The 55,021-nt window shown below is 70.5% G+C and carries 54 protein-coding genes and 1 tRNA gene (1 of these 55 running past the window's edge); 21 read left to right on the forward strand and 34 right to left on the reverse strand.

Translation table 11 applies throughout. From position 1 onward, the window contains the following. The 3 genes in view from ACQEVI_RS05030 to ACQEVI_RS05040 are tightly spaced (at most 11 nt apart) and all read right to left on the reverse strand, a layout consistent with a single transcriptional unit that may run on beyond the window. A protein-coding gene (locus ACQEVI_RS05030) for a carbohydrate ABC transporter permease (RefSeq protein ID WP_432905795.1) crosses the window boundary here: on the reverse strand, window positions 1-561 show its 5' portion. The gene continues 360 nt to the left of window position 1, outside the view; only the first 561 of its 921 coding nucleotides appear in the window; it begins with the start codon at window positions 559-561; the stop codon falls past the left edge of the window. A gap of 11 nt (window positions 562-572) precedes the next feature. After that, window positions 573-1,556, reverse strand: a complete 984-nt coding sequence (locus tag ACQEVI_RS05035) for an ABC transporter permease (protein WP_432895330.1) — start codon at window positions 1,554-1,556, stop codon at window positions 573-575. Further along, a complete protein-coding gene (locus ACQEVI_RS05040; protein ID WP_432895332.1) occupies window positions 1,556-3,235 on the reverse strand; it encodes an ABC transporter substrate-binding protein in 1,680 nt (559 codons plus the stop codon). Before ACQEVI_RS05040 ends, ACQEVI_RS05035 begins: the two co-directional genes overlap by 1 nt. A gap of 162 nt (window positions 3,236-3,397) precedes the next feature. Here ACQEVI_RS05040 and ACQEVI_RS05045 point away from each other — a divergent pair, with 162 nt between their 5' ends. Continuing rightward, on the forward strand, window positions 3,398-4,396 hold the full coding sequence (locus ACQEVI_RS05045) for a LacI family DNA-binding transcriptional regulator (protein WP_432895334.1): 999 nt from the start codon (window positions 3,398-3,400) through the stop codon (window positions 4,394-4,396). On the opposite strand, the gene hutI is transcribed toward ACQEVI_RS05045, so the two are convergent. Genes hutI through hutH form a run of 5 tightly spaced genes read right to left on the reverse strand, consistent with a single transcriptional unit; the run spans window position 4,393 to window position 11,895 of the window. After that, complete coding sequence (hutI, locus tag ACQEVI_RS05050; RefSeq protein WP_432895336.1) at window positions 4,393-5,655, reverse strand: imidazolonepropionase; 1,263 nt, start codon at window positions 5,653-5,655, stop codon at window positions 4,393-4,395. The two genes, ACQEVI_RS05045 and hutI, sit on opposite strands and share 4 nt — an antisense overlap. Further along, window positions 5,652-7,064, reverse strand: coding sequence for a formimidoylglutamate deiminase (locus tag ACQEVI_RS05055; protein WP_432895338.1), 1,413 nt, complete (start codon window positions 7,062-7,064; stop codon window positions 5,652-5,654). Before ACQEVI_RS05055 ends, hutI begins: the two co-directional genes overlap by 4 nt. After that, entirely contained in the window at window positions 7,061-8,539 is a 1,479-nt protein-coding gene (locus ACQEVI_RS05060; RefSeq protein WP_432895340.1) for an allantoate amidohydrolase, read from the reverse strand. The genes ACQEVI_RS05055 and ACQEVI_RS05060 overlap by 4 nt, the downstream gene beginning before the upstream one ends. Beyond that, on the reverse strand, window positions 8,536-10,212 hold the full coding sequence (hutU, locus tag ACQEVI_RS05065; protein ID WP_432895342.1) for a urocanate hydratase: 1,677 nt from the start codon (window positions 10,210-10,212) through the stop codon (window positions 8,536-8,538). Before hutU ends, ACQEVI_RS05060 begins: the two co-directional genes overlap by 4 nt. 54 nt (window positions 10,213-10,266) lie before the next feature. Beyond that, window positions 10,267-11,895, reverse strand: coding sequence for a histidine ammonia-lyase (gene hutH, locus ACQEVI_RS05070; protein ID WP_432895344.1), 1,629 nt, complete (start codon window positions 11,893-11,895; stop codon window positions 10,267-10,269). Window positions 11,896-11,984: 89 nt separating this feature from the next. Here hutH and ACQEVI_RS05075 point away from each other — a divergent pair, with 89 nt between their 5' ends. Further along, complete coding sequence (locus ACQEVI_RS05075) at window positions 11,985-12,752, forward strand: IclR family transcriptional regulator (RefSeq protein ID WP_432895346.1); 768 nt, start codon at window positions 11,985-11,987, stop codon at window positions 12,750-12,752. A gap of 3 nt (window positions 12,753-12,755) precedes the next feature. Here the strand turns inward: ACQEVI_RS05075 and ACQEVI_RS05080 are convergent, their stop codons facing one another. Next, window positions 12,756-14,435 carry a glycosyl hydrolase family 28-related protein gene (locus ACQEVI_RS05080; RefSeq protein WP_432895348.1) on the reverse strand — a complete coding sequence of 560 codons (1,680 nt, stop codon included), beginning with the start codon at window positions 14,433-14,435 and terminating at the stop codon, window positions 12,756-12,758. A 132-nt stretch (window positions 14,436-14,567) separates the two neighbouring features. Further along, entirely contained in the window at window positions 14,568-15,119 is a 552-nt protein-coding gene (locus ACQEVI_RS05085) for a small multidrug efflux protein (protein ID WP_432895350.1), read from the reverse strand. A gap of 155 nt (window positions 15,120-15,274) precedes the next feature. Here ACQEVI_RS05085 and ACQEVI_RS05090 point away from each other — a divergent pair, with 155 nt between their 5' ends. The 4 genes from ACQEVI_RS05090 (at window position 15,275) to ACQEVI_RS05105 (ending at window position 18,483) form a co-directional block, all read left to right on the forward strand. After that, on the forward strand, window positions 15,275-16,555 hold the full coding sequence (locus ACQEVI_RS05090; protein WP_432895352.1) for a sensor histidine kinase: 1,281 nt from the start codon (window positions 15,275-15,277) through the stop codon (window positions 16,553-16,555). Next, on the forward strand, window positions 16,552-17,154 hold the full coding sequence (locus tag ACQEVI_RS05095; RefSeq protein WP_432895354.1) for a response regulator: 603 nt from the start codon (window positions 16,552-16,554) through the stop codon (window positions 17,152-17,154). The genes ACQEVI_RS05090 and ACQEVI_RS05095 overlap by 4 nt, the downstream gene beginning before the upstream one ends. A gap of 115 nt (window positions 17,155-17,269) precedes the next feature. Next, the gene (locus tag ACQEVI_RS05100) at window positions 17,270-17,899 is read left to right on the forward strand and encodes a ClpP family protease (protein ID WP_432895356.1); all 630 of its coding nucleotides are present in this window, start codon (window positions 17,270-17,272) and stop codon (window positions 17,897-17,899) included. Further along, window positions 17,896-18,483 (forward strand): ClpP family protease, encoded by a 588-nt coding sequence (locus ACQEVI_RS05105; protein WP_432895358.1) that lies wholly within the window; start codon window positions 17,896-17,898, stop codon window positions 18,481-18,483. The genes ACQEVI_RS05100 and ACQEVI_RS05105 overlap by 4 nt, the downstream gene beginning before the upstream one ends. A 50-nt stretch (window positions 18,484-18,533) precedes the next feature. On the opposite strand, the gene ACQEVI_RS05110 is transcribed toward ACQEVI_RS05105, so the two are convergent. Further along, window positions 18,534-18,902 carry a helix-turn-helix domain-containing protein gene (locus ACQEVI_RS05110; protein ID WP_432895360.1) on the reverse strand — a complete coding sequence of 123 codons (369 nt, stop codon included), beginning with the start codon at window positions 18,900-18,902 and terminating at the stop codon, window positions 18,534-18,536. A gap of 165 nt (window positions 18,903-19,067) precedes the next feature. Between ACQEVI_RS05110 and ACQEVI_RS05115 the strand changes: the two genes are divergently transcribed. Genes ACQEVI_RS05115 through ACQEVI_RS05125 form a run of 3 tightly spaced genes read left to right on the forward strand, consistent with a single transcriptional unit; the run spans window position 19,068 to window position 21,258 of the window. Beyond that, on the forward strand, window positions 19,068-20,237 hold the full coding sequence (locus ACQEVI_RS05115; protein WP_432895362.1) for a UDP-N-acetylglucosamine--N-acetylmuramyl-(pentapeptide) pyrophosphoryl-undecaprenol N-acetylglucosamine transferase: 1,170 nt from the start codon (window positions 19,068-19,070) through the stop codon (window positions 20,235-20,237). 10 nt (window positions 20,238-20,247) lie between these two features. Then, complete coding sequence (locus ACQEVI_RS05120; RefSeq protein ID WP_432895364.1) at window positions 20,248-20,973, forward strand: ATP-binding cassette domain-containing protein; 726 nt, start codon at window positions 20,248-20,250, stop codon at window positions 20,971-20,973. Between the two features lie 60 nt (window positions 20,974-21,033). Beyond that, window positions 21,034-21,258, forward strand: coding sequence for a hypothetical protein (locus tag ACQEVI_RS05125; RefSeq protein ID WP_432895366.1), 225 nt, complete (start codon window positions 21,034-21,036; stop codon window positions 21,256-21,258). An 87-nt stretch (window positions 21,259-21,345) separates the two neighbouring features. Here ACQEVI_RS05125 and ACQEVI_RS05130 read toward each other — a convergent pair whose 3' ends face one another. Next, window positions 21,346-21,723: a hypothetical protein gene (locus ACQEVI_RS05130; RefSeq protein WP_432895368.1), complete on the reverse strand. Its 378-nt coding sequence runs from the start codon at window positions 21,721-21,723 to the stop codon at window positions 21,346-21,348. A gap of 107 nt (window positions 21,724-21,830) precedes the next feature. Between ACQEVI_RS05130 and ACQEVI_RS05135 the strand changes: the two genes are divergently transcribed. Continuing rightward, a complete protein-coding gene (locus ACQEVI_RS05135; RefSeq protein ID WP_432895370.1) occupies window positions 21,831-22,406 on the forward strand; it encodes a shikimate kinase in 576 nt (191 codons plus the stop codon). Window positions 22,407-22,441: 35 nt separating this feature from the next. Here ACQEVI_RS05135 and ACQEVI_RS05140 read toward each other — a convergent pair whose 3' ends face one another. Next, window positions 22,442-23,143 (reverse strand): class I SAM-dependent methyltransferase, encoded by a 702-nt coding sequence (locus ACQEVI_RS05140; RefSeq protein WP_432895372.1) that lies wholly within the window; start codon window positions 23,141-23,143, stop codon window positions 22,442-22,444. A gap of 107 nt (window positions 23,144-23,250) precedes the next feature. Here ACQEVI_RS05140 and ACQEVI_RS05145 point away from each other — a divergent pair, with 107 nt between their 5' ends. The 4 genes from ACQEVI_RS05145 (at window position 23,251) to ACQEVI_RS05160 (ending at window position 25,936) form a co-directional block, all read left to right on the forward strand. Beyond that, complete coding sequence (locus ACQEVI_RS05145) at window positions 23,251-23,781, forward strand: isochorismatase family protein (protein WP_432895374.1); 531 nt, start codon at window positions 23,251-23,253, stop codon at window positions 23,779-23,781. 113 nt (window positions 23,782-23,894) lie between these two features. After that, window positions 23,895-24,578 (forward strand): YceI family protein, encoded by a 684-nt coding sequence (locus ACQEVI_RS05150; RefSeq protein WP_432895376.1) that lies wholly within the window; start codon window positions 23,895-23,897, stop codon window positions 24,576-24,578. Window positions 24,579-24,602: 24 nt separating this feature from the next. Next, the gene (locus ACQEVI_RS05155; protein WP_116676422.1) at window positions 24,603-25,127 is read left to right on the forward strand and encodes a sigma-70 family RNA polymerase sigma factor; all 525 of its coding nucleotides are present in this window, start codon (window positions 24,603-24,605) and stop codon (window positions 25,125-25,127) included. Continuing rightward, entirely contained in the window at window positions 25,124-25,936 is an 813-nt protein-coding gene (locus ACQEVI_RS05160) for an anti-sigma factor family protein (RefSeq protein WP_432895379.1), read from the forward strand. Before ACQEVI_RS05155 ends, ACQEVI_RS05160 begins: the two co-directional genes overlap by 4 nt. A gap of 161 nt (window positions 25,937-26,097) precedes the next feature. Here the strand turns inward: ACQEVI_RS05160 and ACQEVI_RS05165 are convergent, their stop codons facing one another. Continuing rightward, a complete protein-coding gene (locus ACQEVI_RS05165; protein ID WP_432895381.1) occupies window positions 26,098-26,895 on the reverse strand; it encodes an SDR family NAD(P)-dependent oxidoreductase in 798 nt (265 codons plus the stop codon). Window positions 26,896-26,960: 65 nt separating this feature from the next. On the opposite strand from ACQEVI_RS05165, the gene ACQEVI_RS05170 reads away from it, so the two are divergent. Beyond that, window positions 26,961-27,554 carry a TetR/AcrR family transcriptional regulator gene (locus ACQEVI_RS05170; protein WP_432895383.1) on the forward strand — a complete coding sequence of 198 codons (594 nt, stop codon included), beginning with the start codon at window positions 26,961-26,963 and terminating at the stop codon, window positions 27,552-27,554. Here the strand turns inward: ACQEVI_RS05170 and ACQEVI_RS05175 are convergent. Genes ACQEVI_RS05175 through ACQEVI_RS05185 form a run of 3 tightly spaced genes read right to left on the reverse strand, consistent with a single transcriptional unit; the run spans window position 27,547 to window position 30,739 of the window. Then, window positions 27,547-28,416 (reverse strand): carbohydrate ABC transporter permease, encoded by an 870-nt coding sequence (locus tag ACQEVI_RS05175; RefSeq protein ID WP_432895385.1) that lies wholly within the window; start codon window positions 28,414-28,416, stop codon window positions 27,547-27,549. The two genes, ACQEVI_RS05170 and ACQEVI_RS05175, sit on opposite strands and share 8 nt — an antisense overlap. A gap of 2 nt (window positions 28,417-28,418) precedes the next feature. Further along, on the reverse strand, window positions 28,419-29,366 hold the full coding sequence (locus ACQEVI_RS05180) for a carbohydrate ABC transporter permease (protein WP_432895387.1): 948 nt from the start codon (window positions 29,364-29,366) through the stop codon (window positions 28,419-28,421). Then, window positions 29,363-30,739: an ABC transporter substrate-binding protein gene (locus ACQEVI_RS05185; protein ID WP_432895389.1), complete on the reverse strand. Its 1,377-nt coding sequence runs from the start codon at window positions 30,737-30,739 to the stop codon at window positions 29,363-29,365. The genes ACQEVI_RS05180 and ACQEVI_RS05185 overlap by 4 nt, the downstream gene beginning before the upstream one ends. Window positions 30,740-30,910: 171 nt before the next feature. On the opposite strand from ACQEVI_RS05185, the gene ACQEVI_RS05190 reads away from it, so the two are divergent. Then, complete coding sequence (locus ACQEVI_RS05190; protein ID WP_432895391.1) at window positions 30,911-31,852, forward strand: sugar-binding transcriptional regulator; 942 nt, start codon at window positions 30,911-30,913, stop codon at window positions 31,850-31,852. Window positions 31,853-31,909: 57 nt separating this feature from the next. On the opposite strand, the gene ACQEVI_RS05195 is transcribed toward ACQEVI_RS05190, so the two are convergent. Next, window positions 31,910-33,406: a mannitol dehydrogenase family protein gene (locus ACQEVI_RS05195; RefSeq protein WP_432895393.1), complete on the reverse strand. Its 1,497-nt coding sequence runs from the start codon at window positions 33,404-33,406 to the stop codon at window positions 31,910-31,912. Between the two features lie 175 nt (window positions 33,407-33,581). On the opposite strand from ACQEVI_RS05195, the gene ACQEVI_RS05200 reads away from it, so the two are divergent. Beyond that, window positions 33,582-33,950 carry a MerR family transcriptional regulator gene (locus tag ACQEVI_RS05200; RefSeq protein WP_432895395.1) on the forward strand — a complete coding sequence of 123 codons (369 nt, stop codon included), beginning with the start codon at window positions 33,582-33,584 and terminating at the stop codon, window positions 33,948-33,950. Window positions 33,951-33,956: 6 nt separating this feature from the next. On the opposite strand, the gene ACQEVI_RS05205 is transcribed toward ACQEVI_RS05200, so the two are convergent. After that, complete coding sequence (locus ACQEVI_RS05205; RefSeq protein WP_432895397.1) at window positions 33,957-34,904, reverse strand: helix-turn-helix transcriptional regulator; 948 nt, start codon at window positions 34,902-34,904, stop codon at window positions 33,957-33,959. Window positions 34,905-35,005: 101 nt separating this feature from the next. Between ACQEVI_RS05205 and ACQEVI_RS05210 the strand changes: the two genes are divergently transcribed. Continuing rightward, entirely contained in the window at window positions 35,006-36,172 is a 1,167-nt protein-coding gene (locus tag ACQEVI_RS05210) for an epoxide hydrolase family protein (protein ID WP_432895399.1), read from the forward strand. A 64-nt stretch (window positions 36,173-36,236) separates the two neighbouring features. On the opposite strand, the gene aztD is transcribed toward ACQEVI_RS05210, so the two are convergent. Next, window positions 36,237-37,511: a zinc metallochaperone AztD gene (gene aztD / locus ACQEVI_RS05215; RefSeq protein ID WP_432895401.1), complete on the reverse strand. Its 1,275-nt coding sequence runs from the start codon at window positions 37,509-37,511 to the stop codon at window positions 36,237-36,239. Window positions 37,512-37,668: 157 nt separating this feature from the next. Further along, the gene (locus ACQEVI_RS05220) at window positions 37,669-38,556 is read right to left on the reverse strand and encodes an alpha/beta fold hydrolase (RefSeq protein WP_432895403.1); all 888 of its coding nucleotides are present in this window, start codon (window positions 38,554-38,556) and stop codon (window positions 37,669-37,671) included. 106 nt (window positions 38,557-38,662) lie between these two features. Here ACQEVI_RS05220 and ACQEVI_RS05225 point away from each other — a divergent pair, with 106 nt between their 5' ends. Further along, a complete protein-coding gene (locus ACQEVI_RS05225; RefSeq protein ID WP_432895405.1) occupies window positions 38,663-39,265 on the forward strand; it encodes a TetR/AcrR family transcriptional regulator in 603 nt (200 codons plus the stop codon). Here the strand turns inward: ACQEVI_RS05225 and ACQEVI_RS05230 are convergent. The 3 genes from ACQEVI_RS05230 to ACQEVI_RS05240 all read right to left on the reverse strand — a co-directional run bounded on the left by ACQEVI_RS05230 (window position 39,262) and on the right by ACQEVI_RS05240 (window position 41,932). Further along, window positions 39,262-39,888, reverse strand: a complete 627-nt coding sequence (locus ACQEVI_RS05230; RefSeq protein ID WP_432895407.1) for a DUF6518 family protein — start codon at window positions 39,886-39,888, stop codon at window positions 39,262-39,264. The genes ACQEVI_RS05225 and ACQEVI_RS05230 overlap by 4 nt on opposite strands. A 127-nt stretch (window positions 39,889-40,015) precedes the next feature. Beyond that, complete coding sequence (locus ACQEVI_RS05235) at window positions 40,016-41,209, reverse strand: sulfotransferase family protein (RefSeq protein WP_432895409.1); 1,194 nt, start codon at window positions 41,207-41,209, stop codon at window positions 40,016-40,018. Window positions 41,210-41,296: 87 nt separating this feature from the next. Further along, window positions 41,297-41,932 carry a GyrI-like domain-containing protein gene (locus tag ACQEVI_RS05240; protein ID WP_432895411.1) on the reverse strand — a complete coding sequence of 212 codons (636 nt, stop codon included), beginning with the start codon at window positions 41,930-41,932 and terminating at the stop codon, window positions 41,297-41,299. A gap of 183 nt (window positions 41,933-42,115) precedes the next feature. On the opposite strand from ACQEVI_RS05240, the gene cyoE reads away from it, so the two are divergent. Next, window positions 42,116-43,066 (forward strand): heme o synthase, encoded by a 951-nt coding sequence (gene cyoE / locus ACQEVI_RS05245; protein ID WP_432895413.1) that lies wholly within the window; start codon window positions 42,116-42,118, stop codon window positions 43,064-43,066. A 9-nt stretch (window positions 43,067-43,075) separates the two neighbouring features. Here cyoE and ACQEVI_RS05250 read toward each other — a convergent pair whose 3' ends face one another. From ACQEVI_RS05250 to ACQEVI_RS05270, 5 genes are all read right to left on the reverse strand, one after another. After that, a complete protein-coding gene (locus tag ACQEVI_RS05250; protein WP_432895415.1) occupies window positions 43,076-43,909 on the reverse strand; it encodes an HAD family hydrolase in 834 nt (277 codons plus the stop codon). Window positions 43,910-44,153: 244 nt separating this feature from the next. After that, window positions 44,154-44,226, reverse strand: a tRNA-Ala gene (locus ACQEVI_RS05255). 121 nt (window positions 44,227-44,347) lie between these two features. Then, window positions 44,348-44,974 carry a superoxide dismutase gene (locus ACQEVI_RS05260; RefSeq protein ID WP_432895417.1) on the reverse strand — a complete coding sequence of 209 codons (627 nt, stop codon included), beginning with the start codon at window positions 44,972-44,974 and terminating at the stop codon, window positions 44,348-44,350. A gap of 119 nt (window positions 44,975-45,093) precedes the next feature. Further along, entirely contained in the window at window positions 45,094-45,663 is a 570-nt protein-coding gene (locus tag ACQEVI_RS05265; protein WP_432895419.1) for a hypothetical protein, read from the reverse strand. Between the two features lie 15 nt (window positions 45,664-45,678). Next, window positions 45,679-46,893 carry a sulfotransferase family protein gene (locus tag ACQEVI_RS05270; protein ID WP_432895421.1) on the reverse strand — a complete coding sequence of 405 codons (1,215 nt, stop codon included), beginning with the start codon at window positions 46,891-46,893 and terminating at the stop codon, window positions 45,679-45,681. A gap of 943 nt (window positions 46,894-47,836) precedes the next feature. Here ACQEVI_RS05270 and ACQEVI_RS05275 point away from each other — a divergent pair. Then, on the forward strand, window positions 47,837-48,883 hold the full coding sequence (locus tag ACQEVI_RS05275; RefSeq protein ID WP_432895423.1) for a LacI family DNA-binding transcriptional regulator: 1,047 nt from the start codon (window positions 47,837-47,839) through the stop codon (window positions 48,881-48,883). Between the two features lie 414 nt (window positions 48,884-49,297). Here ACQEVI_RS05275 and ACQEVI_RS05280 read toward each other — a convergent pair whose 3' ends face one another. The 5 genes from ACQEVI_RS05280 to ACQEVI_RS05300 form a co-directional block, all read right to left on the reverse strand. Further along, complete coding sequence (locus ACQEVI_RS05280; protein WP_432895425.1) at window positions 49,298-50,131, reverse strand: carbohydrate ABC transporter permease; 834 nt, start codon at window positions 50,129-50,131, stop codon at window positions 49,298-49,300. After that, complete coding sequence (locus ACQEVI_RS05285; RefSeq protein ID WP_432895427.1) at window positions 50,128-50,961, reverse strand: carbohydrate ABC transporter permease; 834 nt, start codon at window positions 50,959-50,961, stop codon at window positions 50,128-50,130. The genes ACQEVI_RS05280 and ACQEVI_RS05285 overlap by 4 nt, the downstream gene beginning before the upstream one ends. Window positions 50,962-51,058: 97 nt before the next feature. Then, a complete protein-coding gene (locus ACQEVI_RS05290) occupies window positions 51,059-52,300 on the reverse strand; it encodes an ABC transporter substrate-binding protein (RefSeq protein WP_432895430.1) in 1,242 nt (413 codons plus the stop codon). Between the two features lie 132 nt (window positions 52,301-52,432). After that, window positions 52,433-53,389 (reverse strand): nucleoside hydrolase, encoded by a 957-nt coding sequence (locus tag ACQEVI_RS05295; protein ID WP_432895432.1) that lies wholly within the window; start codon window positions 53,387-53,389, stop codon window positions 52,433-52,435. After that, a complete protein-coding gene (locus ACQEVI_RS05300) occupies window positions 53,386-54,693 on the reverse strand; it encodes an ADP-ribosylglycohydrolase family protein (RefSeq protein WP_432895434.1) in 1,308 nt (435 codons plus the stop codon). Before ACQEVI_RS05300 ends, ACQEVI_RS05295 begins: the two co-directional genes overlap by 4 nt. Window positions 54,694-55,021: the final 328 nt, after the last annotated feature.

Genomic DNA, 55,021 nt, shown 5'->3' on the forward strand with positions numbered 1-55,021 from the left:
CTGCGCGGCCTCCTCGAGCTCCCGGGGCAGGCTCTCGAAGAAGGCCTTCATCACCAGCAGGTTGAACACCGAGATCGCCCCCGGCAGGATCACCGCCCACATGGTGTTCTTCATGCCGAGGGCCGAGATCAGCACGTAGTTCGGCACGATGCCGCCGTTGAAGAACATGGTGAAGACGGCGATCCCGATCAGCATCTTCCGGCCCCGCAGGTGCGGCTTGGAGATCGCGTACGCGAAGGTCGTCGTCAGGACCATCGCGATGGTGGTGCCGAGGAAGGTGTAGAGCACGGTGTTCCCGTACGCGTTCCAGAACGTGCCGTTCTGCGCCACGGCCCCGTAGGTGTCCAGGTTGAACCCGACGGGCCACAGGCTGACCAGGCCCGCCTTGATCGCGCCGGGGCTGGAGAACGACTGGGCGAGCACGGTGACGAACGGATAGAGCATCACCGCGCACACCAGCAGGAGGACAGCGGTGTTGATCGCCGTGAAGGCCCGGTACCCCCTGGTGTCACGCGGGCCGATCGAGACGCCCGAGCCCGCCGAGACGGACCGCACGGTCATGGCGTTCTGGGTCACCACAGGCTTGCTCCCGTCAGTCGTCGTGAGATGAGGTTCGCCGACAGCACCATGACCAGCCCGATGCAGGCCTGGAAGAGCCCGATCGCCGCGGCGTAGCTGAGGTTGTTGGACACCAGCCCGACGCGGTACAGGTACGTCGAGATGACGTCGCCCGTGGCATAGGTCAGCGGGCTGTAGAGCAGGAGGACCTTCTCGAACCCGACGTTGAGGAACGTCCCGATGTTGAGGATGAGCAGCGTGATCATGGTGGGCCGGATGCCGGGCAGGGTGACGTGCCACGTCTGCCGCCACCGGTTGGCGCCGTCGATCCGGGCGGCCTCGTAGAGCGAGGCGTCGACGGTCGTCAGCGCGGCGAGGTAGAGGATCGTCCCCCAGCCGAGGGTCTGCCACACCTCCGACCCGACGTAGATCACGCGGAACCACTCCGGCCGCTGCAGGAACGGGATCGCCTCCCCGCCCACGGCCTCGGTGATCTGGTTGACGGTGCCCTGCAGCGACAGGAGCTGCATGACCATGCCGGCGACGATCACCACCGAGAGGAAGTGCGGCAGGTAGGAGATCGACTGGACGACCCGCTTGAACGCCTTCTTGCGTACCTCGTTGAGCAGGAGGGCCAGGACGATGGGCAGCGGGAAGCCGACGATCAGCGTGAGCGCCCCGATGGTGACGGTGTTGCCGAAGACGTGCCAGAACATCGGGTCGTTGACGAACATCTCGATGTAGAGCAGCCCCACCCATTCCTCGCCGAAGATGCTGCCGCCCGGCCGGAACCGGCGGAACGCGATGACGTTCCCCAGCATCGGGCCGTAGCGGAAGATCAGGAGGAACACGATCGGCAGGACCGCCATGAGGTAGAGGACGCCGTCCCGCCGCCACACGACGCGCCACGGCACCTTCGACCCGCGGCCACCCTGTCGGCCGTCGGCCGGCGGTCGGGCGACCGCCGGCCGACGGCCGACCACTGGTTCGGCGACCACTATCCGTTGCTCTCGGTGAAGCGCTGGTGGGCACCGTTGACCAGGTCCAGGTACCCCTGCAGGTTCTGGCCCTCGAGCTCCGCGACGTACGCGTCCCACTCGCTCAGGTCACGCTCCCCGAGGATGAACTTCAGCGTGTTCGTGTTGACGGTGTCCGTGAGCGTCGTCGTCAGGAGCGAGGCCTGCTCGAGCTCGGCCTCGTTCAGCGGCGCGGGCGGGAACGGGTCGCGCGGCGTCCTCGTCGAGAGCACCGAGTCGATGTACTCGACGAACTGCGGCGAGTTGTACGACTCCTTGAGGGCCCGGGACTCGGTGGAGCCGGCGAGGACCTCGTTGGAGAAGCCCAGGTCGTTCGCGATGTCCGTGCCCGCTTCGAAGTTGATGTTGAACGCGTCGAGCGAGTAGCCGGGCTCGAGCGTGAACTTCCCGTCGTCGGACTTGGTGTAGGTCTCGCCCTCGACGCCCCAGCGCAGCATCTCGCGGGCGTCGGGGCTGTAGTACAGCCAGTCCAGGAACTGCAGCATGGCGATGAAGTGCGGGTCGTCCTTGGCCTCGGCGTTGACCATGAAGCCGTTCCAGAAGTTGCGCGGCTCGACGACCTGGCCGGCCGGTCCCCCCGGCGGAGCGATCTGCACGACCTCGTGGTTGCCCTTGCCCGCGGTCTCGTCGAGGGCCGTCGAGAACTCCTGCACCGTGCCGTTCGCACCGGAGGCGGCGAAGACCTCGCCGGCGGCGAACTTCTCGGTGACGGTCCCGGCGCCGTCGTTGGTGGCGGTGAACGACTCGGGGTCCAGCAGCCCGTCGTCCACCAAGCCGCGGAAGTACGTGACCATGTCCCGGTAGCCGTCCGACGTGCCGGCGTAGACGAACTCGCCGGACGCCTCGTCGAAGAACGTGCCGTCGCCGAAGCCCCAGCCGGCCCTGGTCCCGAAGGCGTGCGAGGCGTAGTTGAGCATCGACGCGCCCTCGAAGCCGTCGGCCAGCGGGTAGCTGTCGGGGTACTTGGCCTTGATCTTCTCCAGCCCCGTGCGGAGCTCGTCCCAGGTCTCCGGGATGGGCGCGCCGACCTCGTCGAACACGTCCTTGCGCACCAGGAGCGTGAAGACCGGGACGGAGACCTCCTGCAGGCCGGGCATCATGTAGTACTTGCCGTCCGCCTGGCGCAGGTTGTCGATCATGGGGCGCAGGTCCCACTCCTCCACGTACTTCTGGAAGTTGGGCATGTACTCCTCGTAGTCGCTGAGCGGCAGCACGGCGCCCGACGCCGCGAAGCTCCGCTCCTCGCCCGTGTAGACGAGCGGGATGATGTACGGCGCGTCACCTGCGCTGAGCAGGAGGCTGCGCTTCTCCACGGCGTCGCTGAACGGGATGTTGGTCAGGTCGAGGGAGACGTTCGTCCGCTCCTCGAGCTCGTCGAAGAACTGCCAGGAGTCCTTGACCGGGGACTCGGGCCAGTCCGTCCAGAGCATGGAGAAGTTCATCGGCTCGGTGGCCTTGAACTGCTGGTCGGCCTCGAAGGTCTCCATGGAGCCGGCGGTCTGCTCGAGGCCGTCGACCTCGCCGTCCCCGCCGCCGTCCGCGGTGCACGCCGCCAGGGCGACCAGCACGGTGGCCCCCAGGACGGCCGTCATGCGCCGGCCTGCGCGGCGCGCTCGTCGGGATCTCGTGTCACGAGTCATGTCTCTCCTCATTGAGAACTGAGCCCGAGCGTCATTACCCGGGCGTCACCTGCGACGGTCACCCTCGACCGAAACCGTTTTCTACCGGCGAATTTTAGCGTTAAACTAGGCCAGGCCGGGGCCCTCGTCAACCCCCTCGTCCAGCCCGGGAGGCGGCAGCAGATGGTCACGATGAGCGACGTCGCCCGCGAGGCCGGCGTCTCGATGATGACCGTGTCGAACGTGCTCAACGGCCACCGCCGCGTCGTCGCGCCCACGCGCGAACGGGTCATGACCGCGGTCGAGAAGCTCGGCTACGAGGTCAACCTCACGGCGCGGCACCTCCGGTCGGGCCGTACCGACACGATCGCCCTGATCGTGCCGAGCTTCCACGACTACTTCAGCGAGGTCGCGGACCGGATCGCGCCCATCGTGGAGGCGAGCGGCCGCCACCTCGTCCTCGAGCGCACCGGCGCGCGGCCCGAGAGCGAGATCGAGTCGTTGAGCGTCGCCCGCCTGCAGATGTACGACGGCGTGGTCCTCTCCGTGGCCGGGCTGGACCGCGAGCGACTGGAGAGCGTCAGGACCAGGGCGCCGATCGTCCTCCTCGGGGAACGGGAGGTTCCCGCGCGGTTCGATCACGTCCGGCTCGCGAACGAGGAGGGCGCCCGGCTCGCCACGGCGCACATGCTCGCCCGGGGCTCGCGCAGGATCCTCGTGCTCGGCGGCGCGCCGGGCGAGACCTCGGGCATGGCCTCGTTGCGACGGGCCGGGTGGGAGGCGGCGCACCGTGCGGCGGGAGTGCCTGCCGACGGCGCGCTCGTCGTCCCCGTGACGACGTACTCGGCACGCGAGTCGCGCGAGGTGCTCGGCGGCCTCCTCGAGGCGGGCCTGCGCGTCGACGGCATCTTCGCGGTGACCGACACCGTCGCGCTCGGGGCCATGGCCGCGCTGGCCGACCGCGGGATCCGCGTCCCCGACGACGTCCAGGTGGTGGGGTTCGACGACCTGGACGTCGGGAAGTACCTGTCCCCGAGCCTCACGACGATCGACGCGAACCACGACGAGGTCGCGCGGAGCGCGATCCGCCTGCTCGAACGGCGGATGGCGGGCGCCGACGACCCGCCCGAGCGTGTGGTGGTCCCCGTCCGTCTCGTGGCGCGGGGTTCGACGCGCGTCTAGCCTGCCCGGGCACCGTCCTTCCAGACCTCGGACACCAGCGGCACGCCCGGGCGGTAGGCCAGGTAGGTGTGGCCGGGCGCGTCGAGCACGGTGAGGTCGGCGCGGGCCCCGACGCCCAGGTGACCGACGTCGTCCCGCCGGAGCGCCGCCGCGCCGCCCGCCGTCGCCGACCAGAGGGCCTCGGCGGGGCTCATCCGCATCTCGCGCACCGCGAGCGCCACGACGAACGGCATGGACGAGCTGTAGCCCGAGCCCGGGTTGCAGTCCGTGGCCAGCGCCACGGGCACGCCCGCGGCGAGCAGCCGGCGTGCGTCCGGGTAGGGCGACCGGGTGGAGAACTCGACGGCGGGCAGCAGCGTCGCGACGGTGCCGTGCCCGTCGTCGGACCCCTGCGACCCGCCGGAGCCCGCGGACCAGGACCCGGCCAGCGCGTCGACGTCGGCGTCGGTCAGGTGGGTGCAGTGGTCGACGCTCGCCGCGCCGACCTCGACCGCGAGCCGGACGCCGGGACCTGCCGACAGCTGGTTGCCGTGCACCCGGGCGCCGAGCCCTGCCCGGATGCCGGCCAGCAGCACGGCGCGGGACTCGTCCTCGTCGAACGCGGTGGGCGCTGCGGGCTCGCAGAACACGTCGACCCAGCGGGCGTGGGGCGTGCAGGCGGCGAGCATCGGCCCGGTCACGAGGGCGAGGTAGCCGGGGCGGTCGTCGGCGTACTCGGCGGGGACGGTGTGGGCGCCGAGGTAGGTCGTCTCGGGTGTGAGCTCCCGGGCGATCCGCAGCGTCCGGGCCTCGGTGGCGATGTCCTGGCCGTAGCCGCTCTTGATCTCGACGGTGGTGGTGCCCTGCGCGAGCATCTCCCGGACCAGGGCCTGGCCGCGCGCCCGCAGGGCGTCATCGCCGGCCGCGCGCGTGGCGGCGACGGTGGTGGCGATGCCGCCGCCCGTGTACGGCTCGCCGGTCATCCGCGCGGCGAACTCCGCGGACCGGTCGCCCGCGAACACCGTGTGCGAGTGGGAGTCGACGAAGCCGGGGATGACGCACCGCCCGCCGAGGTCGACCGCGACGTCCGCCGCGGGCGCCGACGCGGCGGGGCCCGTCCAGGCGATCCGGCCGTCGTCCACGACGACGGCGGCACCCGGCACGATCCCGAGGCCGTCCGCTCCCCTGAATCCCGCCCCCGTTGGTCGAGCTTGTCGAGAGCCTCCGTGCTCCGGATCGTTCGTGACCAGCTCGCCGATGTTCGTCAGCAGCACGCTCATGCTTCGCTCCTCTGCGTCATCCTGAGGGTCAGGTCCCGGCCGGCGACCGCCCAGACCTCCTCGATCGCGTCCGCGAGCATGCGCCCGACGTCCCCGGCCCGGTGCTCGCCGCCGCGCACCACCACCTCGCCGCCCGCCACGACGTCGGACACGTCGCCCGCACCCGCGACCAGCGCGACCTGGGCCGGGTCGATCCCCGCCGTGCGCACGGTGTCCAGGCGGACCGCCACCAGGTCGGCGGGCGCCCCGACGGCGATCCGCCCGGCGTCCGGCCGGCCGAGTGCGACGTGCCCGGCGGCCGTCGCCAGCTCGATCAGCGTCGCGGGCGGGAACGAGCCCCGCCGTCCCGTCGCGAGGCGTTCGTGCTCCTCGACCCCGCGTGCCTCGGCGAGCACGTCGGCGCCGACGTGCTGGTCGGTGCCGACCGAGAGCGGGCTGCCCGCCCGCAGCAGCCGCTGCCCGGGGGCGATGCCGTCGGCGAGGTCGCGCTCCGTCGTCGGGCAGAGGCAGACGCCCGTGCCCGAGGCGCCGAGCAGGGTCACGTCGTCGTCGGTCAGGTGTACCGCGTGCACGGCGGTGGTGCCGGGGCCGAGCGCTCCGGCATCGTGCAGCAGGCGCGTGGGCGTGCCGCCGAAGGCCGCGAGCGCGGCCTCGTTCTCCCCGGGCTGCTCGGACAGGTGCACGTGCAGCGGCGCCCCGGCCTGCCGTGCCCAGCGAGCCAGCTCCGCGAGCTCCGGCGGCGCGACGGCGCGCACCGAGTGGGCCGCGGCGCCGACGAGCACGCGGTCGTCGCCTGCCCAGGCGGCGCGGAGCGCGTCGACGCGGCGCGCCCACGCCGCGACCGTGCCGTCGCCGAAGCGCAGCTGCTCGGGTGCGAGCGGCTCGTGGCCGGCGGGGCCGAGGCCGCCGTGCAGGTAGCAGGTATCGAGCAGGGTGAGGCGCACCCCGGCGTCCCGGGCCGCGGAGCGCAGGGCCTCGGCCATGGCGTTCGGGCCGCCCTCGGCTGCCGGGTGCGGCGTCCCGTCGGCGCGGTGGTGCACGTAGTGGAACTCGCCGACGGCGGTGGTCCCGCCCAGCGCCATCTCCGCGTACACGGCGCGTGCCAGCCGCTCGTACAGCTCCGGGGTCAGGGCCGTGGCCAGCGCGTACATGCCGGAGCGCCAGGTCCAGAACGACCCGCCGTCGGCGTGCGTCCGCCCGCGCAGGGCACGGTGGAACGCGTGCGAGTGCGCGTTGGCCAGCCCGGGCAGCACGACGCCGCCCAGCCGCACGTCGCCGTCCGACGCCGGCACCCCCGCCTCGACGCCGGCGAACCGGCCGCCGTCGACCTCCACCCGCACGGACTCGGCGACGCGCCCCGCCGCCCCGCCGTCGCCGGGTACCCACGCCCGCTCGCACCAGAACCTCATCGGGCGCCCCCGTCGGTGTCCCCGGGTGATCGGTAGGACGTCAGGTCATCGGCATTCCGGGGTGCCGACCAACTGACATCCTGCCGACCACTCGGGGCGGTGAGCAGGTCTGCCAGGACCGCCGTGAGCGCGGCCACGCCCGCGTCGCAGTCGGTCTCCTCCGCGCGCTCGGCCGGTGAGTGCGAGATGCCTGTCGGGTTGCGCACGAACAGCATCGCGGTCGGCACGCGGGCGGCGGCGAAGATCCCGGCGTCGTGCCCGGCACCGGTCCCGATCACGGGTGCGGGCAGGTCGGAACCAGGCCGCCCGACGACGTCGGCGAGCCGCGCCGCGAGCGCCGGATCGAACACGGTGGCGGGCGTCCACGACTCCTCAACAGGCCGCCACGGAGCAAGCCCTCCGCCGAGTGCAGAGTTGGTTGCGGTTCCGGGCCCTGAAACCGCAACCAGGTCTGCAGTCGGGTCCGGCGCTACCAGGTCTGCAGTCGGCGGGGTGCCCAGGACCGCTCGGACCGCGTCCTCCGTCTCCGCGCGGGCGTCGATCCAGGCGCGGACCCGGGACGGGATCGCGTTGACGCCGTTCGGCTCGACCTGGACCTTGGCCAGCGTCGCGAGCGCCCCGGCGTGCTCGGCGGCGGCGCGGACGTCGGTGATGAGCCGCGCGAGGTCGAGCATCGGGTCGTGGCGGTGGGCCAGCGGCGTCGTGCCGGCGTGGTTCGCCTCGCCCGCGAGGTCGACGCGCCAGCGGCCGTGCGGCCAGATGGCGGCGCCGACGGCGACCGGCGCGGCCTCGTCCACGGGCAGGTCAGCGAGGTAGCGCCCCTGTTCCACGTGGAGCTCGACGAAGACGCCGACCCGCGCGAGGGCTTCGTCGTCGCGCCCGTAGTGCTCCAGCGGCACGCCCCCTGCGCCGGTGGTCGAGCCCGTCGAGACCCGCCCCAGCACATCCGCGAGGCTGTCCCCCGCGCCGTCCCGCAGCGCGAGCAGCTTCTCGGCGGCGACCGTCCCGGTCACCGCACGCGAGCCGAGGCAGGCGAGCCCGAACCGGGCGCCCTCCTCGTCGGAGAAGTTCACGATCCCGAGCGGCCGCTCCGGGCGCACACCCGCGGCACGCAAGGCGTCGAGCGCCGCGAACGCGCTCGCCACCCCGAGCGGGCCGTCGAACGCGCCGCCGCCGGGCACCGAGTCGAGGTGGCTGCCGGTCACGACTCCGGGCCCGTCGGCGTCGGGGTCGCCCCACCACGCCCACTGGTTCCCGGCGCGGTCCGTGACCAGGTCCAGGCCGCGCGCGGACGCCTCGGCGGCGAACCACTCGCGCAGGGCCAGGTCGTGCGCGGTCCAGGCGAACCGCTCGTACCCGCCGGACGGCGCCCGCCCGACGTCGGCGATCGCGTCGAGCAGCCGCCCCACCGACGTCGTCCCGCCGAGCGTCGTCCCGCCGAGCGCCGCCTCACCGACCGCGCCAGGACCCGTCACGGCGTCTCCCGCATCGGCACGCGGAGCCCGCCGCGCTCGGCGGCCGCCACCGCGTCGTCGTACCCGGCGTCGACGTGCCGCAGCACGCCGGTCGCGGGGTCGTTCGCGAGCACGCGGGCGAGCTTCTCGGCGGCCAGCGGCGTGCCGTCGGCCACCGAGACCTGGCCGGAGTGCAGCGACCGGCCCATGCCCACACCGCCCCCGTGGTGGATCGAGACCCAGGTCGCACCCGAGGCTGTGTTCATCAGGGCGTTCAGCAGCGGCCAGTCGGCGATCGCGTCGGAGCCGTCCGCCATCGACTCGGTCTCGCGGTACGGGGAGGCGACGGACCCGGAGTCGAGGTGGTCGCGCCCGATGGCCAGCGGCGCGGAGATCTCGCCGGACGCGACGAGCTCGTTGAACCGCACCCCCGCGACGTCCCGCTCGCCGTGCCCGAGCCAGCAGATCCGGGCGGGCAGGCCCTGGTACGCGACCCGGTCCTGGGCCGCGCGGATCCAGCGGCCCAGGTGGTCGTTGTCGGGGAAGAGGTCGAGCACCGCCTTGTCGGTCACGGCGATGTCGCGCGGGTCCCCGGACAGCGCGGCCCAGCGGAACGGACCCTTGCCCTCCGCGAACAGCGGGCGGATGTAGGCAGGCACGAACCCCGGGAAGTCGAACGCGCGGTCGTACCCGCCCTGGCGGGCCTCGTCGCGGATCGAGTTGCCGTAGTCGAACACCTCGGCGCCCGCGTCCTGAAAGCCGACCATCGCCTCGACGTGCCGGGCCATCGACTCCCGCGCCCGGTCCGTGAACCCCGCCGGGTCCTTCTCGGCCTCAGCGGCCCAGTCCTCCAGCGCGACGCCGGACGGCAGGTACGACAGCGGGTCGTGCGCGGAGGTCTGGTCGGTGACGATGTCGATGTCGACACCCCGGCGCAGCAGCTCGGGGACGACGTCGGCGGAGTTGCCGACCACGCCCACCGACAGCGCGCGGCGCTCCTTCTTGGCCGCGAGCGCCAGCGCGACGCCCTCGTCCAGCGACGACGCGACCACGTCGAGGTAGCGGGACTCGACGCGCCGGTGCAGACGCGCCGGGTCGACGTCGACCACGAGGCAGACGCCACCGTTGAGCGTGACGGCCAGCGGCTGGGCACCGCCCATGCCGCCGCAGCCGCCGGTCAGGGTGAGCGTCCCGGCCAGCGTGCCGCCGAACTTCTTGGCGGCGACCGCCGCCAGCGTCTCGTACGTGCCCTGCAGGATCCCCTGCGAGCCGATGTAGATCCACGACCCCGCGGTCATCTGCCCGTACATGGTCAGGCCGAGCTGCTCCAGGCGCCGGAACTCGGGCCAGCTCGCCCAGTCCCCCACGAGGTTCGAGTTGGCGATGAGCACGCGCGGCGCCCACTCGTGCGTCCGCAGCACGCCCACGGGGCGGCCGGACTGCACCATCAGCGTCTCGTCCTCGCGCAGGTCCGTCAGCGAGCGCACGATCGCGTGGTAGCTCGGCCAGTCGCGCGCGGCGCGGCCGGTGCCGCCGTAGACGACCAGGTCGTCGGGCCGCTCGGCGACCTCGGGGTCGAGGTTGTTCATGAGCATGCGCAGCGGGGCCTCGGTCTGCCAGCTGCGGGCGGTCAGGGTGGTGCCGCGCGCGGCGCGGACAGCGACGGGGGTGCCCCGGTCGTACGGCTGGTTCATGTCTGCTCCAGTTCGGTGTCGGTCGGACTGCCGGTCGGGCTGTCGGTCGAGGCGTCAGTCGAGCTGTCCGACGGCGGACGCGGCTGCCGCCGTGATCTGGCCGGTCGCCACGAGCTGGACCACGTGCTCGATCTCCGGGGCCAGGTAGCGGTCCGGTCCGGGACCGGGCACGACGGCGCGGACGACGTCGTGCACCGCGCCCGTGCCCGCCGCGGGAGCCTCCGCACGGAAGTCGAGGGCGCGCGTGGCCGTCAGCACCTCGACGGCCAGCACGCGGGTGAGCCCGTCGACGGAGCGGCGGAGCTTGCGCGCACCCGACCAGCCCATGGACACGTGGTCCTCCTGCATCGCGGAGCTCGGGATCGAGTCCACGCTCGCCGGTGCGGCCAGGCGCTTCATCTCCGAGACGATCCCGGCGGCCGTGTACTGGGCGATCATGTGCCCGGAGTCGACGCCGGGATCGTGCGCGAGGAACGCGGGGAGCCCCTCGGAGCGGGACACGTCGAGGAACCGGTCCGTGCGCCGCTCGCTCATGCTCGCGAGGTCCGCGGCCGCGATGGCGAGGAAGTCCAGCACGTAGGCGACGGGCGCCCCGTGGAAGTTGCCGTTCGACTCGACGCGCCCGTCGGCCGTGACCACCGGGTTGTCGATCGCGGAGGCCAGCTCCCGGCCCGCGACCGTGGCGGCGTGCTCCAGGGTGTCGCGGGCGGCGCCGTGCACCTGGGGCGCGCAGCGCAGGGAATAGGCGTCCTGGACGCGGGTGCACGCGGGGTTTCCGGCGTCGTCCAGCTCGCGGTGGCTCGCCATGACCGGCGATCCCGCCAGGATCCGGCGCAGGTTCGACGCCGACGCCGCCTGGCCCGGGTGCGGGCGCATACCGACCAGGTCCTCGGCGAACGGTGCGTCCGACCCGAGGAGGGCCTCGACGCTGAGCCCGGCGGCGACGTCCGCCGTCGTGAGGAGACGCCGCAGGTCGTGGAGTGCGAGGCAGAGCATGCCGAGCATCCCGTCGGTGCCGTTGATGAGGGCGAGGCCCTCCTTCTCGGCAAGCGCGAGGGGCGCGATCCCGGCCGCGGCAAGCGCCTCGGCGGCTTCGACGGTCCCGTTGGTCGAGCCTGTCGGGACCACCCGCACCCGTCCCTCCCCCATCGCGGCAAGCGCGACGTGCGCGAGCGGCGCGAGGTCCCCCGAGCACCCGAGCGACCCGTACTCGTGCACCACCGGCGTGATCCCGGCGTTGAGCATCGCGGCGTAGGTCCGCGCCGTCACGGGCCGCGCCCCCGTATGACCGGTGACCAGCGTGGCGAGCCGCAGGAGCTGCAGCGCCCGCACCACCTCGGTCTCGACCTCGGGCCCTGACCCGGCCGCGTGCGACCGCACCAGGCTGAGCTGGAGCTGGGCGCGCATCTGAGTGGGGATGTGCCGGCGGGCCAGCGCCCCGAAGCCGGTGGAGACGCCGTAGTGCGGCACGGTGTCGTGCGCCAGGTCGTCGATGACAGCGCGACTGGTCGCCATCCGCGCCAGCGCTGTCTCGTGGATCTCGACGGACGCGCCGTGGCGGGCGACGGCGACCACCTGGTCGACGGTCAGCGGCGTGCCGTCGAGGACGACGTGCTCGGGCAGGTCGGGGGCAGCCGCCGCATGGGTGGTCGGCGTCGGCCCCTCGTGGTGCAGGGTGCTCATGCGCTCATAGAACCCCGCCGCGAGCCCCGTGGCGCGGGCTGGAGCGGCGATAGGGTCTGGGATACCAGACAGTTCACGGGGAGGAAACAGTGGCCGGCAGCAGCACGGTTCCCGCCGCCCGCACGACGGCCCGCCTGCTCAGCTTTCTCGCGGCGCAGACAGGGCCGGTGCCCGCGGGCGCCATCGCGCACGGCATCGGGGTGCCCCGCTCCAGCGTCTACCACCTGCTGTCCGTGCTGCGGGACGAGGGCTTCGTGCGGCATTTCCCCGACGAGCGCCGCTACGGCCTGGGCGTGGCCGCCCTCGGCCTGGGCAGCGCGTACAGCCGGCAGGCGCCGCTCACGCGCCTGGCCGCTCCCGTGGTGGCCCGCCTGGTGGAGGCCGCCGGCGAGAACGGGCACCTCGCGGTGCTCAACGGCCGGGAGGTCCTCTACCTGGTGGAGCAGCGGGCGGCAGGCCGCCCACCCCTGGTGACCGACGTCGACGTCCACCTCCCGAGCCACCTCACCGCCAGCGGACGGGCCGTGCTCGCGCTGCTGCCCCCGGCGCAGGTGCGGGCGCTGTACCCGACGCCGGGGTCGTTCACCGACCTGACCGGTGCCGGCCCGCGCACGCTGCGGGAGCTACGGACGGTGCTGCGGGAGGCCCGCGCCCGCGGCTTCGCCGTGGAGGACGGCGAGGTGTCCGTCGGTTTCGCGTCCGTCGCGGCCGCGGTGGTGGACCACACGGGACGGCCCGTGGCAGGGCTGGCGGTGACGTTCCGCTCGGAGGCCTACGACGACGCCGGGCGGGCCGGTCTCGCGGAGCGGGCAGCTCACGCGGCACAGGAGGTCAGCCGGAGACTGGGGGCGCGGTGAGGCTCATGGCACCGGCACCACCACGTTGGCTGAGTTGACGAACCAGTTTCCGTGCACGGCGGCCTTCCCTCCGAGCTGGATGTACGTCGATCCGCGAAGGCCCCACCCTCGGTTGTCCCCGACAACACCCGACCTGATCGGCGCGCCGACCTCGACCGCCACGCGGAAGTCGTGCCCGGAAGGATTCGAGAAGGTGCAACCCAGCACGACAAAACCTGCAGTAGGAACTTCCGTGCCACCCCACTTGATACCGAACGCCTCCTCTCCCGCCCGGCCACAGTCAGTGAGCCGGCAGTTCTCTACCCGCAGACCGTCGCTTCCGTATGTCCCACGGACCCCATGAGATGCCGGTGAGTCGATCGCGCTGTTGACGATGCGGGCGTTCTTGTGACCTTCACGCACGAGAATTCCGTACCGCCCGGCCCGTTCAACGGTGCACGAGTCGACCACACATTCGCGCCCCATCGTTCCACCGGACGAGATGTTGAAGCCCTCGAGCTTCGACATCACCGAGCGGCACCCGCGGAACACGGTGTAACGAGCGCGGGTGCTGAAGGAGTAGGACCAGTTGCGAAACGCCGAGCAGTCCGAGAACGTGATGTACTCGCCGGCGCCGTGGGTGTCGAACGACGCGTTCGTCGTGTCGTACGCGTGGCAGTCGCTGATCGTGATGAACCGAGGAATGCCGCCGATGTCGTGGCCGTTCGTGGTGACGGCGTGACGCACTCTTTCGAAATGGCAACCGCTGATGGTGCTGTTCTGGACGGCTCCCCCCAGATTCACGCCGTATCCGTAGCGGCCATTCTCTCCGTCGTCCGTGAGGTCGTGCATGAAGCAGTCGCGTACACGCACGTTGTGGCACGTGTTCAAGGACAGCCCGGCACCATCGAACCCGACGAACTCAACGTCACGCACCAGGCTGTTCGTCGCGCACACCATCGAGATGCCATGGTTCTTGCCCTCTGTGGGCCTGGCCCATCGCATGGTCAACGACTCGACCACGATGTCCTTCTGCATCGGCAGTCGTGTCACTCTTGCCGACGACGACGTCGCATACGCCTGCCAACCACCGGCGGGCGCCGGAACGCCGATCACTGGTTTCACCAGCTTTATCGTGCCGGCAGGCTCCACCGATGCGACCTGAACCATCTCGCCCGCGATACGCGACGCATAGTTGGTGTCGTAGACCGTGCTATCGGTCAGCAGCAGCCAGTCGCCGGCGGATATGTCCGCACTCGACGCGACGGCGAGCGTCTCTGACTCCGGCGCCGCGTCAGCGGACAACACCGTGGTGTGGGTCTTGGGTATGGGCTGTCCGGCGATCAGCAGCCCGCCGGTGGTGTTGGCCATCAACAGCGTGGTCTTGCCCTGGCCGTCGCCGCGCAGCGTGACCCCGGAGGTGATCACTAGCCCTCCGCACAGGTACTCGCCAGCAGGGACGTAGACGATCCCACCGCTGCCGACGGCGGCGATTGCTGCCCTTATTGCGCCGGTGTCGTTCGTGACGCCGTCGCCTACGGCACCGTGGTCGCGGACGTTGACGACATGCTCGCTCTGGGCGGCAGCTTCCGACCCGGCCACTGGTGCGTTGGTCAGCTCGGTCGCTGCGGCCGGCCGTTCGTGCATCAGCGGGACCGGCGTCAGCAGGGCCGCGGACAGCATGCCCCGTCGTGAGATCTCCACGTCTTGAACCTCTCTGACCTGGCCCTGGAGGGCCTGAGGACACGGGGATGCTATCGGATCAGCTCGGACGAATCGGATAGGGCTGCGAGTGAACCGTCAGCCCCGCTCGGCGACGAACCACTGACTGGGTGCTCAGCCGACGGCGTTGATGACGCCGCTGATGATGAGCGCCGTGAGCGTGGTCCAGGCGACGATCGCGAGCGCCTGCCAGATCAGGATGCGGGTCTTGCCGATGCCGGAGGCTGCGAGCATGGTGGCCGTGAAGTGGGTGGGCAGCAGGAGCGGGCCGAGGAGGCTCACGCCGGGGACGCCGTAGCGCTCGTAGGCGCGCTGGAACTTGGCCTTGCGCGTGGCGCTCCGCGAGCCGTCCTCGGCGGGCGCGGTCATCAGGATGGTCTCGCCATCGGCCGACGCTCCGGCACGTGCGGCGACCTTCGCCCGTTGCCGCGTCACGACGGCGTTGCGGGCACCGGAGCTGAGCAGCACGAGTGCGGCCACGCAGAGGAAGTTGCCGAGGGCCGCCGCAATGGCGGCGACGACGGGGTTGATGCCGCCGATGATGCCGATCGCGACGCCGCCCTCACCCTCGATGAAGGGGATCGCTCCGGCGGCCGCGACGATGACCGGCTGAAGCAGCTCGGGCACCTGTGCGACGAGGTCCTGGAGGGTTTCGATGAGGCTCATGGTGTGCTCCTGTCGGTGCGGGCTTCGGGGTGTCCCCCGGTACTGACCCCAGTCCACAGGTTGGGAGCGCAGCCCAGAAGTGCCTGGCTGTCACCGCTTCCCGGGTCCTTCGCACACGGCATCCATGACATGTGTCATGGCCGTAACCTGGCCGGATGAGCAGCCAGCCAGAGTCCGCGGCCGCCGTATCGGCGGCAGTGGAAGCCCGCAGCGCACTGCGGCTCACCCGGAGCATCAGCGTCACCTGGTGGTATGTCTCTTCCAGCGTCGTGTTCTTCGAGCTGGCGATCGTCGTGTTCGCGGTGGCCGCCGTCGTCGAAGCGGACGCGGGCAACGTCGCGCGCGCCACCGCCGGTGTCACCGCGTTGCTGTGGTGGCTCGCGACGTTGCTGCCGCTGTTCGAGTACCGCCGCCGCACGACCGCTCCAGCGCTCGTGATCTGGCGACACCACCTCGCGCCGTTCCTGGCCGCCACGGTCTTCGGGCTCGTGGCGGGGCTCATCACCGGGCAGTGGGTGGCAGGCGTCCTGCCGCTGATCCAGGTACTCATGCTGCTGAACTGGCCACCTGGGGTGCGCCTGCGCATGGTGCTGGCCGCGACCGCTCTGCTCGTCGCACTGGCGGTGATCGACTTCCGCCTTGCCTCCGGGGAGAGCATGAGCGCGAGCGGGTTCCAGCTGAGCGTCTTCGCCGTCATGCTCCCGGCCGTCACCGTCTCGTCGCTGTGGTGGTGGGACGTGCTGGTCGCGCTCGACCGGGCCCGCACCTCGGAGGCGAAGCTCGCCGCGACCCAGGAACGGCTCCGCCTGGCCACCGACGTGCACGACCTGCAGGGCCACCACCTCCAGGTCATCGCCCTGCAGCTCGAGCTCGCCGAACGGCTCATGCCCCGCGACCCGGACGCGGGCATGGAACAGCTGCGCGCCGCCCGCGCCAGCGTCGACGACGCCCGGCAGGGCACCCGCGACCTCGCCACCCGCTTCCGGTCCGTGCCCCTGAGCGACGAGCTGGCCAACGCCGTCGACCTGCTGCGGGCGGCGGGTACCAGGGTCGAGGCCACGGTGGCCCCTGACGCGTCGTTGGCACCGGCGTCCGCGCTCGGGCCGGTCATCCGCGAGACGACGACGAACGTGCTGCGCCACGGCGGCGGCAAGTGGGCGAGCCTGTCCCTGACCCGTACGGACGGGTCGTGGCGCTACGAGATCGCCAACGACATCACCACCGACGCCCCCGAGAACGGCGACGGTGCAGGGCTGGACGGGATAGCGCGCCGGGCGGCCGAGGCCGACGGAACCCTCGAGGTGCACCGCGAGGACCACACGTTCACCGTGGTCGTCACGGTTTCCGCCGAAGACCCTGCGGATGTCCGTGCGAATGCCCGTGCCGATACCCCCGCCGAAAGCACTGCCGAGAACGAGAAGAAGGTTGCCGGATGATCCGTGTGCTGCTCGCCGACGACGAGGGCATGATCCGCTCCGCGCTGGCCGCCCTGCTCCGCCTGGAACCGGACATCGAGGTCGTCGCGGAGTGCGCCGACGGCGCCGAGGCGGTCGCCACCGCGGAACGCGTGCGGCCGGACGTCTGCCTGCTCGACCTGGAGATGCCCCACCTGGACGGCGTGCAGGTCACCGAACGCCTCAACCGCACGCTGGCGACCCGGTGCGTCATCGTCACCCGCCACGCCCGGCCCGGCGTCCTGCGGCGGGCGCTGGCCTCGGGAGCCGCCGGATTCCTGCCGAAGTCCCGCTCCGCGGACGAGGTGGCGGCAGTGATCCGCCGCGTCGCGGCCGGTGGGCGCTACGTCGACCCGGAGATCGCCGCGGACGCGCTCAGCGACGAGCGCTCACCGCTGACCGACCGCGAGCTCGACGTCCTGCGCGCCGGCCGGCGCGGCGAGACGACCGGCCAGATCGCCCGCACCCTCTCCCTCGCGCCCGGCACCGTGCGGAACCACATCTCGGCCGTGCTGGGCAAGCTCGCGGTGGACTCCCGGCAGCAGGCGGTGCTCCTCGCGGAGGAACGCGGCTGGATCTGATCCCGCTGCGCTGAGCAGCGCTGAGCAGCGCTGCGCTGACCATCGCTGCTGAGAGCAGGGCTGCTCTCGGCAGATCCGCCCCCGCGGAGCCCGTCGCGGAGTGCACGGTGAGGGCATGACCGATGCACCGAAGCCGCCGATGTTCGGCGAGAGCTCACGACGCGAGCTGTACGAGCGACGCGTCCTCGTCCTGGACGGACCGTTGGACGACGACAACGGCACGCTCCTGATGACACAGCTGATAGCGCTGGCCACGGAGGACCCGGCCACCGACATCGACCTGTGGATCCACTCCCCGGGCGGATCGGTACCGGCGATGCTGGCGATCCGCGACATCATGCGAACCATCCCCAACGACGTCTCCACGCTCGTGCTGGGCATCGCCTACAGCGCGGGACAGTTCCTGCTCTCGGCGGGCACCCAGGGAAAGCGCCGTGCGCTGCCGAACTCACGGGTGCTGATGCACCAGGGCTCCGCGGGCATCGCGGGCACCGCCGTCGACATCGAGCTGCAGGCGGACGACCTGCGGCACACCCGCGACACCGTGCTGCGGCTGATCTCCGAGGACACCGGCCAGCCGGTCGAGCGGATCTTCGACGACTCGCTCCACGACCACTGGTACACGGCCGAGGAGGCTCTCGACTTCGGCTTCATCGACACGATCGTGCAGGGCTTCGAGGGCATCAGGCCACGTGATCGTCAGCGAACCGGATTCACCGCGGCAGCCGAGGGAGACGCACGATGAGCAGCTACACCATCCCGAACGTCATCGCGTCGCACCCCCGGGGCGAGCGGATCATGGACGTCTACTCCCAGCTGCTCTCCGAGCGGATCATCTACCTCGGCACCGCCGTCGACGCCGGCGTCGCCAACGCCCTGATCGCCCAGCTCATCCACCTGGAGTCGAGCAACCCGGACAGCGAGATCCAGCTGTACGTCAACTGCGAGGGCGGCGACCCGAGCGCCGGGATGGCCATCTACGACACCATGCGCTACATCCGGCCCAAGGTGGCGACCACGTGCGTGGGCCAGGCGGTCGCCGTCGGCGCCGTCCTCCTCGCCGCCGGGGCGGAGGGACGGCGGGCGGCGCTCCCCCACGCCCGGGTCATCCTGCACCAGCCCGCGGCGCAGGGCCGCGGCGCGATACCGGACCTGATCCTGCAGGCCGACGAGGTGGTCCGTATCCGCGCGGACATGGAGGTCGCGCTCTCGAAGCACACGGGTCAGAGCGTCGAGACGCTCCGCGCCGACACCGACCGCGACCGCATCTTCACGGCCGCCGCCGCGCGCGAGTACGGCCTCCTGGACCAGGTGATCGACCAGCGATGATCCGCCGGCGGTGATGTAGCAGCGGTGCCCGGGCCCGGCGGGCCCGGGCATCACGCCGCGAGCGCGAACGCCGCCTGGCAGGTCGGCTGTCGCGTGCTGTCGCGGACGACGACCAGGCGGTCGGCGACGGCGGCGACCAGGTCGACGAGCGTGACGTCCAACGCACCCGTGATGGCGGCGATCATCTCGCTCGACGGCTCCTTGACCCCACGCTCGATCTCGGAGAGGTACTGCGGCGAGATCCCGGCGCGGCGGGCGGTCTGGTCCAGCGTCTCACCGCGCAGATGACGAAGATGTCGCAGGCGTTCACCGAGCATGTGCCGCAGCAGCGGCTCTCGTCTCGTCGGCGTCGACGGCGCACCTGGCCCTTCGGGCACCCCGTCGCGCCCGGGGCGCTGGGGCGGAGCGGTTTGGGTCATACCTGAGCGTAGGGCTGAGCCCTCGGCGGACGGCGGCGCTTCTGCTCAGAGCAGCGCACCCGCCTTCAGCCGATGCCGGGCGGACCACAGCAGCGAACGCTCGGACCGTCACAAATCGCCTACAGTTGACCCGCGCCCCCACCCACGCCGTCCTGGGAGAGTTACGTGAGTTCACACCCGCGCGAGTTCCGACTACTCGTCACCGGTGGAGGGACCGGCGGACACACCTATCCGGCGCTGACCACGCTCCGTGCCCTGCAGGCCAGGCTCGCGGAGTCGGACACGGCGGTCAGCGTCCTCTGGGCCGGCACCGCGGACGGCCTGGAAGCCAAGGTCACCGCGTCCGAGGGCATCCGCTTCACGACGGTCGCCACCGGCAAGATCCGCCGGGCGAGCAACCCGCTGGGCATGCTGACGGCGGCCAACATGAAGGACATGGCGCGCGTCCCGCTCGGCGTCGCGCAGGCCCGGTCCATCGTGGCCGAGTTCAAGCCGGACGTGATCCTGTCCACCGGCGGTTATGTCGCGGTCCCGATCGGGCTCGCGGCGGGCCTGCTCCGCCGTCCGCTCGTGGTGCACGAGCAGACCGTGCGGCTCGGACTCGCCAACCGGCTGCTGGCCAAGCGGGCCACCCGGGTGGCCGTGTCCTCGCCGTCCACCCTTGAGCTGCTGCCCGAGGGGGTGCGCGAGCGGGCCGTCGTGACCGGCAACCCGGTCCGCGCCGAGGTGCTGGCCGGGGAGCCGCTCAAGGCCGTCGACGCGCTGGGCCTGGACTCGTTCGACCCGGACCTACCGGTCCTGTACGTGACGGGCGGGGCGCAGGGAGCGGTCCAGATCAACACGGTCGTCACCGAGGCGCTGCCCTGGCTCCTCCAGCACGCGAACGTGATCCACCAGTGCGGACCGAACAACCTCCAGGACATGTTCGAGCGCACCGCCACCCTCCCCGCCGAGCAGGCCGCCCGCTACCGCGTCATGGGATTCGTCGGCGCCGAGCTGCCGGACGTGCTCGCCCTCGCCGACGTCGTCGTCTCCCGGAGCGGAGCCGGCACCATCGCGGAGCTGACCGCGCTCGGCAAGCCTTCGGTCCTGATCCCGTTCGCTTCGGCGGCCGGGAACGAGCAGTCGCACAACGCCCACCGGCTCCAGGACCTCGGTGCAGCCATCACCCTGGAGGGCGAGGTCCACGAGCGGGACCTCCGGGCGGCACTCAGGTCGCTGCTCTCCGACGCCGGACGGCGCGAGCGGATGGCCCACGCCGCCCGCGAGCACGGGCGCCCGGACGCTGCCGAGCGGTTGGTCGACGTGCTGCTGGAGGCGAGCAAGTTCTCGTGAGGCTGACTCCGTGCTGATCGAGCGAGTTCGCGTCAAACCCGCCGCCGTCGAGGAGGGCGCATGGCCGTGGAACGTACCCGCGATCGGTGACCTGGCGGCGCAGGGAGTCCGCCTGCACAGCAACATCGTGGTCCTCGTGGGTGCCAACGGCAGCGGCAAGTCCACCCTGCTGGAGGCGATCGCCGAGGGATACGGGCTCGACGTCCGGGGCGGGCACGGCGGCCGGAAGTACGCCAGCGCGATGGAGATGAGCCCGCTGGGCGAGGCGATCATGCTGGATCGCACCCGTGCGGGTTCGGGGATGACCCACCGCAACGCGAAGGGCTTCTACCTGCGGGCCGAGACCGCGTTCGGGATGCTCGAGTACATGACCGGCGCTGGGATGCCCGGGTACGGCGACAAGCCGTCCTGGGAGGTCAGCCACGGTGAGTCCTATCTCCAGGCGGTCCTCGGGCGGTTCGACGGGCCGGGCCTCTACCTCCTGGACGAGGCCGAGGGGCCGCTGTCGTTCGCCTCTACCCTCCAGCTGATGTATCGACTGCAGGACGTCGCGGACGAGCACGCGACGCAGGTCATCTACGCGACGCACTCGCCGATGATCGCGGCGCTGCCCGGAGCACAGATCCTCGAGATGACGGAGCACGGCATCGCCGAGCGCACATGGGGAGACCTGGAGTCGGTCGCCCTCTGGAAGAGGTTCCTCGGGAGACCGGAGACCTTTTTCGACGTCGACTAGAAGACGCCGCACTCCAAACTCCGTGCCACACGCATGCGAGGGAATGTCACAATTCCGGACATGGCTGCTCCTACAGGCTTCGACTACACGCTCCACCCGGACGGCTCTGTCCTCATCACGCACCGGGGCCGCGCCGCGACGACCGTGCGCGGCAGCCGGGCGGCGGCGTTCCTCGCCGAGGTCGAGCTGAGTGATCCGCAGGAAGTCATGGCCCGTTGGACCGGCAACTACCGGCGCGGCAACGAGCGCACCGCGAAGAACCACCCGCGTAACGCCCGCCGTTGAAACGCCGGGCGGATCATGGCGGAGCCGCCAGCCCTGACTTTCGATTCCCTACGAGTCAGGGCCGCAGGCCCCCGTCGCGAAATCCGCCTAGTGGACCCACCGCTCGTACTGCACGAAGAACTGCACTGACTTCGACTCCGCTTCGATAACCCCGGCACACACCCGCCGAAGGTCCAGCACGCCTTGGAAAGCGCACTCGTAGCCGTCGGGCAGCACCTCGGCCTTCAGCTGCTCGTCCGACATCCCGGGCGGAGCGTCGACCGTCAGCTCCCGCCAGCACCCTCCCGAGGCGCAGCCCATGTCCTCGCCGGTCACCCGCGCGCCCTCGGGCAGCGCAGGGAGAGATGACGCCGGGGGCATGGCGCTCTCGTCGAGAGCCAGCGACAACGGCGGAACCGCCAGAGCCACCACGGCGATCGCCGCGAGCGCCACCACTCCCCTGACGACTGATCGGGTTCGAAGCATGTTCGGACCTTATGGTCTCCCTCGGCCGGCGAACAGCGGCTACCGCCTACCTCCGCAGGGTGGGCAATAATGAGCGACATCTCGCCCGTTCACCAGGAGCGCCGTCCATGATCCTCGTAGGCCCGCTCGCGGCCGGGAAGTCCACGCTCGGCGCTCTTGTCGCAGAGCGGCTCGGGCACCCGTTCGTCGACATCGACGACATCGCCTGGTCCTATTGCGCGGAGGTCGGCTGGGACCTGGACCGGCTCCTCGAACGGGACGAGGCGGTCGGCTGGGTGGCCGCGGAACGCGAGTGGGAGCCTGCCCGCGCGCACGCGGTGGAACGCGCGGTGCCGGACCACCCGGGCGCGGTCCTCGCCTTCGGCGCCGGCTACACCAGCTTCACCAGGTCCGAGTACGCCGATCAGGTGCGCCGGGCGCTGGCGCCGGTCCCCGACGTCGTCCATCTGCTGCCCAGCCCCGACCCGATGCGTTCCGTGGCGGTGCTGCGCGAGCGTGCGATAGCGAGCCGCGGGAAGGACTGGATCATCGAGGGCCACGACTGGATCGCTGAGTGGGTGGCCGACCCCCTGGCCGCCGAGGTCGCTGCCGCCACGGTCTACACGGACGGGATCAGCCCGGAGGAGTCGGCCGAGCAGCTCGTCGAGCTCCGGGAACGGCTGTACGCGGAGCCGGCCGCGTAGGCCGGACCGTCAGGCGGCGCCGACGTCGGCCGCCGTCATGCCCTGAACAGCCCCGCGTTCAGGAACTGTGCCCCGAAGGTTCCCGGGACGTCGTCGCGCACCCGGCGCACCTCGACGGGGCGCAGCGGCGCGAAGATCCGCTCCAGGTCCTCGAGCAGGAACGACATCCCGCCGCCGAGGTCGCCGCTCGTCAGCACCTCGCGGTCGGGCGGGCTCGGCTGGCTCTCCTGGGCGAACGCCACCACCGCGTAGCGTCCACCAGGGGCGAGCAGCGGCAGGATCCGCTCGCGGTAGGTGATGCGCCGGTGCGGCGCCAGGTGGTGGAAGCATCCGGAGTCGTAGACGACGTCGAACGGCCCGGCCGGCAGCGGGTCGCGCAGCACGTCGAGGGCGGTCACGGTCATCGACGCCGGGAGGTCGGGCCGGACGGCGTCGAGCAGGGGTGCGGCCAGGTCCACCCCGACGACGACGGCGCCCCGCTCCGCGAGCCACGCACCGTTGCGCCCGTTGCCGCAGCCGACGTCGAGCACCCGGGCGCCTTCGAGATCGCCGAGCAGACCGCGGCCGTGCCAGTCGACGAGCGGTTCGTCCGGGAGGCGGGAGTTGAGCGGATGTCCCTCGCGGGTGAGCATGGCGGTCCAGTAGTCGGCGGCGTCCTTCGTCACGTCCCCTCGGCGGCTCTCGGCCACCAGCCGGTCCAGCTCGTCGAACAGGTCCTCAACGCTCCCGATCCGCATCCGACCATTTTATTCGGGTCGGCCTTTCCGCAGGTGGTTCGGCACACTTCGGGGAGCAGATGTTCGTGCACGGGCCAAACCGGCCCCTCCAGAAAGGCCCAGTACCTGTGACCACTGTCGTCCTCGTCATCGACCTGCAGGTCGACGTCGTCCGCGGCTGCTTCGACGCCGACGGCGTCGTCGCCCGTTCCCTGGCCCTCGTCGAGCGCGCCCGGGGCGCGGGTACGGCAGTCGTCTGGGTCCAGCACCACGAGACCGGCCTCGAACGAGGCACTCCGGGCTGGGCCCTCGCCGACGGCCTGACCCCGCAGCCTGGCGAGGCCCTCGTCCACAAGGCGTACCGCGACGCGTTCGCCGAGACCGAGCTGGCCGAAGTGCTGGAGTCGCTCGACGCCACCCGCCTGGTCGTCGTCGGCGCGCAGTCCGACTTCTGCGTGCGGACCACGACCCAGCGTGCCGCCGCGCTCGGCTACGACGTGACGCTCGTGAGCGACGGGCACACCACCAGGGACACCGACTGGGACGGCGTGAAGATCACCGGCGAGCAGATCGTCGCCCATACCAACATGTACTTCTCCGGTCTCCGGTACCCGCGCGGCACGTTCGGCATCGCCCGCCACGACGAGGTCTCGCTCTGACCGACGCACCCGACCGACCCCAGTTTCGAACCCGATTGAACCGATCCCGCCTTTCACCCGTAGTGAGGGGAAGAGGCCGGCAACGGGTCGGCCTGCGAACGAGAGGTGCGGACGTGCGCAGAGGGACAAAGGTTGCGGTCGGTGTCGGTGCGGCGGTAGTCGTCGTCGGAGGGGCGGCGGCGATCTTCGGGCCGGGCCTGTACGCGGACTGGGCGAACGAGGCCGCGGCGGACGCACCCGCCCTCGAGCAGTCGGCGGTCCCGCTGCCCGACGCCGAGTCGGCTGCCGGCACGTGGACCGTCAGCGACGGGTCGTTCGCCGGGTACCGTCTCGACGAGGTGCTGCAGGGTGAGGACGTGACCGTCACGGGGCGCACCGAGGACGTGACCGGCGCGGTGACGGTGGCCGACGGCTCCATCACCGAGGCGAACATCGAGGTGGACATGGCGACCGTGGCGACCGACGAAGCCAACCGCGACGGGTACTTCCGGGACAACGCGCTGGAGGTCGGCGAGTTCCCCACGGCCACCTTCGTGCTGACCGAGCCGGCGACCATCGAAGAGGGCGCCACCGCGGTCGAGCTCACGGGCGACCTCACGGTCCACGGCGTCACGCAGCCGGCCACGTTCGAGGCGGAGGTCGCGGGAGACGCGACCAGCGGCGACCCCGTGCAGGTCATCGGCAGCATCCCGATCACGTTCGCCGACTTCGACGTCGAGGCCCCGTCACTCGGGTTCGTGACGGTGGAGGATGAGGGCAGCATCGAGTTCTCGCTGCAGCTGCAGCCCGGACAGTAACCGACACCCGGAGGCGACGGGATCGTGACCACAGGTGACCCGCCCGCGGGTGCCGAGGACCAGCTCCTCGCCGCGGTGCACGACACGCACGCCGGTGCGCTGTACCGGTACGTCGTGCGCCGCACGGGCGACGAGGAAGAGGCCCGCGACGTCGTGCAGGAGACCCTGCTGCGCGCGTGGCGGCACCCCGAGGTGCTCGAACGGTCCGAGGAGTCGGTGCGCGCGTGGCTGTTCACGGTCGCGCGCAACCTCACCGTCGACCACCTCCGCAGCGCCCGGCGCACCCGCGAGCGGGCCACGGGTCACGTTCCGGACCGCGAGGAACGGGACACCACCCAGGCCGTGCTCGACTCGTGGCTCGTCGCCGACGCGCTCGTGTCACTCTCGCCGGCGCACCGAGCGGTCGTCGTGGGCGCCTACTACGGCGGCCGCTCGGTGGCCGAGCTCGCGACCGAGCTGGGCATCGCGCCCGGCACCGTGAAGTCGCGTCTGCACTACGGGCTCCGCGCGCTGCGCCTGGCCCTGCAGGAGAAAGGAGTTACCTCATGATCCCGGCAGAGGGAGGACACGGCGGCGACCAGTACGCCGAGTGGGACGCGGCGTACGTGCTCGGTGCCCTGAGCCCGAGCGACCGGCGCACCTACGAGCGGCACCTGGCAGAGTGCGCCGCGTGCCGCGCAGCCGTCGCCGAGCTCGCCGGCATGCCAGGCCTGCTCAGCACGCTGACGGCGGGGCACGCGGAGGCGCTCGTCGCCGAGGTACCCACGGCAGGTCTGTCCGACGGCGGCGGGCCGGCCCCGTACGACGTCGACCCCGCGCTCGCGCCAGTGGTCTCGCTCACGAGCCTCGCGGGCGCGGCCCGCAGGTCCCGCACCCGACGCCGGTCGCTGCTGGCGGTCGCGGCGGCGGCCCTGGTGGTCGCCGGGGCGGTCGGTGGTTCGACGCTCGCCGGGAACGGCCTGTTCGGATCGCCGGACGGTGTGTCCACGGCGCCGCCGTCGGCGACAGTGGTGGCCGGTGCACGCACCATCGAGCTGCGCCCGGTGGGCGACGCCAGGATGCGCGCCGAGCTGGTCGTCACACCCACCGACTGGGGTACGAGCCTCGAGTGGAGCTGCGACTACCCGCCTGAGCCCGGCCAGCAGGCGGACGGCGACTACACGCCGCCGGAGCCGATCAAGTACGAGCTGGTGCTGGTCGGCCAGGACGGAGCGCGCACCGTGGCGGGGACCTGGTCGTGGTCGGGCGGCACGGCGACGGACCTGGGTGCGTCGTCGTCGGTACCGCTGACCGAGGTGGACCGCATCGAGATCACTCTCGACGGGCAGGAGGATCCGGTCGCGACGGCGACCCTGTGAGGCGTTCGCGCTCGCTGCCCTGCGCGGCGTGCACCTGCAGGTTGAGCCACCAGGACGGTTCGCCGTCGGCCCACGTGGAGCGGGACCGACCTGTTGGTGACCGCCAGGATGACCATGCAGTTGCTGCCAGAATCAGATCGATCCTGGCAGCAGGTGCATGGTCATCCGGCCAGGACCGCCACCCCGGTACGGCCGCCGTCGACGTCGAGCACCGTGCCGTGCACGAACCGCGCGTCGTCCGAGGCCAGGTAGACCACCGCGGCACCGATGGCGGCAGGGTGGCCGGCTGCTCCGGCGGGTGTCCCGCGGGTCATCGCACCCGCGAAGTCGACGGCCGGGTCCAGCTCCGGCGGACGGATGACGCCCGGCGAGACCGCGTTGACGCGTACTCCCTGCGGGCCCAGGTCGGCGGCCCAGGCCCGGGTGAGCGTCTCGAGCGCGCCCTTGGTCGAGGCGTAGAGGCCGCCCACCGGAGTTCCGAGCCTGGCGACCCACGAACCGAGGTTGACGATCGCGCCGCCGCCGTCGGCCACCATGCGCGGGGCGACGGCCTGGACCAGGAAGTAGGGCGCCTTGACGTTGACCGCGTAGTAGCGGTCGAACGTCTCGGAATCGGTGTCGGCGAGCGGCACGACGGGCGAGTAGATGCCCGCGTTGTTCACCAGGATGTCGATCCGCCCGCCCAGCACCTCGGCCGCTGTGGCCGCGAGGGCGTGGCTTGCCTCGGGGCTGCCGTCCAGGTCAGCGGCGACGAAGTCCGCCTTGCCACCTCGTACGCGAATCCCGGCCACCACCTCCTGCCCACGCTCCGCGCTCCGCCCGGAGACGACGACGTGCACCCCCTCGGCCGCGAGCGCCTCCGCGATCGCTCGTCCGATGTTGCTGGTGGACCCGGTGACGAGGGCGGTCCGGTCCTGGAGCCTGTCTCCCGCGCGTGCTTTCTTGGTTGCCTGTGTCATGCCTGCGACGTTAGGAACCCATTTTTGGACTAGCAAGTCCAGAACTTTGGTCCTACCGTCGCTTCGTGAAGCTCACCCCGAAGGGTCAGGCGACCCGGCAGCGCATCATCGAGGGGGCCGCCGCGTACCTGCGTGGCAACGACGCGGGCGCGGTGACGCTGGACGACGTGCGCGCAGTGACCCGGACCAGCAAGGGCCAGCTCTTCCACTACTTCCCGGACGGCAAGGAGCAGCTCCTGCTCGCCGTCGCGCAGCACGAGGCGGACCGCGTGCTCACCGACCAGGAGCCCCACCTCAGTCGCCTCGACACGTGGGAGTCGTGGTCCGCCTGGCGCGACGCCGTCCTCGCCCGGTACCGCGCGCAGGGCCGGCTGTGCCCGCTCGGCGCGCTCATGGACCAGGTGTCGAGCACGCCGGGTGCGACAGAGGTCGTCACGGAGCTGCTGGGCCAGTGGCAGGAGCGGGTGCGGCGGGGCGTCGTCGTCATGCAGGAGAAGGGCGAGGTCAGGGCGGACCTGGACCCCGACCGGGCTGCCGCGGCCTTCGTGGCCGGGATCCAGGGTGGGGTCCAGGTGCTGCGGGCGACCGGGAGCACGGTGCACCTGGAGGCGGTCCTGGACGCGCTCATCGACCACCTCGGCCGCCCCCGACCTACTTGATCGCGCCCATCGACAGGCCGCGGACCAGCTGCTTCTGGGCGATCCAGCCCGCCAGGATCACGGGGAGCGACGCCAGGAGGGCCGCCGCGCTGAGCCGGGCGAGGAACAGGCCCTCGCTCGTCATGGTCGACACGATGAGCACCGGCACGGTGGCCGCCTGGGACGCCGTCAGGTTGAGGGCGAAGAAGAACTCGTTCCAGGCGAAGATCACGCAGATGAGCGCCGTCGCCGCGATGCCGGGCGCCACCATCGGCAGCAGCACGGACCGCATGGTGCGCATCAGCCCCGCGCCGTCTATCGACGCCGCCTCGAGCACCTCACCGGGCACCTCGATGAAGAACGACCGCATCATCCACACCGCGATCGGCAGGTTCATCGCGGTGTACAGCACCACGAGGGTCCAGATGTTGTCGAGCACCTTGAGCTGGCCGGCGATCACGTAGATGGGCACGATCACGGCCACCACCGGCAGCATCTTGGTGGAGATGAAGAAGAACAGCACGTCGCTGACCTTCTGCACCGGCCGGATCGAGAGCGCGTACGCCGCCGGCACGCCGAGCAACAGCACCAGGACCGTCGAGACGCCGGTGGCGATCACCGAGTTGCCCACGTAGACCATCGAGCCGCTCTCGAGCACTGCCCGGAACTGGTCGAGGGTCGGCGTGAAGAACCACGTCGGCGGGTCGGAGGCGGCCTGGTTCTCCTGCTTGAACGCCGTCATGGCCATCCAGGCGACCGGGAAGAAGAACCCGATGGCGAGCAGCCAGGTGAAGGTGGTCAGGAAGCCACCGGAGACGCGGCGGTTCGTGCCGCGCCGGGCGTCGGTCGTGCGCGAGGTGGCCACGGGAGTAGCGACAGACATGGTCACTCCTTCACTTCGAAGCTGCGGAAGATCAGGCGCAGCGCGGCGGAGGCCACGATGATCGTGGCGATCACGACGACGACGCCCATGGCGGCGGCCTGCCCGACGTCGAACCCGAGGAACGCACGCTGGTAGATGTAGAACGGCAGGTTGGCGCTGGCCGTACCGGGGCCGCCCGCCGTCATCAGGTAGATCTGGTCGAACGTGTTGACCACGTAGATGATCCCCAGCAGCACGCCCAGCTCGATGTACCGGCGCAGGTGCGGCAGCGTGATCAACCGGAACGTGAGCCATGTGCCGGCGCCGTCGACGGACGCCGCCTCGAGCACGTCCTTCGGCTGGGCCTGCAGGCCGGCGAGCACGAGCAGCATCATGAACGGCGTCCACTGCCACACCAGGGCCATCAGGATCGCGATCACGGGGTAGGTCGACGTCCAGTCGACCGCCTCGACGCCGAACAGGCCGAGGGTCCAGTTGAACAGGCCGTACGTCGGGTTGAGCAGCGCGATCGACCACAGCACCGAGGTCGCCACCGGCATCACCAGGAACGGCGTGATGAGCATGGTGCGGGCGACGCCGCGGCCGAGGAACGGACGGTCCAGCAGCAGGGCGAGCACGATCCCGAGGACCATTGCCACCAGCACGCAGCCGAGGGTGATGACCACGGAGTTCCAGGCGGTCTGGCGGAACGTCGAGTCGACGGCGATGTCGACGTAGTTGGACAGGCCCACGAACAGGTCGGACTCGGGCCGCAGCAGGTTCCGCGAGTGCAGCGAGTACCAGATGGTCAGCAGGAACGGCAGCTGCGTGACGATGACCGTGAAGATCAGCGCGGGCAGCAGCGGGCCACGACGGCGCCACGCCTCCGCGCGGCTGACCGGTCGCGACGACGCCGCGCTGCGCGCCGCCCGGCGCGATCCTTCGAGCCGGTCGATGGTCGAGGTGCTCATCGCCCCTCCTCTGCCTGGTAGGTCTCCGCCACCGTCTCGGCGTACCGCTGGGACTGCGCGATGGCCTCGTCCACGGTGATCTGCCCGGCGATCGCGGCGGACATCTGCTGGCCGACGCGCGTGCCGAGGTCCTGGAACTCGGGGATCCCGACGAACTGGATGCCGGGGTACGGCACCTCGTGGGTCATCGCGCCCTCCTGCGTCGCCCCGTTCATCGAGTCGAGCGTCGCCTCCGCGTAGGCCTCGGAGACCTCCGCGTACTGGGGGAGCTCGTAGGTGGACAGCCGGCTGCCCGGGGGCACCCGCTCCCAGCCGATCTCGTCGCCGACCAGCTTGATGTACTCCTTGTCCGTCATCCAGGACACGAAGTCCCAGGCGGCGTCCTTGTGCTCGCTCGTCGACGGGATCGCCAGCGACCAGCTGTAGAGCCAGCCCGCCGACTCGGTCTCGGCGACGGGTGCGGGGGCGTAGCCCACCTTGCCCGCCACCGTCGACGACGCGGGGTCCTCGACCGAGGAGACCATCGAGGTCGCGTCGTACCACATGGCCGACTGCCCCTGGGCGAAGCGGGTGAGGCAGTCGCCGAAGCCCGACGTCGCGGCGCCCGGCTGGCCGGAGGTGCGCAGCGTGTCGATGTAGGTCTCGATGGCCTCGCGGCTCTCGGGCGAGTCGATGGTGGCGTTCCAGCCCTCGTCGAACCAGCCCCCGCCGAACGTGTTGATCGCGGTGCTCATCGGGGCCATGACCTCGCCCCAGCCGGCCAGGCCGCGCAGGCAGATGCCCGAGAAGTCCTCCTCGGGAGCGTTCAGCTCCGCGGCCAGCTCGCGCACCTCGTCCCACGTCGGGTTCGCCGGCATCTCCAGCCCCGCCTGCTCGAACAGGTCGGTGCGGTAGGCCAGGAACGACGACTCCCCGTAGAACGGCACGGAGTACATGTCGCCCTCGTACGAGAGGGCCTCACGGACGCTCGGGACGAAGTCCTCGGCGTCGTACCCCTCGGTGGCATCGACGTACGGCTGCAGGTTCTCGATCCAGCCGTTCTCGGCCCACATGGGCGTCTCGTAGTTGGAGATCATGACGACGTCGAACTCGCCGCCGCCGGTGGCGACCGAGGCCGTGATCTTGGCGCGGGCCTCGTTCTCGGGCAGCGACACGAACCGCACGTCCACGCCCGGGTGGGCGGCACGGAACTCGTCCTGCAGCGAGATCGCGTCCTGCATCTGCGGGTTGGACACGATGGCCACGACGATCTGCTCGCCGTCACCGCCGCCTACGGCGCCCGCCCCGGCGCAGCCGGTCAGGGCCAGCGCGACGACGGCCGTGGCGGCCGTCAGCGTTGCTCTCACCGAAGTACCCCTCGGAGGTCGGAACATCCTCGTCCTCTCCTCGTCCATTGTTCGGCACGGTATCCATGCCGCGCTCATTTGAGAATATGATCTGCTCATCTGTATCCGCAGCGTAGTTCGGTATGCTCAGGTGAGCAAGACCTCCCCTCAACAGTCGCTCGAATGTTCCCGCTGACGCCTGCGGGAGTGAGGACGCAGGTGACCCAGCCCAATTCGAACCTCATCTCGAACCTCATGGTCGAGGTGAGCACCGACTACTACCTCGACGGCAAGTCGAAGGTGGAGATCGCGCGCCACCACGGCATCTCCCGCTTCCAGGTGGCGCGCCTGCTCGCGCAGGCCCGGAACGAAGGAGTGGTCCGCATAGAGATCACGCCACCCCGGGCCGACGGCGAACGCGGCGCCCGCCTCGCCGCCCGCCTCGGGCTCCGCGAGGTCCTCATCGCCGCCAGCGGCGCGGACACCGCCACCACTCGCGAGAACGTCGCGGTGGAGCTCGCCCGCACCGCGCGCGAGCACATCACCGAGGGCGCGACGGTCGGCGTCTCGTGGTCGCGCACGGTCGAGGCGGCGGTGCGGCACATCGGCCGGCTGCCGCAGTGCGACGTCGTCCAGCTGGTCGGGGCGCTGCCCGTCGAGGGCAGCGGCAACTCGCTGGCGCTCATCAGCGCGTTCGCCCAGATGCCCGGCGTGCGGACGTGGCCGGTCTGGTCACCGCTCCTCGTGGCCGACGCCGCCACCGCCGCGGGCATGCGCAGGCAGCCGGAGATCGCCGACGCGCTGGCGCGGGCCGATCACCTGGACGTCGCGGTCGTCGCGATCGGCCACTGGTCCGAGCGGACGTCCACGGTGTTCCCGCAGATCAGCACCGAGGAGCAGCAGGCGGCCACCGCGGCCGGCGCGATCGCCGAGTGCTCGGGCCGCCTGTTCGACGCCGCGGGCCGCCCCGTCCGCACCAGCCTCGACGAGCGCGTGGTGGGCGTGACGCTCGAACAGCTCGTCGCCACGCCGCAGGTGATCGCCATCGGCTACGGCGCCGCCGTCGCACCGGGCCTGGTGGCGGCGGTCAACGGCGGGGTAGCCAACACCCTGGTGATCGACGACGCGGCGGCGACGGCCCTGGAGTCCCTCACCCCTTGACCCCTGAGGTGTCAGACGTACAGGTCACCCGGGTGACCTGTACGTCTGACACCTCGGTCAGGTGCGAGACAGCAGGGTCTCCACCGTGGCCCTCGCGCCCCTCTCGTGCAGGGACGTGAGCGCCGCCGTGTACGCGGCGGTGAACCGCTCGTCGTCGACCAGGTCGCCGAACACCTCGCGGTCGCGCAGGAACGCGAGGGGGTCGGTCCGCTGCGTGAGCGCCGCCCGGTGCAGCCGGTCGGCGAGCCTGTCGACTATCTCGATGGGCTCGCCCGCCTCGTCCACACCCTCGTCATACCGGGCCCAGGAGGCGACCACGAGCGCCGCGTGCTCGATCGGCCCGCCCGTCGCCAGGTGGTGCCGGGCCACGGGCAGCAGCCACTTCGGGATGCGGTCCGACGACTCGGCGCACAGCCGCGCGAGGGTGTCGGCCACGTGCGGGTTGGCGAAGCGCTCGATCAGCGTGCGCTTGTAGAGGTCCAGGTCGATGCCGGGCACCGGCTCCAGCGTGGGCGTGCCCTCGTCGTCCATGTAGCCGCGCAGGAACCGGGCGAACACGTCCTCGCCCGCCACCTCGTGCGCGTACCGGTACCCGGACAGGTAGCCCACGTAGCACAGGGCCTGGTGGCTCGCGTTGAGCAGGCGCAGCTTCATCAGCTCGTACGGCTCGACGTCGGACACCACCTGCACGCCGGCGTCCTCGAACGGGGGCCGCCCCGTGGGAAAGCTGTCCTCGAGCGCCCACTGCTCGAACGGCTCGGCCACCACGGGCCAGGCGTCGTCGATGCCGAAGCGTTCGGCCACCAGGGCACGGTCGACGTCGGTGGTGACCGGCGTGATCCGGTCGACCATGGAGCTCGGGAACGCGACGTTCTCCTCGATCCAGGCAGCGAGGTCCGCGTCCTTGGCCCGGGCGAACGTCGTGAACGCGCGCCGCGCGACCTCGCCGTTGCCCTGGATGTTGTCGCAGCTCATCACCGTGAACGGCGGCACGCCCCGCTCCCGCCGACGGCGCAGGGCCTCGGTGACCAGCCCGAACGTCGTCGCGGGGACGGCGCCGTCGGCCAGGTCCGCGGCGACCGCCGGGTTGTCCAGGTCGAACTCGCCCGTCACGTGGTGGATGTTGTACCCGCCCTCGGTGACCGTGAGCGAGACGATGCGCACCTCGGGCGAGGCCATCTTCTCGAGCACGGCCTCGGGGTCGTCGGGCGCCAGCAGGTACTCCTTGATCGACCCGATCACGCGCGCCTCCAGGCGCCCGTCCGGGTGCTTGAGCACCATCGTGTAGAGACCGTCCTGTGCGGCGAGCGCGTCGCGCATCCGGGCGTCGCTCGGCAGCACCCCGACGCCGCAGACCGCCCAGTCCAGCGCCTTGCCCTCGGACATGAGCCGGTCCAGATACATCGCCTGGTGCGCCCGATGGAACCCACCCACCCCGAGATGAACGATGCCGGTGGTCAGCCGGGACCGGTCGTAGGTGGGGACCGCCAGCTCCGCGCCGCTCGGCGCGGACGCCACCAGGCCGCCCACGGTCTCCTCGTCGAGTGCCGTCATCGTGCTCCTCCGCCGCCCTTCCCACTCTGTCGAACGACTCTGTTGAACGTCCGGCCAGATTAACAGATGAGCACATCCGTGCTCACAGATGAGCGGAGCCTTGGCGCGGGGACCCGAGCGTCGTAGGATCTGACGTTGACGTCAGAGGTACAGGCATGCGACATGGGGGCACACGATGGTGCGGACCGGCGAGATGATGCGGATCGGCGAGCTCGCCGGACAGGCTGGCGTGAGCGTGCGCGCGCTGCGCTACTACGAGGAGCAGGGCCTGCTGACCTCGGAGCGCTCCCCCTCGGACCAGCGCTACTACACGGAGGACGCCGTCGACCGCGTCCGGCTGATCCAGCTGCTGTACAACGCCGGGCTCAACAGCAGGACGGTCCGCGACATCATGCCGTGCATGGACTCGGGCATGGCCTCGACGAGCATGCTCGAGCTGCTCGCCACCGAGCGCGACCGGATCGACGAGCGGATGCGCGAGCTGGCCGAGACCCGCGACCGGCTCACCACCGTCATCGAGCAGGGCCACGCCACACGCGGCTGAGCCCGTTCAGCCGACGGCCGCCGCGTAGCGCCGGGACAGCTCCGCCAGGTGCTCGACCAGCCGCTGCGGCTCCCGCACCGTGAAGTCGAGACCGAGCATGCCGATCCACACGGCCACCATCTCGATGCTGTCGCCGCCCGTGACCAGCACGCAGGTCCTGTCGTCCACGGGCTCGACGGTGCCCACGGCAGGGTTGATCCGGGCGAGCACCTCATCGGCGGGTGCGTGCACCAGGATGCGGGCGTGCACCGCCCAGCCCGTCCGGGCCACCTCGCGCACCACGAGCTCGGTCAGGTCGATGGGTGGGTCGGTGGGCACGAACCGCCGTCCGCCCGGCGTGCGCAGCTCCAGCCAGTCCACGCGGAACGGCTGCCACTGACCCGAGCCGATATCGCGCCCCACCAGGTACCACCGGCGCTGCCAGGCCACGAGCCGCGCCGGCTCGATCTCGCGCGGCGCCTCGCGGTACCAGCAGCGCAGACCCTGGTGGTCGCGGATCGCGGCGGCCAGCTCGGTGAGCATTCCGGGGTCGACGGCGGGGTCCTCGACGTTGCTGCTCGTGTTCACCGGTCCGGCGCTCGTGGCGTCGCGCAGCGCGGCCACCTGGCGGCGCAGGCGCTCGGGCAGGACGTGCTCGAGCTTGCCGAGCGCCCGGGCGCTGCTCTCCTCGATCCCCGCGACGGCGCTGGCGGAGCGCAGGCCGACCGCCATGGCGACCGCCTCGTCGTCGTCGAGCACCAGCGGGGGCAGCTTGCCGCCCACGCCCAGCCGGTACCGGCCACCCGGCCCGCGCACGCTGTCGACGGGGTAGCCCAGGTCGCGCAGGCGCGCGACGTCGTTGCGCACCGTGCGGTCGGTGACGTCGAGCCGGTCGGCGAGCTCGGTCCCCGACCACTCGGCGCGGGACTGCAGCATGCCGAGAAGGGCGAGCAGGCGCCCCGCCGTCGTACTCATCGCAGCTCCTTCTGTTTCCGAGCGATTTGTCCGAGAAATTACTCCACCCTTAAGAGAATAGAGGAACGAACTGTTCCTGAACTGCTCGTAATGTCTGAGACATGGAGACCACGCAGAACACCCAGGACACCACCGCCGCCGACATCCGCCCCTTCCGGATCGAGGTCCCGCAGGCCGACCTCGACGACCTCGCGGACCGCCTCGCCCGGACCCGGTTCGCCCCGGCCGCCCCCGGCGACTCGTGGGACCACGGGACGCCCGAGGCGTACCTCCGCGAGTCCGTCGAGCAGTGGCGCAACGAGTTCGACTGGCGCGCGGTCGAGGAGCGCGCCAACTCGTTCCCGCAGTTCATCACCGAGATCGACGGCCAGAACGTGCACTTCCTCCACGTCCGCTCGGCAGAGCCCGGGGCGCGGGCCCTGCTCCTCTCCCACACCTACCCGGGCTCGTTCCTCGACTTCCTCGACGTGATCGCGCCCCTCACCGACCCGGTGGCACACGGCGGCCGGGCAGAGGACGCCTTCCACGTGGTCGTACCGTCCATGCCCGGCTTCGGCTTCAGCACCCCGCTGAGCGAGCCGGCCGACGGCGGGGGCTGGACCACGGCCCGCGTCGCCCGCACCTTCGACACGCTGATGCGGCAGCTCGGCTACGACTCCTACGGCGCCCACGGCAGCGACATGGGCGCCATGATCGGGCGCGAGCTGGCGGTCCTCGACCCGGAGGGCTTCCTCGGCGCGCACGTGCTGCAGCTCTTCTCGTTCCCCTCCGGCGCGGAGGGCGAGATGGACGGGTTCGGCCCCAAGGAGTTCGCCGCCCTCGGACACATGCAGTGGTTCCAGAGCGTGGGCGGGTACAACACGATGAACGCCTCGCGGCCCCAGACGATCGCCGCCGGGCTCAGCGACTCGCCCGTGGCGCAGCTCGCGTACAGCGAGCTGTTCGAGAACTTCGGCAACGGCACGAGCCTGGTCTCCCGCGAGCAGGTGCTGGCCCAGGTCAGCCTCTACTGGCTCACCAACACGTCGGCCACGGCGGCGCGCTACTACTACGCCGAGCAGCGCTCCGGGGCGGAGCCCGTCGTGAGCACCGGCCGGATCGGCGTGGCCGTCTTCGCCGACGACTTCCAGACCATCCGGGCGTTCGCCGAGCGGGACAACGCGCGCATCGAGCACTGGGCCGAGTACCCGAAGGGCGGCCACTTCGCGGCCCTGGAGGTCCCGGAGCTGGTGGTGCAGGACCTGCGGACGTTCTACACCCAGGCCTGAGCACAGAAAACGGTGGTCGAGCTTGTCGAGACCTGGTCTCGGCAAGCTCGACCACCGTCGTACGTCAGTGCTCGTGCGCCTCCGTGCCCAGCACACCGCTCAGCTCGTTCGGCGTGACACCGAGGTCCGCCGACTTCCAGACCTCGCCGGTCTCGATGTCGATCGCGTGGATCGAGTCGGTCGCCGGGTCGGTGACGTACACGGAGCCGTCGAGGGCGAGGATCGCCGGACGCGGGTCCTGCCACTCGATGGGCTCCTCCCACTCGTCGATCACGGGGATCGACTTCGTCAGCTTCGCCGACTCGGGGTCGATCACGTGGACCTGGCCGTCGGTGCCGAGCACGAGGGCCTCACCGTCGTCGCCCCGCGCGAGCGAGCGGAAGGTGTAGGACGACGGCAGCTCGACCAGCTCGTGCTCCCCGTTGCGCGTGTCGATGAGCGACACCCGCGTCGGCCGCTCCAGCTCGGCGTCCTTGTCCGTCTTGTAGTCGCCCAGCACGAACGGCGACTCCTCGGTGCCCGCCTGGTTCCCGATGCGGCCGTAGCCGTCCGGGGAGTCGACCTTGGTGATCTTGCCGTCCTTGTAGACGACGGCGCCGTCCTCGCAGCCGATCACGACCGCCTCGTCCTCCGCCACGGACTCGCCGTGCACGCCCGGGCACTCGTCGGAGGTCGCGATCTCCTCGCCGTCACCGTCGAGGACCCGGATGCCGGTGCGCGCCTCCTCGGTGCCCTCGGAGACGACCAGTGTGTCGTCGGTCAGCTCGACCGCCACGCCGTGGTGCGGCGACGGCGTCGTGTACTCCCGGGCCGCGGCGCCGGCGTCGGCGATGTGCTCCGAGTCGATCACGCGGACCTCACCCGTGCCGTCGTCGAACAGCGCGGTGCGCCCCTCGTGGACCACTACGTGACCGGGCTCGACGGCGTCGTAGGCCACGTCGGTGAGCGCGGGCTCCGCCGTCCAGTAGTGGGAGTGGTCGCCGTGCGCCTCGGCCCAGGTACCCAGGTCGAGCGCCTGGAACCTGCCGCCCGTCGAGACGAGCAGGTGACGCTCGTCGCCCGCGGGGTTGAGGCGGTTGAAGCCCTCCAGCTCGAGGTCGCCGACCGGCTCGAGGCTCATCGCGTCGAGCACCAGCACACCGCCGTCGTACGTGACGGCGACGCGCGGCGTGCGCGACTGCACCTCGGTGGCGCCAGGCGCCTCGTGCTCGTCGGCCCCGGCCGAAGGGGACTCCGGGCCGGAACCCGAGGCTCCGCCGTCGGCCGCGCAGGCGCTCAGCAGGAGCAGGGACAGCGCGGCCCCCAGGCCGGCGGCTGCGCGAGTGGTGTTTCGTCTCATCGTGGTGGGGCGGTCCGGTCGGGACCACCCGCTCCTTCCTTCTAGAATGACAATCATTCTCGGTACTGAGGAAGAGTGAACCAGAGATGAGAACGATTCTCAAACAAGGTGTGCAGGAGCCCTACCCGACATCCGGGCGTCGGCCGCGCGCTGCCCATCAGCCGCCGGTTCGCACCACCTCGTCGTGCCGCGTCACGAAGTCCGCGATCCGGGTCGTGACCTGGTCCGGAATCTGGCCACGCAGACCGTGCCCGACGCCGGGGTAGATCTCGACCTCCGCGCTCGGGAGATGCGCGGCGAGCCGCCACCGCGCCGCGACCGGCTCCGCGATCACGGACTCGGCACCGTAGATCACCAGCACGGGCGGGGCTACCGACTCCAGCTCGGAGTCCTTGAGCGGTCGCGCCCAGCCACCTGCGGGCCGATAGGCCTGCGCGGCCTTCAGGCATGCCCATTCGACGTCGGTCAGGCCGGCCCCCGGCGTCAGCCAGTCGGTCATCTTGCGCCAGCCCGCGTCGGTCTGGTTCATCCCGAACCTGATCAGCTTCGCCAGGACCCGCAACGGAATCTTGGTGAACACCCCGTTGGGCTCGATCAGGGAGATGCTCGCCACCCGGTCCGCCGCATGCACCGCCGTCAGGGTCGCATGCCAGGCCCCCTGCGACTCCCCCAGCACGTGGACACGATCGAGGCCCAGCCCGTCCAGCACCTCGGTGAACCAGACGCCGTAGTCGGCGTCACCCGCCAGCGGGGCGGTCTGCACGCTGCGACCCGCCGTCCCGATGGTGTCCAGAGCGAGAACCACACGCCCCCGGGCCAAGCCCGCGACGATGTCGTGCCAGTGCAGGCCGTTGCCGCCGAACCCGTGCAGCAGCACGAGCGGCACCCCGTCGCCAGAACCGGACCGGCGCACGTGCGTCGGCCCGAAGCCGGTGGGGACGTCGACCTGGGTGGACGGCAGGGGCCAGAGCCCTTCCATCGCATCGTAGGTGCGCAGATACGCGTCCCGCGCCGAGTCGTTCTTGAACCTTCCGATCCTGGCCATGGCTCACCCTTCCTTGGTGATATGATCGTATCACTTATGATGGTTCAGGCGTACCATAAAGATGGCCCGGCGGGCCGTGATCACGAGCACGAGAGGGCGTACCCGAATGCCGCGACTGGCCGACCACGACGAACGGCGGGCGCAGATCACCAGCGCCGCGCGCCGCGTCATCGCCCGCGACGGCCTCGGGGCAGCCACCTTCCAGTCCGTCGCCACGGAGGCAGGCATCTCGGTGCGGCTCGTGCAGTACTACTTCGGCACCAAGCGGAAGTTCCTGCTCGCCACCCATCAGGCGGTGGTGGCCGACGCCGGCACGCGGTTCACCCGTCGGCTGAGCGCCCTGGGCACCGACCCCGGCCCGCACGACGTGATCCGCGCGATCCTCACCGAGCTGCTGCCGACGGACGCAGACCGGCGGCGGGACACGATGGTCCTGAACTCGTTCCACGCCGCGGCGCTGACCGACCCCGACGTCACCGCGGAGGACACGCTGGGCGCGCCGCGCTTCCTCGTCCGTGCGGTCGCTGAGCAACTGCACCGGGTTCGCGGGGATGCGGCGCCGTCGGCCGCGCGGGCCGCCGAGCTCGACGCCGAGCTCATGGTGACGGGAACGAGCGGACTGGCCCAGTCGCTCCTGGTGGACGACGGCGCCGAAGCGCGGGTCGCCGAGCTCCTCGACCGGCTCCTCGACCGGCTGGTCCCGGCCTAACCGAGGCTCGTGTAGGCGGCGTGGAACGCCACCGCGACGACAGCCGTGCCACCGACCGCGAGCGCGACCGGCAGAGCACCCCGGATGCGGCGCACGAGCAGGCCGGCCACGAGCACGAGCCCGGCCACGCCGATCACCGTCCAGTAGACGGGGCTCGTCGTGTCCCCGACGACGGTGAGCCCGTAGACGCACTCCCCCACTCCGATGCCCGCCAGCAGCGCCGCGCCGAGGGCTGCGCGGACGCCGGTGGCCCGCAGCCACGATGCCGCGACACCCACGAACGGGCCGGCCACCACTCCCACGGCGGAGAAGAGCAGCGGGTCGTACACGAGTCCGCGCACCTGCGACGCGACCATGTACCCGAGGACGAGGAGCACGAAGCTCACGGCGCCCAGCACCGCCGCGGGTCCGGTGCGCGCCCGGGACCAGTACACGAGCGCGGCCGTGAGCACGGTCCAGCCGCTGGCCGAGTTCGCGAAGGAGGCGAACGCGTCCGGCAGAAACCCCTGCGCATAGGACGTCAGGCCGCCCAGCAGGAAGCTCAGGACCACGGCGATCCCGAGTCGCACGGCCGGGCGGGAGAGCGTCGCAGGTCGGGGCGGGGCGTGGTCCACGGTGGTCATGGCACGAACGTAACGACCGGCGCGGCCACCGGCATCGGCCCCAGGACGGATCGTCGTCGTACCCAGGGTGGACATGACGCCGGACGCCGCCGTGCCACGCCGTGCGGGCCGGTGCCGCGGGCCCGGCTCAGGCCGCGCAGTACCGGTCCGCGTAGTCGCCGAACGCAGCCCCGACGTCCGCCGCCGTCAGCCCGTAGCGGGACAGCTCGTACTCGTGCGAGCGCCCCGGACGGGTGCGTGCGAGGACGGCGTCCAGGTTTGCCGCGTCACGGTCCGTCCACGTCGCGCCGATCCGGTCGTAGAGCTCCGGCATGCGGGCGTGCGGCTCGTCGGCGAGCCAGGCGTAGGGAACATCGACGAACGACGTCGTCGCGGCCTCGGCGCGTGCCGCACGCGCCTGCTCGACGGCCGAGGCCTGGAGCTCCAGCCACGTCCGCCCGATGACGTGGGGATCGGGACGACGGACGTGCAGCGCCTGGGTGGTCTCCACCATCGAGCACACCGACCCGATCGCCGCTACCGGGTCCCGGTGCGTCCACACGATGGTCGCGCCCGGGAACACCGCGAGAAGCTCCGGCAGGTGGGCGAGGTGCGTGGGCGACTTGAGCACCCACCGGCGTCGCGGGCGGCCGTGCTGCAGCACCTGGACCGCCTGCTTGAGGTAGCCGTAGTCCGGCAGGTAGTGGCGGCTCCGCTGCCAGCGGTCGTAGTCGGGCATGTCCGCCCGGGCCAGGTGGGAGGTCCCGTGGGGCAGCACGTAGTTGCACTCGTCGGGCTTCTCGGCGTCGAGCGGGTGGATCACGCGGAACGCCGGGGCGAGCCGCATGAAGGCCCGCGCCATCTTCCGGGTGTCCTCGATGTGGGCACGCCGAGCCCCCTCGCCCCTGTCGATATCGGTGAACAGCAGCTCCCACAGGGCCGGACCGCGATGCCCTTCCGAACCGGCGAGGATGTTGTGCGCCAGCGTCGTCGCTGTCCTGGGCAGCCCGACGATGACCACCGGGTCCTCGATCGGCTCGTCCTCGATCTCGGGAAGCTGGTGGATCAGGCGGTCTATCCGGAGCCGGTTCTCCAGGCGGACGCCGACGTCGGAGACGACGCTCTGCCAGCCCATCGGGCTCAGGCCGGGGCACGCGGCGAAGGAGCGCAGGAGCAGGCGGAGATCGTCGACGAACTCCGGGACCGCCGCCGCATCCGCCCTCGTCCTCCGCTCCGCCTTGACCACCAGCGCGTCGAACGCGCGGTCGGGCGTCCGCATCCCGGCGGTCGCCGGGCGCAGCAGCACGTTCAGAGCGCTGGTGGCGAGCGAGGTACGTCGCACGGCGACTCCTCCGGAGGGGACGGCTGAGCGGGCCGGTCAAAGCTCTCGTCGACTCTAGTTCGGCACGGACCCCCGGTCGAGGAGTCGTCACACCGGTCCTGGGTCGGACGGCACGACCGGCTGCCGGAGGATCGTCCGCTGCTTCTCCGGTGCGACCCTGCGCAGGTCGCTGAGGTAGATCTCGTGGTGCCTGCCGACCATGCGGAGCCCGTTGTCCGGGATGAACTCGTCGTGCATCCGCGCGAGGACGTCCGCCTCGTCGTCGAAGGTGCCGACGTGCAGCGTCTGCACGCACCGCCCCTCGGACAGCGGCTCCAGGCGGAGATCCTCGAGCCGGGCCGGCGACTTCTTCGTCCCGGCCCGCGCGACGGCGGCGGCGAACATGTCCTCGTCGATCCAGTCGGGCTGCATGATCATCAGGGTCCAGTCCCAGCGCGCCTTGTCCCGTTCCGCGGTGAAGGAGCTCATGTCCTCGGCCCACCACTGACCCTCCAGCGGCATGACGACGAAGTCCTGCCCGAGGTCGCGCTTGGCCGCGAACTTGAGCGCGTACGCCACCGGGTAGAGCGCCTCCACCGCCTCGGCGAAGGCGGGCGAGGTGTTCGGGTCCCCGTGCCCGTCGATCATGAGGTACTGCAGGTCGGGGACGTCGAGCATCCGAAGCTGACCCAGCTTTGCCCGGTAGGCGTCGAGAGTCTTCTTGAGGTCGACCTTGTCTGCCATACGGTCCGTCATACGACACCTGGGCTCGCCGGCGAGCCACGCCCTTTCCGTCTCCGAGGGGCTTGCGGAGCACCAGTGAACCATCCGGCGGCGCCCGCTCACGTAGGCTGAGCCGGTGGATCCGAGAACACCCCTCAGCTCGAACGGCGGGTTCTCCCGCGTAGTGGTCCGGACACACGTCGGATGACCGCGATCAAGCAGGCCCCGACCCTGACCGGCGTCGACGGGACCGACGGAGCGCTCGCGGCCCGGGCTGACAGCCCCTCGTTCCGGGACACGCTCACGCGCTACTACTCCCTGACGAAGCCGGGCGTGCTCTACGGCAACGTGCTGACGGCGGCCGCGGGCTTCCTGCTCGCGAGCCGTGGGCAGGTGGACCTCTGGCTGTTCGCCGCTCTCGTCGTGGGCACGACGCTGGTGATCGCGTCGGCGTGCGTGCTCAACAACGTGCTCGACCGCGACATCGACGGCGTCATGGATCGCACCAGGAAGCGGGCGACGGTCACCGGCAGCATCGGGGCACGGCCCGCCGTCGCCTTCAGCGTGGTGCTCGGCGTCGCCGGCATGGCGATGCTCGTCGCCTGGACGAACTGGCTGGTGGTGGCCGTCGGGCTCGGCGGGTTCATCGTCTACGTCGTGCTCTACGGGATGCTCTCGAAGCGCCTCTCGATCCACGGCACGCTGGTCGGCAGCGTCTCGGGCGCCGCACCGATCCTCGCCGGGTACGTTGCGGTCTCCGGTGTGGTCGACGTCGGCGCGGTGCTCGTCTTCCTCGCCGTCTTCCTCTGGCAGATGCCCGAGTTCTACTCGATCGCGATCTACCGGCACGAGGAGTACGCCAGGGCAGGCGTCCCGGTCATCTCGGTGGTCCGGAGCATCCGGAACACGAAGATCCAGATCCTGGCGTACACGGTGGCGTTCGTCGCCTCGACCCTGCTCCTGCCCGTGTTCGGCTACGTCGGGATCGTCTACACCGTGGTGATGGGCGCGGTCGGCGCCTACTGGACCTGGCTCGGCGTCACCGGGCTCCGGGCTGACGACGACGACCGCTGGGCACGACAGATGTTCCGGTTCTCGCTCGTGGCCGTCCTGGCGCTCTGCCTGATGGTCTCGGTCGGGCCGCTGCTGCCCTGACGGCACGGCCTATCGGGCCCCTGCGATCGAACGCAGCACCTCCACCACGCCGTGCTCGGTGATGCTCCCGCACACCTCGCCGGCCGCGCACCGGACCTCGGCCGGCGCGTTCCCCATCGCGACCGCGCGCGCCGCCCACTCGAACATCGGCAGGTCGTTGTGCCCGTCACCGACCGCGATCGTGTGCTCCGGGGCAACCCGTAGATGACGGCGGACCCGTTCCAGGGCGCTTGCCTTCGACAGGCTCGGCGCCGTCAGGTCGAGCCAGTCACCGGGCTCGGTGGTCGAGCCCAGCGTGACGGTGACGTCGAGCCAGCCCAGCTCGCGCCCCAGCCGGGCGACGTCGGCCGCGTGCACGACGGCGCGGGTGGTGGGCGCGGCCCACAGGTCAGCCGTGCACCCCACGACGTGCTGCCGACCGTTGAGCAGCCCGTCCGGGAACGGGGCGTTGACCTGGTAGCCCTTGCCCAGGACCTCGGTCGCGAGCAGCGCGTCCGGGATCGCGTCGCGAGCCCGCTGCAGTACGCGGCCGGCGTCGAACCGCACCGCGTCCTCGACGATCAGCCGGTCCCCGCTGATCGACGCGGTCACGGCACCGTTGGAACAGATCACCCGGCCCCGACGCAGCCCGAGCCGCTTGACGATCGGCACCACCCCGACCAGGGACCGGCCCGTCGCGATCACCACGTGATGGCCCGACGTGACAGTCGCCTGGACCGCTCTCACCGTGGTGTCCGGGATGTGCCCGTCCAACGAGAGCGTGCCGTCGATGTCGAGCGCGACCAGGCGCGCGGCGGTGGCGAGGGGCGTCGTCGTCGACGCGATCAGGGCCTTCTCGGTCACGGTCTTCTCCCATGGGGGCGAGTCCTGGAACGCCCGACACCGAGGGGTCTGCGTCGGTATGACCAATCTCGCCCTCAAGAGGGGGACGCCGTAACCGCATTCGCGGGCCATCTTGGGGACATTTCAAATGTCCGGAACATGTCCGACAGGACGGGCTTCAATCCTGCCGGGTGAACTCATGGCGAGAGGCCATCCTTTCCTCCTTGTTACAGGATTCCGGAATGGCCTCTGCCAGGTTCTTCGGTGGAGCTGGGGAGACTCGAACTCCCGACCCCCTGCATGCCATGCAGGTGCGCTACCAGCTGCGCCACAGCCCCGAAAGGGTGTTCGCCCAGGTGGGCGAGCGTCGTCAGTCTAGACCGATTCGGCCGCTGGGACCAAAGCGAGCCATCGCCGCCCGACGCCGCCCACCTGAGCGACCCTTCACGTCGCGCACGGTCACGCCGCGGTGATGAGACTTCCCGTGGTGGCGCGCGCCCGGTCGAGCCGGCCCGCGACGTCGGACCAGTTCGCCAGGTTCCAGAACGCCTTGACGTACTCGGCCTTGACGTTGAGGTAGTCCAGGTAGAAGGCGTGCTCCCACATGTCGAGCATCAGCAGGGGCGTGACACCCAGCGGCACGTTCGCCTGCTGGTCGAACAGCTGGAAGATCAGCAGCCGCCCGCCGATGCTGTCCCAGCCGAGCACCGCCCAGCCGGAACCCTGGATGCCCGTCGCCACAGCCGCGAAGTGGGCCTTGAACGCCGCGAAGCTGCCGAACTGGTCGACGATCGCCGCCGCGAGCTCACCCTCCGGTTCGCCACCACCCTCGGGTGAGAGGTTGTGCCAGAACACCGTGTGGTTGGCGTGCCCGCCCAGGTTGAACGCCAGGTTCTTCTCGTGCAGGTTCACCGCGGCGAGGTCGCCGCTCTCCCGAGCCCCGGCCAGCGCGTCGAGCGCGGCGTTGGCGCCCGCCACGTACGCGGCGTGGTGCTTGTCGTGGTGCAGCTCCATGATCCGCCCGCTGATGTGCGGCTCGAGCGCCGCGTAGTCGTAAGGCAGCTCAGGCAGGGTGTAGACAGGCATTTCCTGGTCCTCTCATCGCAAGATGTCGATACGTCCGACGCTAGAACCTCAACCCCGGTTGAGGTCAATGACACCGACGCCGGCGGGACGGTGACCGTCGACACATCCGTCGCCACCGCTCACGCCCGGATCAGCTGGGTCACGGAGCCGGTCAGGGCGACCGGCTCGGCGGGGCCCGCCCGCCACACCTGGATCAGGTATTCCTCGGTGGGCTCGGCCACCACGAGATCGGGCGCGGCCGCCCTGCCCTTGGCGTGAACGCGCAGCCGGTACCAGCCCGGGCCTGCGCTGTCGATCCGCGACGCCGTCCGGTGATCCTGCGAGAAGCCGCCGACGTAGGCGGTCTTGTCCCGGACAAGAACGCTGAACTCGGCGGCGTCCTGCCAGTCGGATGCCTCGAACGCAGGTGGCAAGACGTGCCGAGACACCTCGACGACGACGGGCCCCATGGAGATCCCGGCCCTGATCAGGGGAGTTCGGTCCAGGGTGGGAAAACCTGCGATGGCCACGCGCCCCTCGGCCAGGTTCCGGCGCCCCGGCCCGATCAGCGCCAGCCCCGGCGGTCCGACCTGGGGCGGCGCGCCCATGTCCAGGACGAGCCGCTTGATGAGCCCGGTGTCACGAGGCGGCGACCAGGTGGCGCCGTGCACGTTGAGGCACGCCTCCTCCACCCGGGTCGTGTACCTCACCGCCGGCCCGTCCTGTCACAGCTCGACGGCCGGGGTGGCATCGCGCAGGTCGAGGTTGTCCAGCATGCGGTTGTACGACGCGAACCTGGCCTCGACCTCGGCACGGTCCATGTAGCGGGACAGGTCGTACCGGTGGGAGGGAGTGCCCTTCGGCTTGGCGACGACCTCGGCCAGGCGCTCCTGGTCGCGGGTGGTCCACGTTGCCCCGATCGCCGAGTACAGCCGGGGAACCTCCACGAACGGGTCGGCGCTGAGCTTGTGGTACGGCACGTCCACGATCGACGACGGCGGCAGGCTCATCCGCATCTCAAGGCCGCGCTCGACCTGGGTGACCAGGTGGTCCAGCGCGGCTCGTCCGATCGCCTCAGGGTCCACCTCGTGCTGGACCATCATGTGCAGGGTCTCCAGGAGACTGGCGAACGAACCGATGACCGTGACGGGGTCACGGTGGGTCCACACGAACGTGGCGTCGGGGAACACCTGCTTGATCGTGCCCATGTCGCCCAGGTGCCCCGGATACTTCAGGACCCACCGCTTGTGCTCGCGCCCGTGCTGGAGCACCTGCAGCCCCAGCTTCAGGTACTCGTACTCCGCCCTCACCTCGTAGCCGGCGAGCCATGCGCTGTAGGAGGGCATCGGCCCGCGCTGGAGCGGCCAGTGGGGACCGTGCGCGAAGAAGAGCACGGACTCCTCCGGCCGGTCGATGTAGGTCGGATGCTTCTCCTGAAGGCCGGGAGCAACCAGCTCGATCAGGGAAAGCGCCTGCTCGAGCTGCCTGATCACCTTTCGTGCCGTCCGCGGGTCGTGCAGGGCCGTGTGCTGCAGCTCCCACGTCCGCGGGCCACGATGGTCGGGCGACTCGGCGAGGACCCGGTGGGCCAGAGTCGTCGCGGTCCGCGGCAACCCGCACACGAACACGGGTGCGGTGATCGGTTCGTCGGCAATCTGCGGGTGCTCTGACAGCGCCCGGTTCACCCGCAGCCGATTGGTGTACTTCCCCTGGACCTCGTTGAAGATCAGGAACCAGCCCAGCGGCGACAGCCGCGGGATCTCAGCCGCTCCCTCGAGGATCCTGCCGAGGTCGTCGGCGAACGGGCGGTCCTGGATACCCGCCTTCTTCTCGACCTGCGCGACTGCCTTTGCCCAGGACCTGGCGGGGTCCCGGTAGCCCCTGGCAGAAAGGGCCAGCACAGCGTTCAGGACTCGGGTGGTGCGAGGCGTGCGGCTCACGACTCTCCTCTGCTCGTCGTCACTACACCTGCCGGTAGTCACCACAGTCTGGTACGTAACGGACTATCTGGTGCTCGTTTCACCCGCCGTCGCCTCGTCGTCGGGCACCACGCGGACGCCCAGGACCGCCGACGAAAGATCACGTCCGCCATCGACCACCAACATCCAGGTGGCTGAAGCTCCAGCAGAACCGGATGCGAACGAGACCACCGTGACACGGGGATCGCGTCGGAGAAACGGCTCAGGGGCCGTTCTACCGACCGCACTGGCGGTGTGCCCGGCCGATCTCCCACGTCGTCGCCCGCACGGCCGGCCTCAACCAGGGAGCAAGAGATGAGCGAGCAACAGCACAGCCAGCAGCGGAACGAAGACGCCCCTGGCCGGAGCATCACGGACAGATTCCGCGCATGGCTCACCGGCGGTCCGACGCTCTCACTCGTGACCTGCGGACACTGCGCAGCGGTGCAGGTCCTCTCGCGGCTCGTGGACTCTGGGGCCGGGGCGGACCTGCTCTGCGGACGCTGCGGCGCTCGCATCGGGACCGTAGCGGCCCGTCCGACCCGGATCGAGCTCGTCGGAGGAAACCTCTCGGCCTTTCCGACCAGCCCGTACCCGAGCGCGACAGCGACAGGCCCAGGCGCCTCCGCCTAGTTCTCCACCACTCGGAGGCTCGATCGTCGCAACCCTCCGCCGGATCACGGTGGCCACGGACCCAGGGCCACCGAGGTCAGGCGCGCCCTCTGATGACCGGCGTTCGTCGCCGTCCACGACTGCCGTCAGCACCTGGTCGTGCAGCGGACGACGGGGCCTGGCCTCCGTGACCGGAGAGTTGGCGCAAATTAGTTTGGGCCTCGCCCTCGATCTACTGCCGCAAGCCACCATGTACCATTGCCGAAAGCCATGCAAACTAGTTTAAGCAAAGAGGCTCACCAACGGAGGCAACATGGTGTCAAGCCACAGCCCACGGCGACCTTCGCCGAGCAGGCGAAGTGCCACGGTCACCATCGACGACGTCGCCCGGGCGGCCAAGGTCAGCAAGACCACAGTCTCGCATGTGCTGTCAGGTAAACGCCCGGTGGCCGTCGCCACGCGCAAGCACGTCGAGAAGGTCATGGGCGACCTGGGCTTTCAGCCGAACTTCTTCGCCCAGGCCCTCAACAAGAGCGGTGGCCGCACTGTCGCACTGCTGGCGCAGGACATCACCAACCCCTTCTATCCTGCTCTCGCCCGGGGCCTGCAGCGATCGGTGCAGCAGAGCGGCCATGTCGTGATGCTGTTCGATGGCGATGCCGGCCCGGCGACGACCAAGACCTCCATCCAGGCGGCCGTCCAGCGCCGCGTCGACGGCATGGTCGTGGCAGTCAGCGATATCGACGACGAGATCGCGGAGGTTCTGCGGGCGAACATCCCCGTCGTCGTGGTCGGCGCGTCCGCGTCGAGACTCGACCTCGACTGGGTCACCGCGGACGACACCCGCATCGCAGGCGACGTCGTGGACCGCTTCGTGGGCAAGGGGCACACTGCGATCGCCACGATCAGCGGGCCGCAGGACCACGCGCCCGGCGGTCCGCGTCAGCACGGCTTCTCGGCGGCACTCATCAGGCACGGGCTGCCCCTGCCTGGTGAGTACGTCGTCGAGGGTGACTGGACCCGCACGGGCGGGTTCGAAGCGATGCGCGCGCTCTTGGCGCTCGAGAAGCGCCCCACCGCCGTGTTCTGCGCGAACGACCTCATGGCCATCGGTGCGATCGACGCCGCACGACAGGCCGGCCTGTCCCTCCCGGGTGACATCGCCGTGGTCGGCGTGGACGACATCGAGGCCGCAAGCCTGGTGAGCCCCACGCTGACCACCGTGCGGATCCCTGCCGAGGAGATCGGACGGGCTGCCGGCGACCTGCTCGTGCACCGTATCGAGGACAACGGCGATCTCACGTCGCCGCCCAGGCACGTGCTGGTCCAGCATCAACTCATCGTCCGAGAGTCGATGTAGGGAGTCGGCGCACATGACAGCCAGCCCTCTTCCCGCCACGGCCCGTCGCCACGTGGCCGTGGTCGGTTCCGCCAACATCGACCTCGTCGTACATGCGGGGCGCGAACGCGGGCCTGACCGCTGCCGACACCACGGCCGCACTTGAGGCGCTACGCCCTCTGGTCGTGGTCACCCAGCTCGAGACCCCGCTCGGCTCGGCGATCGCCGCCGCACGGTGGGCGCAGGCGAACAAGGCACGCCGGGTGTTCAACCCCAGCCCGCTCGCCCGCATGATCGAGGCGGACGCCGCAGGTGCGCGTCATCGACACCACGGGTGCGGGCGACTCCTTCCTTCGCGGGCACGATGGCCGCCTTCCTGGCACAACGACAGAGGGGCACACGACGTCTCGTCGTGTGCCCCTCTCTTTCGGCCTTCTACTTGATCGCTCCGCGCATGACTCCACCGATGATCCACCGCTGGAAGACGAGGTAGATGAGCACCATCGGGGTCAGCGCCAGGATGTACGACGAGAACGCCAGGTTGTACTGCGACGTGAACCGCCCCTGGAACACGTTCTGCACGAGGGGCAGCGTGAACTGTGCCTGATCGCTGAGCAGCACGAGCGGGAGCAAGAAGTCGTTCCACACCCAGAGGCCGGTGAGGATCGCCACGGTGGCGTTGACCGGCGTCAGCAGAGGGAAGATGACGTGCCGGAAGGTCGCGAACGGGCCGGCCCCGTCAAGCATCGCCGCTTCCTCGAGCGAGACCGGAACGGTGCTCATGTACCCGACGTACAGCAGGACGTTGAACGACAGGTTGTACACGACGTACACGATGATCAGGCCGGCGATGTTGTCGAGCCGAAGGAAGGCCATTTCCTTGACCAGCGGCAGCATCACGATCGGGAACGGGATGAACAGCGCGGTCAAGAAGTAGGCGAACAGGCCCCGGTACAGCCGCTTGTGCAGGTTCCGTGCGATCGCGTAGCCGACGAGCGAGTTGGTGACGACGACGAGGGCGATCGACACCACTGTCACGAGCAGGCTGTTGCCCAGTGCTCGGAAGAAGCCCGTCATCTCGATCGCGTCCGCGAAGTTGCTCCACATCGGGTCCTGCGGGGGAGCCCACAGGTTGCCCCGGAGCTCGCTCGGCGACTTGAGCGCTGTGACAACGGTGAAGTAGAGCGGAACGACGATCGTCAGGGACCCGACAGCCAACAGGGCGGTCAGGAGCCACTTCGAGACGCTCTGCGCGCGTGAGTCGTTCATGCCGCGGTCTCCCTCCGGCGAAGGAATCGAATTTGAAGGGCGGAAAGGAGGGCGATGATGACGAAGTAGACGACAGCGTTGGCCGACTGGTACCCGAACTCGCCGCCGGCGAAACCCGCCCGGTAGATCAGGAACGAGATCGACTGGGTCGCGTTGCCCGGGCCGCCTTCGGTCAGGGCGACGATCTGGTCGAAGACCTGCACGAAGTCCTTGAAGCTCAGCAGGATGTTGATGGTGAAGAACGGCGCGATGAGCGGGAACGTGATGGACCAGAAGCGTCGCCACGCGGAGGCGCCGTCAAGGTGTGCGGCCTCGATCACGTCCTCGGGCACCGTCTGCAGGCCGGCGATGTAGATGACCGTGATGGTCGAGCAGTACCGCCACACGGTGACGATCACCACGCCGATCCAGGCGGTGTCGGGCGAGCCGAGAATGTTCGTCGACAGCCATTCGATGCCGAGCGACTCGCCGACCTGCGGGATGCCGGTCGAGAAGATCGTGTTGAAGATGTAGCTCACCACGATCACCGAGAGGATCGCCGGGAGAAAGTACACGCTGCGCATGAACGAGCGGAACTTGATGTTCGCGCTCAGGGCGAGCGCGAGGACGACGCTGATGACGTTCGCGGCGATCGTGGATACCACGGCAAAGCCGAGGGTGAACACGTAGCCGTCCAGCACGTCCTCGTCCTGGAACAGGCGGACATAGTTGTCGAGACCGACGAAGTCCCAGGATCCATAACCGCGGCTGTCGGTGAAGCTGTAGAAGAGGCCCTGCAGCGCGGGCACGGTATGGAAGACGAAGAACAGGGCCGCGGCAGGCAGGGCCATGATCAGAAATGCTCTGGAGCCGTTTCGCATTCGACGTACGCCTTTCCGGGGGCTCCGGACGGTCTCGCGACCGTCCGGGGCCGTGCCGTTCAATGGACTACTTCTTCAGGCCGTACGTCGCGAAGTCGTCGTCCAGCGCCGCGAGATAGGCGGACTGGTCTCCGGAGCTCAGGTAGTCCCAGGTGATGGCCTGGTAGTTCGTACCGCCGGTGAAGAACCCGTCCGAGTACGTCGCCGTCCGCCCCGCGTCGATCCAGTCGGTCTTGAGGCCTGCCATGAGCGGGTCAGCGGACTGCACGTCGTCACGCACGGAGAACAGGGCCTGCTGGTCGGCGAACAGCTTCTGAGCGGGAGCGCTCAGCAGGTAGTCCAGGAACTCCTGGGCCTCCTGCGTGTGCGGTCCGTCCTTGTACACCGACAGGTACGAGTCCGGGCCTGCCGGAACCTTGGTCTCGAAGGCCGGATCGGGACTCGGCATCACGAAGGCGCCTACCTCGAGGTCGGGGTTGGCCTTCTCGATGCTGGGCAAGGCCCACGTGCCGTCGACGTACATCGCCGCGTCCGCGTCGGAGAACGACGCCAGGGCGGTGTCGTAGTCGGCGCCCCACACGTCGGGCTGGGCGTAGTCCTTGAGCTCGAGCATCTTCTCGGTCGCCAGGGCCCACTCGTCCTGCTCCCCGAACGTGGTCTCCCCCTCCTGCAGCTGGGCCAGGAGGTCCGTGGGCTTCACCGAGGCGACGACGGAGTTCGCCAGCGCCATGGGCGGCCAGGTGTCCTTCCAGCCGAAGACGAACGGCGTGCCGCCTGCCGCCCTGACGGTCTCGGCGACGTCGAGGAACTCCTCCCACGTGGCCGGAGGGGTCACCCCGTACCGGGCGAACAGGTCTTTGTTGTAGAGGACCAGCTGGGCGTTCGTCGCCCACGGCACGGCGAGCGCCTGGTCCGTCTGGCCGGCCCCCTTGAGGTAGTCGAGGGCCTTGACGTCGTCGACTGCCTGGTAGGCCTCGGTGTCCGAGAGGTCGGCGAGCAGGCCGCTCTGCGCCATGTCGTAGTACGCACTGACATTGAGCGAGATGAGGTCGGGCACGTCTCCCTTGGCCAGTCGCGACTTCAGGACGGTGACGGAGTCCTGCACCGAGGTCTGCTCGACCTCGATGTCCGGGTGCGTCCTCTCGAACTCGGTAATCAGCTCGTCGACCGTGGCGATGGCCTCGGTCTTGCTCTGGAAGATCTCGAGCTGGACCTTCCCGTCCGATGCCTCGCCGCAACCGGCGAGCGGCACCGCGACGGACAAGGCGGCGGCGATCATGACGGCGGTCCTGCGCAGGTTCTTTCTCACGACGACTCCATGGCTCGGTGGTGGATGGCACCTGTGTGGCGGCTTGGTTCAGGTGCGACAGGGTGCGAACGGCATTCCGCCCCTGCGGGTGCGTCTCTGTGGGGCATCGTCGCCCTCCGTCTCTGGTCAGGACTACAGCGCGGCAATCCGATCGAGTATCAGGGTGTGAACCGCCGCGACGTCGGTGTCGACCGCTGCCGAGACCTTCGCGATCCCGTCCGTGGACTCACCGGTGACCTGGACCAGGCGCCCCTGCCCCAGGTCGACCGCTACCTCCACGTCGGCGAACTCACAGAGCTCCGGGCGAAGGATGGTCGCGATCACCAACGGGTCATGAAGAAGGCAGAACGGCTCGCGGTCGTGCGATGCTCCGTTCGACTCCCGCTCGATCCAGGCGTCGACGCGGTCGCCCAGCCAGGCGCTCACGCCGTCGCCGGAGCCTCGTGCCCTCAGCGATGCGACGTCCTGTGTCGTCAGCCGCACCCGGCAGGTCTGGTCGATGCCGATCGAGCGGATCTTCGCTCCCGAGCGCAGCACCAGGTCAGCGGCCTCAGGGTCGACGAAGATGTTGAAGTCGGGAAGGTCCGTCCCGGTGCCCGGAGCACCCGCAGGCCCGTTGCCCGCCATGACGACCACCTCTGCCACCTTCGACGCGAAGCCCGGATCGAGCCGGACCGCCTCGGCGACATTGGTGAGCGGACCGATCGCCGCCAGAGTGATCTCACCCGGCTGCGCCGACACCTGCTCGACGAGCCACTGCGCCGCGTCAGCGGTGACTCCGGCGGGCGGCGAGGTCGTCCCGGTCGGCTCCGCGGACCCGAAGACCTCTCGCACATGGGCCATGTCCTGCCGGAGCGGATCCGTGGCACCCAGCCGCAACGGGACGTCGGCGCGGCCGAGCCGCTCGAGGAGGTCGTGCGCGAGGGCGTAGCCGGTGAGAGCGCCGACGTTACCGTTCACCACCGTCAAGCCGAGCACGTCGAGCTCCGGCGACGCCAGCGCGAGGGCGATGGCGAGACCGTCGTCGATGACGCTCCCTGGTTCACCGAGCCCTGGGTCGGTGTCGATGATGATCGGAACGGTGGTCATCCGGCACTCCGGAACGTCTCGACGAGGTCGAGAGTGCGGTCGGTCAGCTCGTCGATGGTGATGCGGTCGAAACCGCGCACTGCGCTGCGCACGTGCACGTGGGTGGTACCGACGAGGCCGGACGGGATGGACTCGTCGCCGTGCAACGCGCCGTAGACGCTGCCAGTGGTCGCGGCGGTCGAGTCGGTGTCGGACCCGCCCGCGATCGTCTTGGCCACCGCGTCCGTGAAGGTGGCCCCCCACAGAAGGCCGGCGGTGATGATCGCCGCGTTGTTGACCGTGGCGACCCAGTTGTAGTGCCCGAGACGGGCGTCGATCCAGTCCAGCACGGCGTCGTGATCGATGCCTGTGGCATACAGGTCGAGGATCGCGCGGACTGCCTCGTAGAGGCGCGATCCGGTCGGCACCACGCCCAGGGAGATCTCGACGGCGACCCGGGCGTCGTCGGTCGCAAGAGCAGCGGCTACGAGCGCAGACGCCCACATCTCGCCGTAGATGCCGTTCCTCGTGTGGCTGAGCCTCGCGTCGACGAGGGCGGCGGTCGCCGCGGACGCCGGATCACCCGCGTGGACGTAGCCGAAGATGTCGGCGCGGATCAGCGCGCCGATCCACTCCCGGTACGGGTTGTCGAAGGATGCGGTCTCGGGGATCGGCTTACCGAGGACCAGGTTGCGATAGGCCGCGCGCTCGGCCGTGAAGGTCTGGGTGAAGGGCAGCCGGTCGAGCCACTCGCGCGCGACGTCCTCGGTGGTCAGGTCACGCCCGTAGCGTTCAAGCATGAACAGGCCGAGGATCGTCCAGTCGATGTCGTCGTCGCGTGGGACGTCCTCGAAGGTGCCGAGCGCGGAGACCGGCCCGTCGGGATGGATCCAGCGGATCCCCGCGGGCGCCGGGTCGACGAGGGGCACATACCCGGTCTGCGGCCAGGCCTCGCCCGCCGTCAGGTAGAGCCGTACCTCACGGCGGTTCATCCCCTCCAGGGGCTTGCCCATGGTGTTACCCACGGTGCGGCCGAGCCAGGCCCCTCTGAGCCTGGTGCGAAGCAGCTCCCCGTCGACGGCGAGCGGAGCGACCGACGCAGCGGTCCGACGCAGCTCTTCCTCGTCGTCCGGCTCCGTGTAGGGCCACTCGGGATCGAGTCGTGCGCTCTTCAGCGTCGCGGCGATCTCGGTGAGGCCTGGCAGGTCGTTGGCGGCTGCCGCGGTGCGCGCGCGCTCGACCAGCCCGTCGACGTCGTACCCGCTGTGCGCACGTTGCTCCGCCTCGTCCGGCACCAGGTCGCGAGGGTCAAGGACATCATGCATGTGATGAGCTCCTAGAGTCGGTTCAACATCCAAACCAGTTTGCGTTTCTGCTGCACCTGAACCTTTCAGACCAAACCGAAACGGCCCCATACCAGGATCACATCCGTGTGATCCGTATGCAAACTACTTTGCGTTCATCTCGAAGGTAGCACACAGTGCTTCCTGCGGGTCAACCCATCGTGGTCCCGGCCACCAGGCAGTGCCCGATCTCCGATGTCACTACCCGTGCGGACTACCCGACGGGGGATCCGGTCGACACCCTCTCCGCCAGAGACTGGACCCCCGGCCCGAAGGAAGTGCGCGATGACAACTCGCAGCCGGCCGTACC

Source organism: Promicromonospora sp. CA-289599 (genome assembly GCF_050936155.1).
GTDB lineage: Bacteria > Actinomycetota > Actinomycetes > Actinomycetales > Cellulomonadaceae > Promicromonospora.

Bases quoted from the DNA above. Each gene is read 5' to 3' on its own strand.
- ACQEVI_RS05055 (WP_432895338.1), bottom strand. From the start codon at position 7,064: ATGAGGTTCTGGTGCGAGCGGGCGTGGGTACCCGGCGACGGCGGGGCG.
- cyoE (WP_432895413.1), top strand. From the start codon at position 42,116: ATGACCGCGATCAAGCAGGCCCCGACCCTGACCGGCGTCGACGGGACC.
- ACQEVI_RS05090 (WP_432895352.1), top strand. From the start codon at position 15,275: ATGAGCAGCCAGCCAGAGTCCGCGGCCGCCGTATCGGCGGCAGTGGAA.
- ACQEVI_RS05165 (WP_432895381.1), bottom strand. From the start codon at position 26,895: ATGACACAGGCAACCAAGAAAGCACGCGCGGGAGACAGGCTCCAGGAC.
- ACQEVI_RS05045 (WP_432895334.1), top strand. From the start codon at position 3,398: ATGGTCACGATGAGCGACGTCGCCCGCGAGGCCGGCGTCTCGATGATG.
- ACQEVI_RS05300 (WP_432895434.1), bottom strand. From the start codon at position 54,693: ATGCATGATGTCCTTGACCCTCGCGACCTGGTGCCGGACGAGGCGGAG.
- ACQEVI_RS05105 (WP_432895358.1), top strand. From the start codon at position 17,896: ATGAGCAGCTACACCATCCCGAACGTCATCGCGTCGCACCCCCGGGGC.
- ACQEVI_RS05110 (WP_432895360.1), bottom strand. From the start codon at position 18,902: ATGACCCAAACCGCTCCGCCCCAGCGCCCCGGGCGCGACGGGGTGCCC.
- ACQEVI_RS05180 (WP_432895387.1), bottom strand. From the start codon at position 29,366: ATGAGCACCTCGACCATCGACCGGCTCGAAGGATCGCGCCGGGCGGCG.
- ACQEVI_RS05260 (WP_432895417.1), bottom strand. From the start codon at position 44,974: ATGCCTGTCTACACCCTGCCTGAGCTGCCTTACGACTACGCGGCGCTC.
- ACQEVI_RS05280 (WP_432895425.1), bottom strand. From the start codon at position 50,131: ATGAACGACTCACGCGCGCAGAGCGTCTCGAAGTGGCTCCTGACCGCC.
- hutU (WP_432895342.1), bottom strand. From the start codon at position 10,212: ATGAACCAGCCGTACGACCGGGGCACCCCCGTCGCTGTCCGCGCCGCG.
- ACQEVI_RS05275 (WP_432895423.1), top strand. From the start codon at position 47,837: ATGGTGTCAAGCCACAGCCCACGGCGACCTTCGCCGAGCAGGCGAAGT.
- hutH (WP_432895344.1), bottom strand. From the start codon at position 11,895: ATGAGCACCCTGCACCACGAGGGGCCGACGCCGACCACCCATGCGGCG.
- ACQEVI_RS05295 (WP_432895432.1), bottom strand. From the start codon at position 53,389: ATGACCACCGTTCCGATCATCATCGACACCGACCCAGGGCTCGGTGAA.
- aztD (WP_432895401.1), bottom strand. From the start codon at position 37,511: ATGAGACGAAACACCACTCGCGCAGCCGCCGGCCTGGGGGCCGCGCTG.
- ACQEVI_RS05205 (WP_432895397.1), bottom strand. From the start codon at position 34,904: ATGAGTACGACGGCGGGGCGCCTGCTCGCCCTTCTCGGCATGCTGCAG.
- ACQEVI_RS05225 (WP_432895405.1), top strand. From the start codon at position 38,663: ATGCCGCGACTGGCCGACCACGACGAACGGCGGGCGCAGATCACCAGC.
- ACQEVI_RS05100 (WP_432895356.1), top strand. From the start codon at position 17,270: ATGACCGATGCACCGAAGCCGCCGATGTTCGGCGAGAGCTCACGACGC.
- ACQEVI_RS05125 (WP_432895366.1), top strand. From the start codon at position 21,034: ATGGCTGCTCCTACAGGCTTCGACTACACGCTCCACCCGGACGGCTCT.
- ACQEVI_RS05040 (WP_432895332.1), bottom strand. From the start codon at position 3,235: ATGACTCGTGACACGAGATCCCGACGAGCGCGCCGCGCAGGCCGGCGC.
- ACQEVI_RS05175 (WP_432895385.1), bottom strand. From the start codon at position 28,416: ATGTCTGTCGCTACTCCCGTGGCCACCTCGCGCACGACCGACGCCCGG.
- ACQEVI_RS05200 (WP_432895395.1), top strand. From the start codon at position 33,582: ATGGTGCGGACCGGCGAGATGATGCGGATCGGCGAGCTCGCCGGACAG.
- ACQEVI_RS05085 (WP_432895350.1), bottom strand. From the start codon at position 15,119: ATGAGCCTCATCGAAACCCTCCAGGACCTCGTCGCACAGGTGCCCGAG.
- ACQEVI_RS05220 (WP_432895403.1), bottom strand. From the start codon at position 38,556: ATGGCCAGGATCGGAAGGTTCAAGAACGACTCGGCGCGGGACGCGTAT.
- ACQEVI_RS05140 (WP_432895372.1), bottom strand. From the start codon at position 23,143: ATGCGGATCGGGAGCGTTGAGGACCTGTTCGACGAGCTGGACCGGCTG.
- ACQEVI_RS05185 (WP_432895389.1), bottom strand. From the start codon at position 30,739: ATGTTCCGACCTCCGAGGGGTACTTCGGTGAGAGCAACGCTGACGGCC.
- ACQEVI_RS05210 (WP_432895399.1), top strand. From the start codon at position 35,006: ATGGAGACCACGCAGAACACCCAGGACACCACCGCCGCCGACATCCGC.
- ACQEVI_RS05160 (WP_432895379.1), top strand. From the start codon at position 25,124: ATGATCCCGGCAGAGGGAGGACACGGCGGCGACCAGTACGCCGAGTGG.
- ACQEVI_RS05230 (WP_432895407.1), bottom strand. From the start codon at position 39,888: ATGACCACCGTGGACCACGCCCCGCCCCGACCTGCGACGCTCTCCCGC.
- ACQEVI_RS05095 (WP_432895354.1), top strand. From the start codon at position 16,552: ATGATCCGTGTGCTGCTCGCCGACGACGAGGGCATGATCCGCTCCGCG.
- ACQEVI_RS05240 (WP_432895411.1), bottom strand. From the start codon at position 41,932: ATGGCAGACAAGGTCGACCTCAAGAAGACTCTCGACGCCTACCGGGCA.
- hutI (WP_432895336.1), bottom strand. From the start codon at position 5,655: ATGAGCGTGCTGCTGACGAACATCGGCGAGCTGGTCACGAACGATCCG.
- ACQEVI_RS05130 (WP_432895368.1), bottom strand. From the start codon at position 21,723: ATGCTTCGAACCCGATCAGTCGTCAGGGGAGTGGTGGCGCTCGCGGCG.
- ACQEVI_RS05285 (WP_432895427.1), bottom strand. From the start codon at position 50,961: ATGGCCCTGCCTGCCGCGGCCCTGTTCTTCGTCTTCCATACCGTGCCC.
- ACQEVI_RS05135 (WP_432895370.1), top strand. From the start codon at position 21,831: ATGATCCTCGTAGGCCCGCTCGCGGCCGGGAAGTCCACGCTCGGCGCT.
- ACQEVI_RS05195 (WP_432895393.1), bottom strand. From the start codon at position 33,406: ATGACGGCACTCGACGAGGAGACCGTGGGCGGCCTGGTGGCGTCCGCG.